Annotated in this window: 48 protein-coding genes, 1 tRNA gene and 1 pseudogene (1 of these 50 running past the window's edge); 30 read left to right on the top strand and 20 right to left on the bottom strand. The window is 49.4% G+C overall.

Annotated features, from left to right (window positions below):
• Positions 1-47 precede the first annotated feature (47 nt).
• From WJU16_RS08705 to WJU16_RS08690, 4 genes are all read right to left on the bottom strand, one after another.
• Positions 48-494, bottom strand: coding sequence for a MauE/DoxX family redox-associated membrane protein (locus tag WJU16_RS08705; protein WP_341837932.1), 447 nt, complete (start codon positions 492-494; stop codon positions 48-50).
• A 199-nt stretch (positions 495-693) separates the two neighbouring features.
• The gene (locus WJU16_RS08700; protein WP_341837931.1) at positions 694-1,428 is read right to left on the bottom strand and encodes an AraC family transcriptional regulator; all 735 of its coding nucleotides are present in this window, start codon (positions 1,426-1,428) and stop codon (positions 694-696) included.
• A gap of 407 nt (positions 1,429-1,835) precedes the next feature.
• On the bottom strand, positions 1,836-1,985 hold the full coding sequence (locus tag WJU16_RS08695) for a hypothetical protein (RefSeq protein ID WP_341837930.1): 150 nt from the start codon (positions 1,983-1,985) through the stop codon (positions 1,836-1,838).
• Positions 1,986-2,793: 808 nt separating this feature from the next.
• Entirely contained in the window at positions 2,794-3,165 is a 372-nt protein-coding gene (locus WJU16_RS08690) for a helix-turn-helix domain-containing protein (protein ID WP_142679022.1), read from the bottom strand.
• A gap of 140 nt (positions 3,166-3,305) precedes the next feature.
• Here WJU16_RS08690 and WJU16_RS08685 point away from each other — a divergent pair, with 140 nt between their 5' ends.
• Entirely contained in the window at positions 3,306-3,878 is a 573-nt protein-coding gene (locus tag WJU16_RS08685; RefSeq protein ID WP_341837929.1) for a YceI family protein, read from the top strand.
• A 151-nt stretch (positions 3,879-4,029) separates the two neighbouring features.
• Entirely contained in the window at positions 4,030-4,653 is a 624-nt protein-coding gene (locus WJU16_RS08680; protein WP_341837928.1) for a redoxin domain-containing protein, read from the top strand.
• 3 nt (positions 4,654-4,656) lie between these two features.
• Here WJU16_RS08680 and WJU16_RS08675 read toward each other — a convergent pair whose 3' ends face one another.
• The gene (locus WJU16_RS08675) at positions 4,657-5,130 is read right to left on the bottom strand and encodes an acyl-CoA thioesterase (protein ID WP_341837927.1); all 474 of its coding nucleotides are present in this window, start codon (positions 5,128-5,130) and stop codon (positions 4,657-4,659) included.
• A 16-nt stretch (positions 5,131-5,146) separates the two neighbouring features.
• A complete protein-coding gene (locus WJU16_RS08670) occupies positions 5,147-5,518 on the bottom strand; it encodes a thermonuclease family protein (protein WP_341837926.1) in 372 nt (123 codons plus the stop codon).
• A gap of 207 nt (positions 5,519-5,725) precedes the next feature.
• Between WJU16_RS08670 and WJU16_RS08665 the strand changes: the two genes are divergently transcribed.
• Positions 5,726-6,919 (top strand): glycoside hydrolase family 88 protein, encoded by a 1,194-nt coding sequence (locus tag WJU16_RS08665; protein ID WP_341837925.1) that lies wholly within the window; start codon positions 5,726-5,728, stop codon positions 6,917-6,919.
• A 228-nt stretch (positions 6,920-7,147) separates the two neighbouring features.
• On the opposite strand, the gene WJU16_RS08660 is transcribed toward WJU16_RS08665, so the two are convergent.
• From WJU16_RS08660 to WJU16_RS08645, 4 genes are read right to left on the bottom strand one after another with little or no spacing between them, the layout of a single operon-like run.
• Positions 7,148-9,478, bottom strand: a complete 2,331-nt coding sequence (locus WJU16_RS08660; protein WP_341837924.1) for a hypothetical protein — start codon at positions 9,476-9,478, stop codon at positions 7,148-7,150.
• Positions 9,444-10,466, bottom strand: coding sequence for a hypothetical protein (locus tag WJU16_RS08655; RefSeq protein WP_341837923.1), 1,023 nt, complete (start codon positions 10,464-10,466; stop codon positions 9,444-9,446). Before WJU16_RS08655 ends, WJU16_RS08660 begins: the two co-directional genes overlap by 35 nt.
• A 47-nt stretch (positions 10,467-10,513) precedes the next feature.
• Positions 10,514-11,023 carry a class I SAM-dependent methyltransferase gene (locus WJU16_RS08650; protein WP_341837922.1) on the bottom strand — a complete coding sequence of 170 codons (510 nt, stop codon included), beginning with the start codon at positions 11,021-11,023 and terminating at the stop codon, positions 10,514-10,516.
• Positions 11,024-11,025: 2 nt separating this feature from the next.
• The gene (locus WJU16_RS08645) at positions 11,026-11,592 is read right to left on the bottom strand and encodes a hypothetical protein (protein WP_341837921.1); all 567 of its coding nucleotides are present in this window, start codon (positions 11,590-11,592) and stop codon (positions 11,026-11,028) included.
• A gap of 83 nt (positions 11,593-11,675) precedes the next feature.
• Between WJU16_RS08645 and WJU16_RS08640 the strand changes: the two genes are divergently transcribed.
• Positions 11,676-11,749 (top strand) — tRNA-Asp (locus tag WJU16_RS08640).
• 434 nt (positions 11,750-12,183) lie between these two features.
• Here the strand turns inward: WJU16_RS08640 and WJU16_RS08635 are convergent.
• Complete coding sequence (locus WJU16_RS08635) at positions 12,184-13,650, bottom strand: recombinase family protein (protein ID WP_341837920.1); 1,467 nt, start codon at positions 13,648-13,650, stop codon at positions 12,184-12,186.
• Positions 13,651-14,259: 609 nt separating this feature from the next.
• On the opposite strand from WJU16_RS08635, the gene WJU16_RS08630 reads away from it, so the two are divergent.
• From WJU16_RS08630 to WJU16_RS08585, 10 genes are all read left to right on the top strand, one after another.
• Positions 14,260-17,511, top strand: a complete 3,252-nt coding sequence (locus tag WJU16_RS08630) for a DEAD/DEAH box helicase family protein (RefSeq protein WP_341837919.1) — start codon at positions 14,260-14,262, stop codon at positions 17,509-17,511.
• Positions 17,512-17,598: 87 nt separating this feature from the next.
• The gene (locus WJU16_RS08625; RefSeq protein WP_341837918.1) at positions 17,599-19,611 is read left to right on the top strand and encodes a reverse transcriptase domain-containing protein; all 2,013 of its coding nucleotides are present in this window, start codon (positions 17,599-17,601) and stop codon (positions 19,609-19,611) included.
• Complete coding sequence (locus tag WJU16_RS08620) at positions 19,611-20,834, top strand: hypothetical protein (RefSeq protein WP_341837917.1); 1,224 nt, start codon at positions 19,611-19,613, stop codon at positions 20,832-20,834. Before WJU16_RS08625 ends, WJU16_RS08620 begins: the two co-directional genes overlap by 1 nt.
• Positions 20,835-20,861: 27 nt before the next feature.
• A complete protein-coding gene (locus WJU16_RS08615) occupies positions 20,862-21,320 on the top strand; it encodes a hypothetical protein (protein WP_341837916.1) in 459 nt (152 codons plus the stop codon).
• 5 nt (positions 21,321-21,325) lie between these two features.
• Positions 21,326-21,745, top strand: coding sequence for a hypothetical protein (locus WJU16_RS08610; protein ID WP_341837915.1), 420 nt, complete (start codon positions 21,326-21,328; stop codon positions 21,743-21,745).
• A 104-nt stretch (positions 21,746-21,849) separates the two neighbouring features.
• Positions 21,850-22,218 (top strand): hypothetical protein, encoded by a 369-nt coding sequence (locus WJU16_RS08605; protein ID WP_341837914.1) that lies wholly within the window; start codon positions 21,850-21,852, stop codon positions 22,216-22,218.
• Positions 22,194-22,868 carry a condensin complex protein MksE gene (locus WJU16_RS08600; protein WP_341837913.1) on the top strand — a complete coding sequence of 225 codons (675 nt, stop codon included), beginning with the start codon at positions 22,194-22,196 and terminating at the stop codon, positions 22,866-22,868. The genes WJU16_RS08605 and WJU16_RS08600 overlap by 25 nt, the downstream gene beginning before the upstream one ends.
• A complete protein-coding gene (locus WJU16_RS08595; RefSeq protein ID WP_341837912.1) occupies positions 22,865-26,029 on the top strand; it encodes a hypothetical protein in 3,165 nt (1,054 codons plus the stop codon). Before WJU16_RS08600 ends, WJU16_RS08595 begins: the two co-directional genes overlap by 4 nt.
• Entirely contained in the window at positions 26,026-26,931 is a 906-nt protein-coding gene (locus WJU16_RS08590; protein WP_341837911.1) for a hypothetical protein, read from the top strand. The genes WJU16_RS08595 and WJU16_RS08590 overlap by 4 nt, the downstream gene beginning before the upstream one ends.
• An 823-nt stretch (positions 26,932-27,754) precedes the next feature.
• Entirely contained in the window at positions 27,755-28,159 is a 405-nt protein-coding gene (locus WJU16_RS08585; protein WP_341837910.1) for a DUF3592 domain-containing protein, read from the top strand.
• A gap of 25 nt (positions 28,160-28,184) precedes the next feature.
• Here the strand turns inward: WJU16_RS08585 and WJU16_RS08580 are convergent, their stop codons facing one another.
• The 3 genes from WJU16_RS08580 to WJU16_RS08570 all read right to left on the bottom strand — a co-directional run bounded on the left by WJU16_RS08580 (position 28,185) and on the right by WJU16_RS08570 (position 30,984).
• A complete protein-coding gene (locus tag WJU16_RS08580) occupies positions 28,185-29,507 on the bottom strand; it encodes a DEAD/DEAH box helicase (RefSeq protein WP_341837909.1) in 1,323 nt (440 codons plus the stop codon).
• 107 nt (positions 29,508-29,614) lie between these two features.
• Positions 29,615-29,968: an HPF/RaiA family ribosome-associated protein gene (locus tag WJU16_RS08575; RefSeq protein ID WP_341837908.1), complete on the bottom strand. Its 354-nt coding sequence runs from the start codon at positions 29,966-29,968 to the stop codon at positions 29,615-29,617.
• Between the two features lie 116 nt (positions 29,969-30,084).
• Positions 30,085-30,984 (bottom strand): AraC family transcriptional regulator, encoded by a 900-nt coding sequence (locus WJU16_RS08570; protein WP_341837907.1) that lies wholly within the window; start codon positions 30,982-30,984, stop codon positions 30,085-30,087.
• A 195-nt stretch (positions 30,985-31,179) separates the two neighbouring features.
• Between WJU16_RS08570 and WJU16_RS08565 the strand changes: the two genes are divergently transcribed.
• The 8 genes and pseudogenes from WJU16_RS08565 (at position 31,180) to WJU16_RS08525 (ending at position 40,597) form a co-directional block, all read left to right on the top strand.
• The gene (locus WJU16_RS08565) at positions 31,180-32,064 is read left to right on the top strand and encodes a sugar phosphate isomerase/epimerase (protein ID WP_341837906.1); all 885 of its coding nucleotides are present in this window, start codon (positions 31,180-31,182) and stop codon (positions 32,062-32,064) included.
• A gap of 20 nt (positions 32,065-32,084) precedes the next feature.
• On the top strand, positions 32,085-33,251 hold the full coding sequence (locus WJU16_RS08560; protein ID WP_341837905.1) for a mandelate racemase/muconate lactonizing enzyme family protein: 1,167 nt from the start codon (positions 32,085-32,087) through the stop codon (positions 33,249-33,251).
• 11 nt (positions 33,252-33,262) lie between these two features.
• On the top strand, positions 33,263-33,754 hold the full coding sequence (locus WJU16_RS08555) for a VOC family protein (protein WP_341837904.1): 492 nt from the start codon (positions 33,263-33,265) through the stop codon (positions 33,752-33,754).
• A complete protein-coding gene (locus tag WJU16_RS08550; RefSeq protein ID WP_341837903.1) occupies positions 33,751-34,701 on the top strand; it encodes a hydroxyacid dehydrogenase in 951 nt (316 codons plus the stop codon). The genes WJU16_RS08555 and WJU16_RS08550 overlap by 4 nt, the downstream gene beginning before the upstream one ends.
• 21 nt (positions 34,702-34,722) lie before the next feature.
• Entirely contained in the window at positions 34,723-35,577 is an 855-nt protein-coding gene (locus WJU16_RS08545) for a ThuA domain-containing protein (RefSeq protein ID WP_341837902.1), read from the top strand.
• Positions 35,578-35,594: 17 nt separating this feature from the next.
• A complete protein-coding gene (locus tag WJU16_RS08540; RefSeq protein ID WP_341837901.1) occupies positions 35,595-38,801 on the top strand; it encodes a PVC-type heme-binding CxxCH protein in 3,207 nt (1,068 codons plus the stop codon).
• A gap of 33 nt (positions 38,802-38,834) precedes the next feature.
• A pseudogene (locus tag WJU16_RS08530) lies at positions 38,835-40,069 on the top strand (MFS transporter).
• A 207-nt stretch (positions 40,070-40,276) separates the two neighbouring features.
• On the top strand, positions 40,277-40,597 hold the full coding sequence (locus WJU16_RS08525) for a hypothetical protein (RefSeq protein WP_341837898.1): 321 nt from the start codon (positions 40,277-40,279) through the stop codon (positions 40,595-40,597).
• Positions 40,598-40,600: 3 nt separating this feature from the next.
• Here WJU16_RS08525 and WJU16_RS08520 read toward each other — a convergent pair whose 3' ends face one another.
• On the bottom strand, positions 40,601-41,602 hold the full coding sequence (locus tag WJU16_RS08520) for a LacI family DNA-binding transcriptional regulator (protein ID WP_341837897.1): 1,002 nt from the start codon (positions 41,600-41,602) through the stop codon (positions 40,601-40,603).
• Between the two features lie 112 nt (positions 41,603-41,714).
• On the opposite strand from WJU16_RS08520, the gene WJU16_RS08515 reads away from it, so the two are divergent.
• The 6 genes from WJU16_RS08515 (at position 41,715) to WJU16_RS08490 (ending at position 48,586) form a co-directional block, all read left to right on the top strand.
• A complete protein-coding gene (locus tag WJU16_RS08515) occupies positions 41,715-42,602 on the top strand; it encodes an inositol oxygenase family protein (RefSeq protein WP_341837896.1) in 888 nt (295 codons plus the stop codon).
• A 34-nt stretch (positions 42,603-42,636) separates the two neighbouring features.
• The gene (locus tag WJU16_RS08510) at positions 42,637-44,265 is read left to right on the top strand and encodes a sodium/sugar symporter (RefSeq protein WP_341837895.1); all 1,629 of its coding nucleotides are present in this window, start codon (positions 42,637-42,639) and stop codon (positions 44,263-44,265) included.
• Between the two features lie 91 nt (positions 44,266-44,356).
• Entirely contained in the window at positions 44,357-45,292 is a 936-nt protein-coding gene (locus WJU16_RS08505) for a dihydrodipicolinate synthase family protein (protein ID WP_341837894.1), read from the top strand.
• Positions 45,289-46,293: a 4-hydroxyproline epimerase gene (locus tag WJU16_RS08500; RefSeq protein WP_341837893.1), complete on the top strand. Its 1,005-nt coding sequence runs from the start codon at positions 45,289-45,291 to the stop codon at positions 46,291-46,293. Before WJU16_RS08505 ends, WJU16_RS08500 begins: the two co-directional genes overlap by 4 nt.
• A 9-nt stretch (positions 46,294-46,302) precedes the next feature.
• On the top strand, positions 46,303-47,547 hold the full coding sequence (locus tag WJU16_RS08495; RefSeq protein WP_341837892.1) for an FAD-dependent oxidoreductase: 1,245 nt from the start codon (positions 46,303-46,305) through the stop codon (positions 47,545-47,547).
• Positions 47,548-47,797: 250 nt separating this feature from the next.
• The gene (locus tag WJU16_RS08490; protein WP_341837891.1) at positions 47,798-48,586 is read left to right on the top strand and encodes an AraC family transcriptional regulator; all 789 of its coding nucleotides are present in this window, start codon (positions 47,798-47,800) and stop codon (positions 48,584-48,586) included.
• Between the two features lie 57 nt (positions 48,587-48,643).
• Here the strand turns inward: WJU16_RS08490 and WJU16_RS08485 are convergent, their stop codons facing one another.
• The 5 genes from WJU16_RS08485 to WJU16_RS08465 form a co-directional block, all read right to left on the bottom strand.
• On the bottom strand, positions 48,644-49,765 hold the full coding sequence (locus WJU16_RS08485; protein ID WP_341837890.1) for a TlpA disulfide reductase family protein: 1,122 nt from the start codon (positions 49,763-49,765) through the stop codon (positions 48,644-48,646).
• 10 nt (positions 49,766-49,775) lie between these two features.
• Entirely contained in the window at positions 49,776-51,140 is a 1,365-nt protein-coding gene (locus WJU16_RS08480) for a RagB/SusD family nutrient uptake outer membrane protein (RefSeq protein ID WP_341837889.1), read from the bottom strand.
• Positions 51,141-51,161: 21 nt separating this feature from the next.
• On the bottom strand, positions 51,162-54,440 hold the full coding sequence (locus WJU16_RS08475; RefSeq protein ID WP_341837888.1) for a SusC/RagA family TonB-linked outer membrane protein: 3,279 nt from the start codon (positions 54,438-54,440) through the stop codon (positions 51,162-51,164).
• Between the two features lie 179 nt (positions 54,441-54,619).
• A complete protein-coding gene (locus tag WJU16_RS08470; protein ID WP_341837887.1) occupies positions 54,620-55,765 on the bottom strand; it encodes a FecR family protein in 1,146 nt (381 codons plus the stop codon).
• Between the two features lie 76 nt (positions 55,766-55,841).
• Positions 55,842-56,444 carry an RNA polymerase sigma-70 factor gene (locus tag WJU16_RS08465; protein WP_341837886.1) on the bottom strand — a complete coding sequence of 201 codons (603 nt, stop codon included), beginning with the start codon at positions 56,442-56,444 and terminating at the stop codon, positions 55,842-55,844.
• 152 nt (positions 56,445-56,596) lie between these two features.
• Between WJU16_RS08465 and WJU16_RS08460 the strand changes: the two genes are divergently transcribed.
• Together WJU16_RS08460 and WJU16_RS08455 are read left to right on the top strand one after the other, a co-directional pair.
• The gene (locus WJU16_RS08460; RefSeq protein ID WP_341837885.1) at positions 56,597-56,977 is read left to right on the top strand and encodes an STAS/SEC14 domain-containing protein; all 381 of its coding nucleotides are present in this window, start codon (positions 56,597-56,599) and stop codon (positions 56,975-56,977) included.
• Between the two features lie 200 nt (positions 56,978-57,177).
• Positions 57,178-57,671: the 5' portion of an OmpA family protein gene (locus tag WJU16_RS08455; protein ID WP_341837884.1), read on the top strand. Its footprint extends 418 nt past the window's final position; only the first 494 of its 912 coding nucleotides appear in the window; it begins with the start codon at positions 57,178-57,180; its stop codon lies off the right edge, out of view.

The following is a 57,671-nucleotide window of genomic DNA, read 5'->3' as shown; positions in this document are numbered from 1 at the left end:
CGGGAAAGTTGGCAAAAACAGTAAAGGAGAAAGTGTTGTGTGTAGACTCAGGACAACTGCACCAAAGAGGGAGCCGGGCCACTTTGCATTCTATTTATTCGGAGAATGGCATACATCGTTACGGCCAATATCACCAGGTTGAAAATTAAATGCTCCGTCCATCCGAAAGACTTTACTATCCCCGCACAACTACACGGGACATGTGAAAAGAAATTCAACTGAATCATTCCAATATACACGCTAAAAACCACCAGCAACGCAGCCCCCATGTACAACCCCCACTTCACCGTCCGCGCAGATATCATTAACGCGGCAATAACAAATTCCAGTACCGGTAATCCCCAGGCCAGCGGCTCCGCGAATACATCGTCGAACGGCTGCTCCTTTAAACGGAACCTCCATAAGCTGATATCCGCCAATTTCACCACAGCGGCATATATCCAGAATAGAAAGAGGAAAAACACTATGCTCTCAAGCAACTTCTTTTGCTTCATAGATACCCGGTTTAATTGCTGTTTAGATGCTAGTTTCTTTCGTGTTGCAGACATTATTTAGCGTGGCATGAATCGTTCTCAGTCTGTTGTGCATTCTCATGCCGTTCATGCTTCTATATGTAAATCTACTCTTCTAATTTTATTTTCCAATATCCGGATCGACAGATTTCTTTGCATTTTTTTCATTCGTACAATCCCCTCACTTCCGGATGTCCATCGGCGGCTGCTGGTAATAATGCGAGAAAACCCGCGAAAACCCCGCTGCAGACTCATATCCCACCTCCCATGCGATCTCATGGACCGGCAGCCCCGTCTGCGTCAACAACCGGCGGGCCTTATCCAGCCGCAGATCCCGGATATAATCGCACAAATGCTGGTGGAACACCCGGTAATATCCGCGCCGCAACTGTGTGGGCTGCACGCCGAAATGTTTTGCCAGGTGGGCGATCGAGAGCTTTTTGTCGATGTTTTCCGCGATATAGGATTTCACGCGGTTGAGCGTCTGGTAGTCGTTATGGTAAACGTCCATGTCCTCCAGGCGGTATTGGATGCCCGCATCATCGAGCGTATGGAAGAGCAGGTCGAGCAGCAGGACCTGTCGTTTCAATCGCCAGATATCGCCTTTCAGCAGCGGCTGGTAGAGGCTGAGGATCTGATTGAGCCGCGTTTTGCACAAGGTGCCGGCGGGAGGTTGCGCGTAAGGCGCCACGATCGAATCATGGCTCACCAGCGATTGAATGGTGGGTGAGAGGAACAGGAGGAGGAAAACGTGGCGGCCTTCCGCCAGTTCCAGGCGGTGGCTTTCCGGTTGCAGCCGGAGGATCTGGTAGCTGTTGGCTTCGAGCTCCAGGGCGCCGCGGCCGCGGGTGAGCAAGCGGGCAGTGCCTTCCAGATTGTAAAGCGCGACTGTGGCGGTTGAGGCGATCCTAACCATCAGCTCCTGTATTGCCAACTGCCGGGATTCGTATAACCATACATGTACGTACGGGTCGTGGAAGTATTGGGTGAGCATATCGCCGCCGGAACTGCTGTTGTAATGGGCAATGGCATCATGGATAAGGCTTTCATGGTAAGTCGGGGGATTTTCATGGTGAATTCAAAGTTCGCCCCCTGCAGGATACCTGCGGATGTTTTCATTGGCATGGAAGTACGCGGTTTTATGGTAATGAACAGATACGGTGTGGTTGTGAGATACGATGCGAAAGCAAATGGATGAATTATCTACTGAAACAATACCTCCGGCGGAATGGTTGTGTAGCGCCCGTTTTTGGTATGTCATGGATTGGTCACGAATTAGTCGGTGATTTCCCTGCCGTACGGCCGGATTCTTTTATGAAATGTCTAAATTCCGGGTTTGCGGCGGCGGGTTCCGGTGAATTTGTTCATCCGGGCGGATGGGCGGCGGCGCAGTTGGAGAAGCGTTGTCACCGGCTTTTCAGTTTTCAGTGAATGGATGGCGCCGGGGCGGGGAGGAGCGTATCTTGTGCCCATGCTATCCGTTTAATGCAGCAACCAACCATGAAGCAGGCCGCAGTACCGGTCTTAGTTGCTACTCTATATTGCGCGGACGGGCGATACCGTTCCTTCATCAAAAATCAACCTGCAATACCCGCAAGAAAGCAACCATACGGGCATCCTTCGTGGGTGCCCATTTTTTTGACCTTCTCAGATGGCTGAAAAGATTTATATTTATCCGCATAACAGCCGAACCATGAGATCCCGTACATTATTTTTCCTGTGCCCGCTGCTGGCGCTGGCTTTTTCGGCCACAGCCCAGAAAATCGACGTTTCCTCCGGTATGATCGACGCGCTCAAAGGCATCGATACCTTCCATATCATATATAAATACGATAAACTAATGGTGGGGGATTTGGGAAGAGAAGCGAATTATATCCGTAAGAAGAAAGCCGACGCCGAAAAAAGGGCTCCCGGGAGCGGATATGCCTGGGAAGAAATGTGGGTGGGCGACAAATCGAAATTCTACGAGCCCCAGTTCCTGGAATCCCTCCGGAAATTTTCGGAAAAAGAAATCGGGGAACATCCCGATACCCGCTATCAACTGGTTTTCAGCTCCGTTTACATCGAACCAGGGCAATCGGGCATCATCCGCAAGTCCGCCAAACTGAAAGGTACCGTCACGGTGATGGATACGCAGACCGGTAAAGTGGTCGTGAAAATCCAGATCGACGAGGCGGCAGGCGAAAGCAGCGCGCCCGACAACGGAACCGGGGGCCCGCATCGGCGCCGCCTACGCGCGCGCCGGGAAGGAGCTGGGGAATTACCTCCGCCAGCGGCTCGACTAATCCACTTTCTTCAATTGCCGGCGGATGTTTTCCTTATGCTGGGTGCCCCATTTGCGGAGGGCGTCCACCACTTCGCCCAGCGTATTGCTGTAATCGGTGATGCAATATTCCACCAGCACCGGGGTGGTATCGTGTACCCGACGGGTAACAAACCCGTTGAGCTCCAGTTCTTTCAGCTCGTGGGAAAGCACTTTCGCCGCGATGCCCGGCACCGTTTTCTGCAATTCGTTGAACCGTTTATTGCCGGAACTGAGCGCTACGATGATCGGCAGCTTCCATTTGCCGTGGAGCACATACAACGCATCCTGTACCGCAGATAATGCCGTACAGGTTTCCCATTCTGCCGAAATTGTTTGTAACTTTAACATAGCCCTGTTTTCTTTGTATCGAACCTCGAATAACCTTAAACTTACCTCAAAGTAACTACTTACCTTTAGGTAACTACTAACAAGTTGAAAGCAAATGTACATAAGTTTGCAATCCTGTTCATAACCAAACAGCACGACATATGAAAAAAGTAATGAGCCTCCTGCTGGCGATGGCAGTATCCGTTGGCGCCTTTGCACAATCCACCTGGAAGTCCGACGGCGCGCACTCCCAACTGAAATTTGACATCCAGCACCTGGGCCTTTCAACCGTATCTGGTTCTTTTACCAAATTTGAAGCCGCCGTGAGCGCTTCCAAAGCTGACTTCAGCGATGGCGTGTTCACCCTCACCGCTGAAACCGGTTCTATCAACACCGGCATCGAGCAGCGTGACAACCACCTGAAATCCCCCGATTTCTTCGACGCAGCCACCAACGCCAACCTGACTTTCAAAAGCTCTTCGCTGAAAAGCCTGGGCAACGGTAAATACAGCATCACCGGCGACCTCACCCTCCATGGCGTGACCAAACCCGTGACCCTCGAACTCTGGTACCGCGGCACCATCGAAAACCCGATGAGCAAAAAGCCCACCGCAGGTTTCCGTGTTACCGGCAGCATCAAACGCAGCGATTTCAACATCGGCGCCAAATTCCCCGCACAGATGCTCAGCGACGAAGTCAACATCATCGCAGACGGCGAATTCGTGAAACAATAAGGATCTACCCGTTTAGATAAAAAGAGAAACCCGCTACTCCGGCGGGTTTCTCTTTTTATAAAAAAAGTCCACTAGTTTTGTGGACTAATAGTATTTCTTCCTATCTTTGTATTGTCATTTGAAATCAGCATCACAAACCAACCTTCATTTTATGTACACCAACAACCGCTACGCAGATCTTCCCCCTATCCGGTACGACATCGTTTCGACCCGTCCCAAAGACCGCACCCCCATCCAGCCTGTTGCTGAAGGCTCCACACTGCCGCTTTTCCATTTGCACCGCGAGGATTTCGTGGTGCCGTTTTCGTTCCTCGGCACGGGGGGCGCTTACATCGTGGGCAGCGAGTTGCTGAACCAGCCGCTGGTGCTGGCGTTTTATTCCCGCCACTGGAACGGCTATTCAAAACCGTTTTTGCAGCAGCTGGAAGATTTGTATGCGGATATCCAGGTGATGGGAGGGCAGTTGCTGGTAGTTTCCAGTGATCCGGTGGAAGACCTGAAGGTGCTGGGCGTACCGTTTGCGCTGGCGTACGATAAAGATTTCAAAATTGCGAAGAGCGCAGGTATTTACGCGGAAACGGATCCCTTGTGGGCGCGCCTTTCCGGATTCGAGGAGAATGCGCCACTGCCGGCGGTGTACGTGCTCGGGCAAAGCCAGCGCATTGCATGGGCTTTCACCGACAACCTGTTTGACCGGCCGATTCCCCGCAGGGAACTGTTGACCGCCGTATATACGGCCGGCCAGGCCCAGGCGCTCAGCCGCGCCATTGCTTAAGGGTTACAGGTAGGGCTTCATTTCATCTTCGATATTCTTCCGCAGGTCCATCAGCCGATGGGCGTACTGCTCCATATTCAATTCCTGTTCTGTGCGCGGCGTCCATTTGGGCACGGGCGCAGTTTGCCCATTTTCATCGATGGCGGCAAACACCATGATGCAATGGGTGGTTTTGATTTTCTCCTGCTGCCGCGGATTGCCGGCGTAAACATGGATGGAGATGTGCATGCTGGTGTTACCGGTGTAGATGATGGAAGCGTCGATTTCCACGAGGTCGCCGATGGCAATGGGCTTGTAGAATCTGATGCCGCCTACATAAACGGTTACGCAGTATTGCCCGCTCCAGTTGGCTGCGCAGGTAAAGCCGGCCTGGTCGATCCATTTCATTACGGATCCGCCATGTACTTTGCCGCCGAAATTTACATCAGAGGGTTCGGCGAGGAAACGGAGGGTAACGGAGTGCTGAGGTGTTGCCATGTATAATGATGTTCGGTTATCGGGCCATGCGGCGGTGTTGCTTCCGCCAGTTCCAGGGAGCGATCGGGCTTTTGCCGGCCCATAGCCCCGATTTTTCCAGTTTCGCCTTTTCCTGGGCGCGTGCCAGTTCCTGGCTGTTGCTGAACTGGGTGTAATGCCACGCGAAGCCGGCGGCTACGAGGCGGTGGTTCAGGGAAGAGCCGTCGGGCAGGTACACTTCCGCCACGATCCGTCCATACTGATCCTTGTTTTTTTTGACCATCCGCACGGTTTTGTTGAAACAAAGGTCCGCGCAATATTGCCGGGCCTTTTCACCGAAGGGCTGCCCTTTCTCCGGCGCATCCACACCGAACAACCGGATGCGGACCGCTTTCCCATTTATCATCATTTCTATTGTATCGCCATCTTTTACCGATACCACTTTCCCGGTTTGTGCGCTGGTTGCGCAGCTCGTAAATATTAAAAAGAATAGTAAAACAAGTCGCATGCCCGCAAGATCCAAAAATTCCTTGGATAATCCGGATGGCTTATTATTTTTATGCAAACGTTTGCAGTTTCAGGTTAAATTCCCGTTTTACAGTTAAAAAGACGCAATATGACTTCCCAAATCGGTAAATGGGCCACGGCGCTGGCATTCCTCGTTATCCCGGCGGCCGCATCCGCCCAGCAGGTGTCGAAAAAAGACATGCGTACATTGATAGATGAAAACATGCGATTCGCAGTAAAGCAGTACCAGGTGTTGAAAGACAGTACCCCGGCCCACCGGATGCCCCGCACTTTCCAGAACGGCCGGTCCGTAACTTCCGACACCGAATGGTGGTGCAGCGGGTTTTATCCCGGAACGCTATGGTACCTCTATGAATACACCAAAGACCCGGCCGTGAAAGCCGAAGCGGAACAGCGCCTCGCCATTCTCGAGAAGGAAAAACGGTACACCGGCAACCATGATATCGGGTTTATGATTTATTGCTCCTTCGGCAACGCTTACCGCATCACCGGAGATAAAAAATATAAAGATGTGGTAGACACGGCGGCGGTGTATCAAATCACCCGTTACCAACCTTCCATCCAATCCATCCAATCCTGGAATAAAAACAAAAGGCTGAACTGCCCCGTGATCATCGATAACATGATGAACCTGGAACAATTGCTCTGGGTAGCCCAGCAGGGTGGAGACCCGCGTTTCCGTGAGATCGCCATTACCCACGCCAACACCACGCTGAAAAACCACTATCGCCCCGATCATAGTACTTTCCATATCGTGGATTATGATCTCGATAAAGGCACGGTTATCCAGAAAGTAAATGGACAGGGTGCACACGATACTTCGGCCTGGAGCCGCGGCCAGGCATGGGGACTGTATGGTTTCACGCTGATGTACCGTTTCACCCGCGACCAAAAATACCTCGACCACGCAAGGAACATCGCGCAGTTCATCTTAACGCATCCCAACCTGCCCGCCGATAAAATTCCATATTGGGATTACAACGCGCCGCAGATGCCTACTTCCCGCGACGCATCCGCTGGCGCCATTGCAGCTTCTGCGCTGCTGGAGCTGGGGCGGCACGTGAACAGGCAGGAAAGGCAACAGTACGTATCCGCTGCGGCCACCATGCTGCAATCGCTGGGCTCGCCGGCATACCGCGCAAAACCGGGTGAGAACGGCGGCTTCCTGTTGAAAAACAGTGTAGGGCATTTTCTCGCCAATTCGGAAGTGGATGTACCGTTGACCTACGCCGATTACTATTTCCTGGAAGGGCTGCTGCGCTATAAAAAATGGTATTTATAGTGAGGAGCGATGACAATTTCCGGCGCACTGCGACATGACGGCATTTTTACCATTACGGAAACGGCTATCCGCGACTTTTAATCATTGAAATTCGTTATATTGTAAGTGGAATGGCCCGGGCCTCATCGTCCGGCTGTTCCGCATTGTTTATTTAGTAGTAATGATGAAAAAAACTAGGGCTGGTATTTTTATACCAGCCCCTTTTTTATGCATTGAAAATCAATATGATCATGGTTTTTGCGCCTTGGCGAAATCGCGGAGGTAGCCGCATTCTTTCACTGTTTCCTGGTAGAATTGCGTGTTTTTGAATTGACCGTGCAGTTCGGGAAAGTAAGGATTGTTGCGTATCGCCTGCAGGTGCCATTCCATATCATCGGAATAGGGGAGGTGCTTCTGGGCGCAGCGGGCTGCCAGGTACAGTGCTTTCGCCTTGAATTCCGGATCGGAGGAAGCGTCGGCGGCTTTTTTGTAGAAGGTTTCGGCGCGGTAACAACCGAAATATTCCTTCAGCCAGGGCGTGTTGTCGTACGAAGGATTCCACCAATCGGTGCTGGGGCGGTAGTTGACGGTCAGATGATAGGATGTGCCGTAGTAGGAAATGCTGAAAAGACCGTTGGCATATTCGAAATACGTTTCCGGGTTTACTTTCTGTTTCTTCATGTCTTTTTCCAGCGAAACCATTTTTTCCGCGAACTGCAATTCAGAAATGGGTTGGCGCATGGAATCTGATTCTTCAATGCCATAATCCCTGAATTGCGGGCGTAGCGCCGCTTCCGTAGCGCGGGTGCTGCCGCTGCGCCTGAACCATTCCACCGCGTCGGGGAAATTGTGGTGGCGTACGTAGCTGATGGCCACGGCTTCGCCCAGCTCATTTTCCTTCAGTGCGAGATTCTGATAGAGATATTTTTCGAAGTCCGACAAGTTGCGCGCCTTGCGGCCGTTGTAGAGTGCGATCATGGTGCCGGTGGGAAGGCTGTCGCGGATGAAATCCTGCGCGGACACATATTGCCAGTAATATTGATAAGGATTGACGCGGTCGCGGACGGAAAGGGCGAGGGCTTTCCGCGCGAGGTCGTTTTGTTGGGCATATCGCGGCGCGATGATGAAATCCATCAGGTTGCGGTAGAAGCGGGAATAGTAATCGCCCGTCAGCGTTTCCGGGGCAGGGTCGTACCAATAATTGCGTTCTTTTTTCGGGAGTTTGGCATCCAGCCATTTAAGGGAAGGAAGCAGCGCCTGTTCGAAAGGCGCGTCAAAGCGCGGTTGCTCCGCGATGGTCAGCAGGAGCTTCACCACTTCGAACTGGTCTTTCACACCGGGCCGTGCCGGCAGGTTTTGTGCCGCGGCGAGACTGGCGCGGGTGGCCTTGTAATCGCGCAGCATATAGGAAAGGTAAGCCCCTGCGATGTGAAACAAAGCGGGTTCTTTCACTTTCCCTTCCGTGGCGAAGCGGCCTGCCAAATCGCGGAGCCGCTCCACTTTTTCCGGTCCGAACTCGGATGAATACCAGTAATTGTGTATCTGCCCGCTCTCCTTACCCAACAATCCTGTCATATAATTTTCTTCCAGTTTCGCGATCTCGCGGCTGAGCAGCACTTCCAGCAAAGGGTGCTTCGGATCCTGGGCGTAGGTCTGTTCCAGTCCCTGCGGATGGTAATCCGCCTGGCGCAAAGCGTACATCGCCGTAACCGTACCTCGTTCATAAGGTGTTTTACATAGTTGCAATACACTATTTTCATACACGTTGGCCCATTTGAGGTTGAGGAACGCGAGCTTGCGCTGGCTGGGCACTTTATCGAAAATCTGCGAGAAGAGGTAAGCGCTTTGCGCTTTTTTGCCTGTGCGCATGAGGGAACCGGCTTTCAGCGCCAGCGTCCGGTAATGGATGAGGGATTCGCTTTTCAGGGGCGCGGCGAGGGAGTCGTAATATTGCAGTGCCTGCGTGTAGTTACCGGCATAGTGCGACATCCGCACGGATTGAAACGCATATCGTTCCCGGATATTTTCGTTCTGGGCCGCGCGGTAGAGCTGCATCCCGTTTTTGGCGAGCCGCATCATCGTCGCGGAATCGCGTTTGGGAACTTCCCAGTAATCGCCCGGGGAAGAATGCGGCTCGCATTGTTTGGCGTACATGAAGTAGCCGAGCGTTTCGCGGTCTTTCGAGGCCAGGAAATATTGCGTCAAACCGTTTTGCTGCACACTGTCGGGCAGCTGGAGCGGCTGATTTTTTTCAATGTGGTTGTACAGCACCGCCATTTGGGGGCGCGTGTAAGTGTAGATGAACTCCGTCAGGTCTTTCTCATTGACTTTCCCCTTAAAGAAAGCGCCCCATTCCTGGAGGTTTAATGTTTGCTCGGGAATTTCCGCGGCATAGTGGTCGGCCAGCGCCGTGTAGTAAAACGGCTCGAATCCGGGTTTCTCCGCCAGGTTGGGGTTGAAGAGCGTCGTGTAATAATCGTAAGGGTCGGGTTCGGGACCGCAGGACCACACATAGGCGGCGCCTGCCACCGTGAGGGCCAGTGCGCTACCCGAATAGGCTGTAAATCGTTTCCAGTTCATGCAGGTCATATTTGTTTAGAATTCCAGGTTCGAGATGATAGAAGATGATCACCGGCGCGTGGGCTTGCCGTTGTTGCGAGAGTTGTTTGGCGGCTTTGCGCAGCACGTCCGGCCTGCTGTCCTCACGCCGGATCACATCCCCGGGATGCAGGCGCACGTTGCTGATAGCAGTGTCTTTCATGACGGTGTAGCTGAAATCTCCCGACTTCCGGAAGATGCGTTCGTCGGCCACGGGCATGTTGCGGGTGAGGCCGGCGTATTGGCCTTTCCGGAAAAGCACATCCCATTCGAAGAGCGGTAGCGCGAAGTCGAGCGGCAGCGGGTATTGGATGATGCGGTTGTTGCCGGTGTAGGATTGCAAAGTTTCGGGATCGATGATGGAGTTGTGGTCGCCGGGTTTGCGCAGGTCGCCCATGTTGTAGCACATGAGGAGCCCTTTATCCACGGGCGGCACGCCGCTGCCGCCGCTGTATTTCACCTGGTGGAGGCGGATGGTGGCGGACAGGAGGCGATGTTGGAAGAAGGGCTCGTTGCGGATAGCGCGCAGGAAGGCGAAATACGCATCGCGGGTGGAGCGGGTCCAGTCGCAGTCGAGCTGTATTTCCGGAATGCGTTCCGGCGGGATGTTGCGGCAGAGGTGTGCCAGCAGTGCCGCGGTGCGGCGGGCAACGCCGTGGGTCAAGGTGGTGTCGTTCCGTCGCCACACTTCATTCATGATAAAAACGACGGGAACAATGAAAACACTGTCGGGGAATGCGGCGCGGAAATCGCTGATGGCTACCGGGATGGCTTTATCTCCACGCTGGTCCACGTCGAAGCATTTGACGTACAGCCTGGATGCGGCGAGCTTTTGGAGCATGGCGGTTTCTCCGGACGAGGGGGCGTATCGTTGCTTCCAGTGGTAAAATGCGCGGTGCGTTTCCCGGGGTTGCTGGCAGGCCAGCGTGGTCAACAAGAGCGCCATCCATATGTAACGGTGTTTCGGCATGTGGTGCAAATATCGGAAAACAGCTATAAATCGGTGCGGGATGCAAATTATCCTACTATCGTTACCGCGGCGTAGAGCCGTGCGCGGCCGAATTTGGACGGCATGGAACGCAGCAGGCGCGGGGGCTGCAGACCGAGGTTGCGGAACCGTGATTGCAATGTGGAAAGGCTCAGGGGATAAGGTACCCATGGATTGGGCGTGTCGGTGTCATATTCGACGAATAGGAATTGTCCGCCCGGAACGATATTTCCGGCGGCTTGCCGGAGGAATGTTTCCTGCTGTTCAACGAAGTGGAGGGCATTGGCCATGAGGATGCCGTTGAGGGGCGGGAGGTTCCAGGGGAAGGAGCGGAAATCGCGTTGGAGGGGGATGATGCCGGGAGCGGGGTGCGGAATGGCGGTACGGTCGATAGCGTAGACCTGGCTTTGGGGAGGCAACTGGCGGAGGAGGGCTTCGGAGAAGAGGCCTGATCCGCTGCCGAGGTCGGCCCAGGTTTGTGGTTGTGGGGTGGTTGGATGGGGGAGCTGGATGAGGCGGGCGGCTTCCTGGGAGGTCATGTTTACTGGGGATTGATGGCGATGATGCGGTAGCCTTCGGGCAGGGGAGCGAACCAGATGCGGCCGTTGGCCACCATGGCGCCCTGGGAATTGCGGAAGATACGGTCGAGGCGGAAGGTATCAACGGCGGTTTTAAGGGCGGGGTCGAAGATCTGGTGGTATTGTGATTTGAAGTCGGCCGAGGAGGGGTATAGGCGGAGGGGGAATCGGATGCATGCGGCGATGGAGTCGGGCTGATCGTTACGGACCCAGGATTTGAAGCGGGAGAGGAAGCGTTTGAAGTCGGCGGGGTTGTTGAACCCGGCGTTTTCCCATGTGGTGGGGATGGAACCGTCGTCGAAGATGGAATCTTGCGCTTGTATCTGGGCGGTGAGGGGATCGATGTGGGGGGAGGGGCGACGGGCACGAGGTTTTGCACGTCCTGGACGATGGAGGTGTCTGCCACAGTGGATTTTGGCGCCTGGTTGCAGGAGGCGGATATGACGAGGAGGGTTATGGGAAGAAGGTTTTTCATATATCAGTGGTTGAACGTGAATGAAATTACCCAATTCCGGGCGAAAAAAATTCAATAAAAAGATTTGCGTTTGTGGGATTTTTGTTCTTATCTTTGCAATCCCAAAACGGAAGAGCCTTCGGGTGATTTCAAAGGGAAGGATCGGTAGTTCAGTCGGTTAGAATGCCGCCCTGTCACGGCGGAGGTCGCGGGTTCGAGTCCCGTCCGGTCCGCTAAAGGAAACAACAAATTTCAGTTGTTTCCTTTTTTTATGCTTGTAAAAGACTGATTCACAAGCTGTTACTTTTCAAATCACTAGGATGAAAAAGTGTTCGAGATTTTTACATCTGATTTTGTCTTTCGATTTTTCTACTAAAAAAGTTGCTTAAAAACCGTCTGAGTGCGTCTCTCGATGTTCGATATCTTCTTTAAGCTCAAACTTCGCGTGTTCTTCATTGTTTTCAATGTTCCTATAGGTCCTAGCAATGAGATAAAGAAATTCTAAAATGATTTCGGCCTTTTCGCTGTTTACACTTATACCGTTTCGCTTCAATATTCTTATGGCTTGCTCTGTTGAAACTTTTCTGGTTGAAAAGGCTTTTCCGTTCCTGTAAAATGATTGTAGCATATTCTTTAAGTTATATTGATGATGGTTGACAATTGAGTTTTATTCACAATATTTTGTGACCAGAGATAGCACTTTGTCAACATGTATTACATCAAAGTCTTTTGTAAATGGATTTATTGATGTTGGAGTAAATAAATTTATAATATCACGCTTGCCTCTTAAGTCTTGTTCTTTATATGATTGAAGAATATTGAGATCAGAATACTGCCATACATTATTATTCTGTTTGCAGTCTGTCAGCTTAACAGTCACATTGCACAACTGTATATTCAACTGGATCAATGTCTCGTTGTATTCTTGTTTCAGCTTAGCAAAGTCGTCAAAGTCGATTCTCCCATTCAAAAAGAATCTTCTTGCCTTTGAAATTTCCTGTTCTTGTATCGAGATTTGCGATAAAATCGCCCTACGCTGGTCAGAGTATTCTCTTTGTCGAGTAAAGATGTTTTCATCTTCCAAAATAAGATTGAACAATTCATATGCCTCAGGCCTCAAACGTATATGCTTTAATTTTTCTTCATAGTTATGATTTAACGTTTCCGCGCGGAATCTACCCTTGCATCTATGTTTCAAGCAGTGGTAGTAAGCATATTTTGAGTGTTTCCCCTGTGATATGCTTCCTGTAAGTTTACCACCGCACCACGGACAGGATAAAAGCCCCCTTAAAGGAAATACTGATTTTAAAGCTTCTCTACTTTCTAGTTTGTTGTTCTTTTTATTTGTGAGACTTTGAACCTGAAAAAATAGGGTTTCCGAAATGAGTGGCTCGTGAATCCCTTTGACATATTGCTCTTCCTCATTACGGCCGGCGGGAATCTTAATAATCCCACAGTAGATAGGGTTGCGTAAAATTCTCCAGAAATGGCTGCGCCCACATTGAAGGCCCTTAATGTTGGCAATTTTCATTACCTGACTGATAGTACAGGTACCTGTTGCCAGCTGTTCAAACGACCATTTTATATATTCTGCCTCGGGATGCTTGGGCATAATAAACTTTTTGCCATCAGGTGCCGTTCGATTCATATATCCAATAGGTGCTTTTGTCGGCCACTTACCCATTTTCTTTGCTCTTCTTATACCATCCGAGGTCGTCAATCCACGTCTACAATTCTCCGCTTCTGGTATGGATAGGTAAACGGCAAGCATTACTATACTTTCAGGTATATCAAAATCAATAGGCTGGTCAACAGCCATCGTCTGAACATTAAGCTCTCTCAATGTCCGGATCATTTGATAGGCGTATTCAACATTACGGCTGAAGCGATCCCATTTTATAAAAAGTATATTTTCCGGCGGTCGATGTTTGTTCTTTCGGATTGCTTTGATGAGTTTTTTCCATTCAGGGCGATTAAAATCCTTTGCAGAAAAATCTTCCCTGAATGTTCCTTTGATTTTAATATTGTATAACTGGCAATGTTTTACAAGGTGATCTTCTTGCTCAACAAGAGAATAACCTTTTCTTTTTTGTTCATCCGTGCTAACCCGGACGTATAAATAGGCTGATTTCATAATGGTAGATTTGCTTTACCAATATTAAACCCGCGTTCAGGAATATATGTTTAGCAATATAGCCTCAGTATCAATAAGCAGAATGCCTGACATAAGTCAGAAGGTGCTCCTGCGGTATTTTACGACTTCATATGTAATCGAAGATTTGTCAAATTAAGGTCGATTATATTTCTGTGGCTGGCTATGCTTATTGCAACGAAATAGTAATGATGATAGGCTCACAATGCTTGTATCAAAGTAGCTCCAAACTAATTTCACCATCCATAAAATTATTTGTTAGAGACTGGAAAACTATCTTACCTCTCCTGTTAAAGCTCACATTCATACCGCTGAGCAGTCCTATTTGGTAAAAAAGTCAAAGACAGGTCGCGGCCATTTGTTGATGCTGATGTTCACCATCGTACTAAGCATATCGGTCATCGAATGCCTTTGCCTGACGTTCCTCAAAATAAATTATTTGAGGTATTAGTCCCCAAGTCTAGTTCAACTACGGTTTTCCGTAATTGAGGGCATTAATGTTCTAGTATTTTTGAAACTATCTTGCTGAATTTGAAAACTTTAAATATTTTAGTGTTATTATACCCATTTTTATGAACTTAACCTCTCTCCATGAATATAACCTTACCGATTCTTCAAACTGCTCTTCATCGTAAAATTGGCAGCAAAAATTCGATCATACACTTGCTAATTCCGGCGAAATCAGTTCCGTTAAATATAACAGAAGAGAATCGCTTTTATTTGGTAATAGAAGATAATGGAAACAAGATTTGTTTTACAACCAAAGAGGAATATATACCTAATCAAATTGACTATGCTATTATTACTAACATTCTTCCAAGTAAACAACGGTTTGAAGAGGATAAAATAGTTATAAAAGAATGGGGGAAGCACCCTCTTCTAAAAGAGTACTCGCCCAGTGAAATTACTCAATCATGGAAAAATGATTTTCTATATAAGGAAGAAGATAAAAACGATCCAGGATTAAGACAGCCACAGATTGCTGCATTGCACATGATAATGGGACATCTGAAACTTCCATTAGATGCCGCAACCGTAGTAATGCCTACTGGTACAGGTAAGACAGAAACTATGTTAGCTACGCTGGTAGCTAACAGATGTGAAAAACTTCTAGTTACGGTACCTTCCGATTCTTTGCGAAATCAGATAGCTGAAAAATTTTTCAATTTAGGGTTGCTAAAACAGTTTGGTGTTGTTGGCGAAAAGTCTTTATATCCAATTGTTGGGGTTATTAAGAATAAATTTGACGGTACTGAAGAGGTTACTGAATTTTTAGAAAAATGCAACGTAGTCGTAACTACGATGAGTTGGCTTACCAATCAGGCCAACGAAACTCAAGAGCTTTTCTCCAAAGCATTCAGCCATATATTTATTGATGAAGCCCATCATGTGAAAGCGTTTTCATGGAACGAGTTCCGGAATAAATTCGATAACGAAAAGATAATTCAATTTACTGCGACCCCATTTAGAAATGATGGAAAAAGGCTGGATGGAAAGATTATTTCCAACTTCCCCTTAAAGAAAGCGCAAGAGCAAGGCTATTATAAAAAAATAGAGTTCATTTCTATCCGTGAATATGAGAAAGAAAAAGCGGATCAAGAAATTGCTAAGGTGGCTGTTGAACGCTTACGTTCAGATTTAGCAAGTCCTTACAATCACATCCTTATGGCTCGTTGTGCTACAAAAGAGCGGGCAAAAGAAATTTTTAAATTATACGAAGTTCATAAAGACCTTAATCCGGTTGTAATTTATTCTGGGGCACCCAATTTTAAGGAGACTTATGATAAGATACTTCTAAAGAAGACAAGAATAATCGTTTGTGTTGATATGCTTGGTGAAGGCTTCGATTTGCCAGAATTGAAAATAGCCGCATTTCACGATATTCGAAAGAGTCTTCCCATTACATTACAGTTGGCAGGTCGTTTTACAAGAACTAAATATGATGAAAAGCTTGGCGATGCCTCTTTCGTTGCCAATATTGCTGATCTCGATGTGAGGGCAGAATTAGCTGATTTATATGCTACGGATGCAGATTGGAATGAAATTCTTTCAGATGCGAGTTCAGGTCAAGTGAATGAACAGGTAGAATTTAAGGATTTCATGAGTGGCTTTAAGAAATTGGACAATGCCAACATCCCTTTTCAGAATATCAGACCTAAACTAAGCACAGTTGTTTATAAGAATAAAACCAATGCTTGGCACCCTGGTGATTTTCAAAAAGGAATCTCCGGCTATGACAACCTCGAATTTAAATTCCATGATATCAATCGGGAACATAATATGCTAGTTATTGTCACCGGTAAAAGGCTTGATGTAGAATGGGTACATGATAAACGGGAAATTTATGATATTCAATGGGACATCATTATAGTTTATTGGGAAACCAAAAACAATCTTCTGTTTATAAATAGTTCGGACAATGGAAGTCTTTATACCGAATTGGCTCAAGCAATAATAGGCGATAACGCTGAGCTTGTCAAAGGAATAGATGTTTTTAAGACTTTTTATAATATCAAAAGAGTTAAGCTGCAAAACGTTGGATTAAGGCAGTTTCTAGGTAAAAATATCCGTTTTAGGATGATGGTGGGAAGTGATGTCGGAGAAGCATTGAGCCTTGCTGAAAAACAAAGAGGAGAAAAAGCCTTTGTGATGGGTACTGGTTTTGAAATAGGTAAACCTGTTAATATCGGAGCTTCATACAAAGGAAGAATATGGACAAAACTTCAGGGAGATTTAAAACAGTTTAAAAATTGGTGTATAGCATTAGGAAATAAACTAGTTGATGAAAATATTGATCCTAATCAAATTCTTAGAGAAACGCTTATTCCAACACTTAGAACAGATCTTCCAAATGTATTTCCTGTATGGATAGATTGGGATACGGATATTTACCTCGATGTCGAAACCAAATATAATTTCATTATAGACGGAGTAAAATACGACCTCTCCAATATAGAATTATGCTTGGTTAATCCATCTATAGGTAGCGATTTGTTGTTTTCTCTTAAATCCGAAACACAAGAAGCAGTTTTTAAGCTGGAATTGTTTGAAAAGAAAGACGGAGATGACACGTTTGCAGATTTTAAAATAACTCAACAATCAAAAGAACCTATAGAAGTTCAGTTTGGTCGTATTAAAATCAGTGGTGCAGAATTCTTCGAAAAATTCATTCCTACAGTTTGGTTTGCTGATGGTTCTGCGCTTACAGGAAACGAGTACTATGAGCTCAAACAGCAGATAGGTATTTATCCTAAAGATGCACTCATATCCTGGAACTGGGCTGGCGTAAATCTAAGAAACGAAGCACAAGGTATACAACCTAAGAAAGTTGATTCTATTCAATACAAAGTCATAGAACAGCTAAAGCAAGAAGATTTTGATGTCATCTATGATGATGACTATTCTGGTGAAATTGCTGATGTCGTAACTATTAAAGCACATAGTGATAAAATTGAAATTAAGCTATATCATTTAAAGTTCGCTTTGGATGGCGTAGTCAGTAACCAGATCAAAAATTTTTATGAAGTGTGTGGGCAAGCTCAAAAATCCGTGCATTGGAAGCATAAATCCGGCAAGGACTTCATCAATCATCTCTTTGGACGTGAAACTAAATCAAAGAACGGCCTCTCCTGTTCCCGACTTGAAAAGGGTAACAGAAATGATTTGGCGAGGTTGTTAGGGGTATTAAAAAACGAAATCCCTGTAGAATATGAAATTTTGATTGTCCAGCCAGGATTGTCAAAAGCAAATGCTTCTGATGATATTTTAACATTGCTAGGTGTTACAGCTACCTATATCAAGGAGTTTGCAGATATTAATCTTAAGGTAATAACGAGCAAATAAGTAAATATGGAATATACATACGAAGAAGTTTTTGAAGCATACATAAAGTTGAAATCATACATCTATTATGATTCGACTAACCTATTTATGAGGAAGCAACTGGCAATTTTTGAAACTGGCCTTTCAGACTCGGACGATTTGATTGTTACGTTGACAGAATATAAAAGCTTTGCAGATGAATATGATGTCGAGGTGGAAGAGGATGATGGCCTTTGCTACTATGAAAAGAAACTGAAAGTATTAACAGCAGCCTTAAATCAATATAAAGAGAATCCAAAATTCTTTAACCGTTTTCTAGGTCGAATAAAAGCACAGTTTCTTCCTAAAAAACTTAAAAATGGAAATTTAGAATCAAAAATAATTACAAATAAACGAATACATGACCAGTACAATATTGAAAGATCTACAGTATTTATTGATGCACCAATCGAAATTCATCTTATCTCTGTCTTGTGGATACTAAAAGAGGGGCCGGAATTGGATAGCTCACTTTTCGAAGGTTGCCTGGGCAATAGACTTATTTTAAATAAGGAAAAAGCCGCTGTTGTTCAAGGCTCTGGCTTATTCAAGCCTTACCCTAGACAATATCAGAAATGGAGAGATGATGCTGTAGAATCAGCCAGAGAAAATATGAGTGACGGCAAAGATATTCTAATACTTAATTTAGACATCAGGGACTTCTTTTATTCTGTTCGTTTACGTCCCGAGAAAATAAGATCACCTTATAAGAACAAAGTCAATCAATCATTAAGTAACTTATATACAATATTTGAGGAAGTACATAAAATTTTCACTAGAAAAGTATCTGAAATTAAAGTCCCCTACGACTTTGCAGGGGAGGTGGTAGATGAAAATGAATTTACTCATTATATTTTACCTATAGGACTGCTATCTTCTTTTGTGCTTGCCAATGATTACCTGAAAGATTTTGACGACCGGATTATAAAGCACGCAAGGCCTGTGTATTATGGCAGATATGTAGATGACATATTAATGGTGATAACTAATCCTGTATTGCCTGATAACATTAGCAAAGACGCCATTCACGAGCTCAATTTTAATTTTCAACAATATAGAGATTGGGTCAATAGTGAAAAACCGAGATACGATCTTAAGAAGCGAATACTATTTGGAAGTGATGAGCATCTATCTGCAGATGATTTTGATAATAACTTAACTGATATAGAACAGTTTGTCTTACTAAATTTTCATCCGATTATTTCTTTAATTGATGCACCTTCCATATTGGAAATTAATAGATCGAATGAAGAGCCGGAAAGAGTTTTCAAATTGAATAGTTTCCCTCGACTTTATTGTCAAAGTGATAAAACCTTACTTTACTATTTTGACAAATACGAATCATCATTGGTTATAGACAAATTAAAGCGTGATCTCGAAGAAAAATCCAGTGAATTTCGAAATTACAATGATGAAGAAGACCTTGAGGACTTTGAAGAAAGTGCTTATCATTTATTGTACGATGGCACTGAAGGTAAAATTCGCACATTAAAAGATTATAAGGAAGACAAATTTGGATTATCCATCTATTTATCTAAGAAAATATTTAGTTCTCTCCGCCAAGCGGACAAAGTTTCTACTGAAGAAGCTGATAAAATCGTTACCTTTTTCCAAGGTGAAAATGCACTTAACTTATATACCCTTTGGGAAAGAATATTTGTCTTCCTGTTGGTAAATGAAAAGCCAAAAGCCTATGTTGACTTTTATATTAATTGTTGTAGAGCAATAGATGGCTTAGCAACCCAGAAAAAACGGACGAAACTATCTCCGGACGTGTACCGAGAAAGCATGTCTGAGTATCTCGAAAATGCAAATGAACTGGCATTATCACTTTACCCTAAATTCCTTTCGGAAATTCGAGATGTAAAAAGAACCTATCAGTTTTCGTTCAATACTTTTAAGGGCAAGTTTAATTTTTTCCAGACTAAATATAGCCCAACTGATGAAGAGTCTTATTTCATAAGAAGATATAGGCAGTCCAATCTTTTAAGACATCATTATACAGCACAACCACTATTGTCTTACACAATAAGAGAGGCAAAGGATTATCAAAATTTCACCGACCTAAAAATTCCTTTCTGATGTATCAAATCGACGAACAGAAATTAAAGCATTCTCCCAGGGCAGTTAAATTCTGGGAATGCTGTCTTGCGATATTTTATGAGAATTTGAGCCAATTTAAACAAGACACCCAATTAGACGATGAACATAAAACGATAGTCAACATTAACAATTTGGTTCATGATAAAGACAAAGAGCATTTCTATTTAGACCGGGCATTTGACTATTACGTATCAGCCAATCAATTTCATTGGGCCTCATACGAATTTGATGATATAAACGCATATAAACAGGAAATTTATAAAAGAAAGGTACGTCCTGGAAGAGAACAAAATAGATCACGTTTCATTTTAAGGCAAGAGTTTGCAATTAATAATGACGAAAAAATAACGACACCCCGAATTGCAGTAGCAAATACAAAGGTATTAGAGGATAATATAAAAAAAGGCATAAGAAATACACGAAATCTTGTCGGGCGATTTAAGACGCTGCGTAAGATATTCGATCAGACCAAAGAAGAAAAAGCTGACATTTTGCTTTTTCCTGAGTGTTTCATACCAATTGAGTTTTTAGATAGAATTACATGGTTTGTCGCTAATGAACAGAAGCTCGTAGTAACGGGGCTTGAACATGTTACTGCTGATGGAGTTTCTTTCAACTTTATTGTCACTATACTTCCCTTTGAAAAGGGCGGAATAAAAGACGCTGTTGTAGTGTACAGATTGAAAAATCATTATTCTCATGCAGAAGCATTGATGATACAATCCAATCATTGTAAAGTACCACATCCATCACAGTATTGCTATGATTTGTTTATATGGAAGGGAATTTATTTTAGCCCCTACTATTGCTTTGAACTGGCAGATGTAAAGCACAGAAGTATTTTTAAAGGTAAAATTGACTTATTGGTTGCTTCAGAATGGAATCCTGATACTAATTATTTCTCCAATATTGTAGAATCTATTTCAAGGGATCTTCACAGCTATGTGGCTCAGGTAAATACCAGTCAATTTGGAGATACAAGGATTACACAACCTTCTAAAACGGAACGAAAAGATATTTTAAAATTAAAGGGCGGGGATAATGATACCATTCTGGTTGGCGAGATTAATATTAAAACGCTACGTGAATTTCAAAGAGAATTGTACGCAACTACCAAAGATGACAAGACATTTAAACCCTTACCACCTGAATTTGAATTAGAGGACGTACTAAACAGAATAAATAATAAATCTGTACTGTAATAAAGTAATTCTTCAAGAATAACCTCAGTGAATAAACAAGGTCTCTATAAAAGGTACGACTTTCTTCTTCCGCCGAAATTTGACGGAGGCTATTTAATTATTGCTCTTTATGACAAACTCAAAAATCGAGAAATCGAAGAATACTTTACACAAAAGGAGATCAATGAGATCCTGACGGATATAAAAACCGATTTTAATCTGGATTCCGTTCGGCAATGGAGCAATATTAAAGATAACCTATTTCACTATTTCCTACGGAGTCATCCCGATGAGCCTTGGAAATATTATCTGACGGACTACGCAAAGAATGTAGTCGATTTGATGATAAGTAAGTTAGAAAATCCATACAAGAATCATCCACTAAAAAAAGTGTTCAGGATTCATTTATCCTACGTCACGGTGAAATCAAGACCATTGAAGAGCTTGAAAGAAAGTTCGGAAGGATATTCATTCAAGGTTCGAAGAAAATTATCACCGATCATTTAGAATCATTGGAGGATGAATTACGGGACGCTTACAAAGAGCTAAACGATATTCTCCGAAAAGAAGACGAACAAAGCGCCACTACTTTAGTAAGGGCGTTTACCGTTGTATTTAGAAAGTTCGGAGAAAGAGCGGAAGATATTACGGAGGCTATTATTTCCAAGGACAAATTTCTTGGTGACCTGCTAAATGTAGTAGATCAGTTTTATAGAAAAATGGAAGATGATGGAAAGTTTGATACAGACAATGTACAGAAAAGTAAAAATAACTGGGAAAGGGCTCAGGAAATATATACGGATATCAGGGAGTTTTTCAATTCGGCAGACCAAAAAGTACACATTATTCGTAGACAAATCAATCACGCCAGTGAAAAACTGACCGAGTTGCAAGAACAGTTTTCTGCACGAGCCTTTTTAGGCTACAACTAAAAAAACTGCATAGGACAATCTTAGAAAGTTCACAATATACTGCCGAAGGTATCAGGTTCAGCAACAATTTTCCGCTAAAGCAAGTGGTATATGAGCCTGTTAGGATGTTGTATCCAAGATATTACGAGTTTGAACTTCCGAAACCTAATATCATTGTAAATATTGAGGCTGATGAAACCTATGAACATAACGAAAAGCAGAAAATAGCAAAAGAAATCAACCGGCAACAAATCATCAATCAATGGTTTGATAAAGCTAAAGATATTCTTGAAGGCAAGGGACAATTGTCTTTAGATGAATTAATGAATAGTATCGTGGAGGAAGAAAAAGACCTGTCCGTCGCTTATCAGGTAGCTTCTCGGATGACAGCCTATACTTCAGAGCATAGCAATGTATTCATTGCTGTAGAACAAAAAATTATTTACTTATCCCAACAAGATCTATCGTTATGGAAAACGAAAATTACGAAATAAGCGATTATTCTTTTTTAACGGAGGAGCGCGTTAAAAAACATTTTGCAGACATTAATATACTGTTATTATCGGGCAAACATATTGACCACAAGTATTATACAGAATATACCGTATTGGAAAGCTATGAGTCGCAGTGGAGCAGTTTTTACAGCAATCTGTACCGGCTTAATCTCGTTTCCGATATCTCTGACGGAAGCCGGTATTATTATCTCGACTTCACAGAAAACGGGAAGGGGAAATTAAGTGATGCAAGCCGTAATAAAGAACTCACTGAATTACAAACACTAATTGGATTGACGCTTTTGGATATGTACTACCAGAAGTATTTTGACGAAGAAAAGGTTATTTACTGGAATGACATCAAAACACAAATATTAGAGAGTGATCATCAGGAAGCCTACAAACGGATTTTGTTCAATGACATCAGAGCGTCTTATGATGAGAAGGAATGGAATGAAGTGCATACAAGATTCAGCAAGACGATAGAGAATTTTGATAAGTTAGGCTGGGTAGAAAGACAATCGGGAAGGAACGAAGACCTGGTTTTTGAGTTAAGACCGGCCATTCACCGTTTGGCCAAACTGTACCAGGAGGAGCTTCAGGATTTTAGTGCATTTAGCCAGCAACTTAAAAATGATGAAGCGCCATGAGTTATCCAAGAATCTACTCCTTATCCACCGTAGGTGTTCTGAAGCATTATGTACACGATTACCTCTTTCATCCGACAAGAACAGATTTTGTTGGCTCCAATGGCGTAGGGAAATCCATTATTGCAGATTTACTCCAAATGGTATTTGTATATGATAAGGATCTCATCAAATTCGGGACTGATGGTGTAAAAAAAGAAGAACGACAAATCAGTACGCTTCCCTATAAAACTAAATACGCCTATTGCTTTTTGAATATCGAAGTTGACACAGGAAAATTTATAACTATAGGAATACAAATAAACAGTCAGAAAGGCAAACGTATTATTCCTTTTGTTGTCACCAAGCAGGCAGATATGAACCTGAAAATAAATGAACTGGTGCTTGAAAAAGAAGGGCTAATCTTCGCCAGAGACCTATTGAAAGAAAAAGAGTCAGGAGAGAAAGAAATAGTTGACATACAGGAGTTAGCAACATTCCTCTACGAAAAACAGGGACTTCGGCTCAACTTCTTCGGTAATAATGAAAGCGCCAACACGTACTATAAATTTCTTTATGATAAAAATATCCTTCCTCTGAATCTCAGCCAGGATAAAAATCTAAAAGCCTTTGCTAAGGTAATACAATCCTTTTCAAAAGCTAAAACACTGAATTTGAGTGGCAACCAAGCTTCCAGAAACTTAAAAGAATTTCTCTTTGAAGAATCCGATGAAGATATTCTTTCCAACTTTCAGAAAGAGCAATCCGAGCTTGAAAAGATTTTGCGAGAATATGAAAGCTTGAATAAGGATATTCAGAACCTATCCAACAAGCAAAAAAGGTTAATCAGCTTAAGGGAATTGGAGCAGTCTCATAAAGCAAAATTCAAATCATTTAAAGAAGCAGAATTACATAACGCGTATATAGAATTAAAGCAACTACAGGATAGAGAAGCAGAAGGCAAGGCAGCGATAGCAACCCATCAAATTGAACTTGATGAACTTAAAACAGCCATCGAAAATCTTCCGGCGGAAGAAAAAGTAATAAAACAGGGTTACGAGGAAGCAGATGCAAATTTTAATATGTTCAACCGTTATGAAACATTAACCACCAGCATAGAAAAGTTGGGCGAAGATATCAACGAGCTTAAAATGTTTATACTTCCTGAAATAGCTGGTAGCTGGAACAATGAGATACAAAAAATTGATATTTTAAGCAGGTATAATCAAGATATAAAAAAGGAAATCGCATTTGCGAAACCTTATCTAGAAAAGTATAGAACACTCGAAAACATTGTCCGAATTAGAAAGGAACAATTGGAGATTTTGGATGAATTAAAATCATCTTTAAAAAAGGAAAAATCGGTCAAAGAAAAGCTGCTGTCGTTATTATGGAATAAAGATGAAAATGGCCTTTTATATTGGTATATCAAGAATTTGCCAGTGTTAGACAACGAACAGTTACAGGCCGTTTTATATTATGCAACCACACCTGTTTCTGAAGTTACTACCCCAGACAATTCAGCTCAATACGTTAATCCTGATGAACTGATCAGGGATTTTAAGGCCAACTCATCTTCGAAAGGGATTTGGCTAAAATTAGGCGCATTACACCAGTTTATCCAATTTAATCCTGATGCAGCGTTATTGGGAGACAGGGCAAATCTGGAGCAATCGGTTCAACAATTAATGCATAAACTGAATGCAGAAGTTAGCTCGATAAATAGCAAGATAGAAGCATTGGAGCATATCACAGATGGAAAGCCTTATGATACCAGCCTTTTTGACCATTCCTTTGATATATCGCTTGTCGAAAGCAGTAATATCGAAAAATTAAAAAGTGCGGTAGCCTGTATCTTACAGATTGATGAAAAGATATCACAATTGCGATCACAAAAGAAAAGAGAGGAAGAGGAATTATTGGAAATTAAAAACAGGTTTAAGGTTGCATATGATGAGCCTGAAGTTGTAAAAAAGGAATTGTTGAAAGTTCGTAAAGAATGGAGCGATAAGAAAGATAAGTTTTATGAACAAAAAGGAGCTAGGCAAACAAAGCTCGACTCTTTGGAAAGCAAGATACAGCGTGATAAACGGGATTTACAGACAATCATTGACAACCTAATTAAAAAGCAAACAGAATTTAATACGCTCAATAGTGCTTACTACAAAGATTTTCAAGAAAACGTAGAAAACTTTCCTTCTTCAACACCCAAGGATATTGAAGCATTGGGACGCAACTACAATGAGTTATGGGAAGAATATAAAACAGCATTTATAGGCATTTCCAATTCATTTGAAGAAACGAGTAATGAAAAGAACCCAGCCGTGCAATTAGCAATTAAAGATCAGGGTTTTTCATTCAGAGTTTTGGAAGAAGCATTGTTGGGAAGCAAAATTAGATCTACCGATGATATCGCTACAGCTTTACAGGAGGCTAATCAAACTCGAACGACCATCGCCAATGGTATCAGGGACAATATGATTAAGATATTCAGTAAAACTACTGAGCGATACGATAAATATGATGATCAGGTAAAGAGGATAAACGCGTTTTTTGTTGACCGGAAGATCAGCGGGAAGTTTTATTTCAAACTCGAATTTGATGGTAATAAAGAAATAAAGATTGATTATATCAAACAGATGGCCTATGAAGTTCGGAATACTGCAACAAAAGGTGAATTACACTTTGGACAATCTATAGTTGACTTTATTGAAGATTTCTTTAAGAAACAAGCAAAGATCAAAGACAAAATACCGATCGATAAATTGCTAAATCCAAAAACATATTTCGAGCTGTCAGCTAAACTCACGGACCAGTTTGGAACAGAGGTTCCTGGCAGTACCGGAGAAACCTATTCTGCTATTGCGCTACTGGGCATTGCAAGACTTTCTGCTGTACAAAAAGAAAAGCGTAATGGTTTAAGGTTTATTATTTTGGAGGAATTGGGAAGTTTGGACAACACTAACTTTAATACTTTTCCTGCTATTGCGGAGGAGTTCCAATATCAGATTGTGACAATGGCTCCTCATACGTTCAATATCGGATTGTCGGATGAGTGGTATGCTCATCATTTGATCAAGGGAAAAGAAGATGATAATATTAATTACTGCCCTTCAGCTTCTTATTTTAAGACAAAGGATAGCAATGAAGATCTGAACATCTATATAAACAGAATTGCAAAATGAATTGGATTGAGTTGAGGGCATTAAATAATCTATATATAACAGGTGAGGTAAGGCTGAATGATACCTTGGAAAAAAGTGGTGAAATCAATTATCTGATTAATTCACTTCGGATACTTGATAGATCACACAATAAACTCTTCATTTTATACGGCTTTACTGAGATATATGAAAAAGATTATCTGGAAAAGTACAACCACTATAAAGCCTTTTTATCAGATAATGAACTATTAAAACATCAGCTTCGTTTTGAAGAGTCCGATATTAAAGTATTGATGGGGATAAAAGAGGATATGGATACTGGCAACTTATTGCCACTCAGGGAGCAGATAATCAAAAAGGAAGCAACTGTTAGAATTGTATCCCTTATGTTTTTCAAAAATGAAAAGTATCTATTGGGAAAGGAGGCTTTAATCAATGCTGTAAAAACACTTTTGCAAATTGAGGAGTTAGCGGATGATAAAGATTTACAATACAAATATGTGCTAGAATGCAACAATCCTAAGTGTATCGTCCTTTGTGAAAATATTGACTTTTTGAAGCGCCCTATATTGGCCAGAGCTAATAATATAGAGTTATGGTATGCAGGTGGTAAAAATATAGGCAAGTTGGACTACGTAGATACTAGAGGATTGCCAATTTATTACTCTTGTGACTGGGATTTTGACGGTCTATTTATCATTTATCCATTGGTGAAAGAAAAGATACCAACAATTGAACTTCTTACACCAAACGGTACCCCGAAAGATATTGACGAAACTGAGCATAATAGTAAATGGATTAATAACAGCAGAAATATAGACTTTCTATTAAGTCACGACCAAATGGAACTTATAAAAGAGCTGATTCTGAATAATCAATGGATTATAGAAGAATCAAATAGTTTGATAGAAATGATTAAATAAGCCTATTGATTAATCATATCAGCGCCCAAGCGATAAAGAATTTGTCCACACAGACTATTGGGACGCAAATTGTATTAGATGATGATGGTTGTTTTCATTTTTAAGAAATGAGTGTTCGAGTGAATCCCATCCAATATTTGCTTAGATGTTCTCGAATTCTTTTTTGCTGTGTAATTGGCATTAGGGGATGCCATTTACGAAAGGTGTATTAAAAGGATAGTTAGTTATTTTAACTTAATTAATCGCAGAGACAACTATTTAAATATATTTATTATTGATAATATTCTTATGAGGGGTTCGAGTACACCCCCGCTCAGCCCGCAAATAGTCTCTGAGACCCGTGCTAGGCGCGGGTTTTCTGTTTTAGTCTAGTATTTAGTCGAGTTCCCCTGCAAGCTCCGGATAATTAAGTCCATTCTATTATATTTGGAGTTGCATAACCTTCGTAAATAGTTTTATTTCCCATGTTTAATTTTTGCTATGAAGAATCCCGCATGGCATAAGGATGAAATCATCTTAGCACTTGATTTATACTTTTCTCCGGAAAGAGGAAGTAACTTATAACGGAAAGGGAATGAGCAGAGCATCCAAACTTGATGGTGGACTGTTCGATTAGTTTAAATCTAATGTTCCCGAATAAGAAAGATTGCGTCGGGCATCAGATCGGAAATTGGCGATAAGTTGAAATACCATTCTATGAATCGACAGCAATAGACAACTGTACCTCGATTTACATCAAAAGCATTAATGAAGAGGTGAAGCGGTTTTTAAAAAAGTACCCGGAGAAGATACAACTTCACACTATAACCCCAATTACCCCATCATGATCATTCTTTACCTACTAATCATTATAATCAGCGCTATCCCGCTCTGGATAACGATCCGCTATGTCTGGCTAGAAGAACGAATCCGGCGTCACGGGAATGCAACGACCGGAACCGTTACCTACGTCCAAACTAACCGTTACCCGCGTGGCCCGGCGACAGACAGGGTATATGTCCGGTACGACAGCAGGATATCCGGTCAATACCATACTGCGTTCTTCGTATCGAAGCATGGGAAATACCGATCAGGGCAAGCTGTTCCGGTAAAGTATCTTCATGAAAAGCCCGATAAAATTGTCGTGGAAAAGGAAAGAGGTTATTGGATAATGCTCGTTTTCACCATCCTGTTGATGCTTTTCGTCTTTTTTGCAGTGTACAAAATCGATGAGATGATAAAAGGATAACGCATGACCGCCAACTGGTATCGTTTTATTTCGCAATACTAATTTTCACTTTCTTATTCTTGATCCGTTCGGATTGAATCAGTTGCAGGGCGGGACCGGCTTTCGATTTGCGAATGGCTACGAATGAAAAGAAGTCTTTCACTACTATGATACCAATATCTTCCTTTTTCAGTTTCCCTTTATGCGAAAGGAAACCGACGATATCCACTTTGTTCACTTTATCTTTTTTGCCCGCTGCGATGAACAGGGTGGTCCAATCCGGTTTTTGCGGCAATACTGCTTTCTCCGGCAGGCTGATGATTTCTGGCTCGGGTGAGATGAAAGAGGGGACCGTTTCGTGCGGCGCCAGTATCAGGATGGCGGTACCGCTGGCTTCCATCCGGGCAGTGCGGCCATTGCGGTGGGTAAACGTTTCGGGAGTATGGGGAAGCTGGTAATGGATCACATACCGGATGTTGGGGATATCCAGCCCGCGGGCCGCCAGGTCGGTGGTCACGAGAATATTGGACGTGCCGTTGCGGAATTTGCATAGCGCAACGTCCCTTTCCTGTTGCTCCAGCGCGCCATGATAAAACACATTCGGGATGCCTTCATTTTTCAGGTAAGCGCTTACCTGCTCCACAAATTCCCGCTGATTGCAGAAAATAATGGTGGAACGGTTGCCCAACGCGCAAATCAGCCTGAACAGGGTGTTGGATTTGTCTTCATCTTCACTCCGCACCATTTTAACCGCCAGGGCGAGCGACTGCTCCCCCTTCAGAAAGTTTATCTCAGCCGGTTGCCCCATGCCTACGAACGCCGGGATTTCCAAGGCTTCCGTGGCCGACGTGAGGATTCGTTTCTTCAGAACGGGAAGGGAACCGATAATGAAAGCCATTTCTTCTTCAAACCCCTCTTCCAGCGATTTATCAAATTCATCCAGCACCAATGTTTCGATATGCCCGGTTTGGATATTCCCCCTGCGGATATGGTCGGCCAACCGGCCCGGAGTCCCCACGATCAGCGCCGGGGCCTGCTTCAGATTGTTTTCCTCCGTTTCCCGCAAATGCCCGCCATAACAACAGGTGATTTTGAAACCCGTCTTCATTTTTTTGAAAACCTGTTCAATCTGTAACGCCAGTTCGCGGGAAGGAACAATGATCATTGCCTGGCTTACAGGCTGGTTTTCTTTCAGCAACAGCGCCACAGGCAACAGGAAGGCCAGCGTTTTGCCGGAACCGGTGTCGGCCAGCAATACCACGTCGTTTGCCGTCTTGTTTATTTCCAGCGATGCCTGCTGCATCTCGTTCAATGCCTTGATTTGCAAATGCGCCAGGGCATCGGAAACGGAGAAAGAAGATGGATTCATCCGGCAAAAGTACGTCAATTTCACCCAATCCTCCCCATCCATAGAAACCAGTAGCAGGTAAGCCATGCCGTAAACAAAAAGCCACGCAACCCTGCGTGGCTTTTTGTTTACAGTTTACCGGCTTTTCTCGCCGTAACTGTCCTGTTGGGTATTTTCAGCAGTTTGGATTTCTGCAGTTGCGTCTTCCGTATCCTCAACCGGCTTTTCGCCGCGTCTGCCGCTTTCAATATGGCGTCTTCAAAAATGAAGGAATTGGCTTTCACATATTCGTCTTTTCCGGGAATCCGCATGTTCAATATGCAGATGATATTCTCCCGCGTCCCGCGCGGCTTGCTTTCGATCGTCACTTCCACTTCCTGCAAATCTTTAAAGTATTTGTCAAGATCTCCGAGCTTCAAAGTAATAAATGCCTTTAAGGAAGGACTGATTTTATGTCCGGGCGACTCGATTCTAAACTTCATAACACTATTGTTTTGATCTACTTAAAGCTAGATAAAATACATCGTAAGTAGTTGTTATGAAATCAGATAGCTGGATGATTGGAATCATCGGATAAAACGGGCGATGTATACTTGGCTCAATCCGCGGCCCGCAAAAACGGCGCGTCCGCATTGCTGACGATAAACACTTTCCGGAAATCCCGCGGCGTCATGCCCTGGTGGATCCTGAACTGGCGGTTGAAATACGAAACATTGTCAAACCCGCAGGCATAACAAATATCCGTGATACTGTCGTCTTTCCCGATCAGCAAACGGGTAGCATGGCTGATCCTGATCTCATTGACGAACTGCGAGAACGTTTTATGGGTGTTCCTTTTGAAGTACCGGCAGAAAGCGGCTTCACTCATGCATGCCAGTGACGCGGCGGTTTGTATATCCACGCCGAGCCGGTAATTCTCGAATACATAATTAAATATGGAAGAAAGCTTCTCGGCGTCGCTTTCCTTATACTGGATCTTCCGGCTGTCGTCGGTAATTGTCGCAGTTTGTTCCTTTACGTGCTGGCTTAACTCCTCCAGGATCTGCAACAACACGATGAGGTTTTTCATCTGCTGGTTCGGTTGAAAGCGCAGGAAAAGCTGGCTGAGCGCCTGATGGTTACCGCCGAACCGGATACCATATACTGACCGCTGCAGGAGCGTTTTTATATTCCGTAGCTCCAGCGTCCCGAAGAAATCCTTCCCCATAAAATCTTCCTCAAACTGCACCACGATGGCATGCACATTTTCCCCCTTGCCGGGCGGTAACTGGTTGTTGGAAAAACAATGCACCAGGCCAGGACCGAACATGAAAATATCGCCTTCCCGGTAATTCAACATCTTGTCGCCCACATACACCTGCCCGGAACTCTTGACGATCAGGGTAACTTCATAACCCCGATGGAAATGGAAAGTATTGGTGAAATGCGGCTGGCAGAATTCCTTGATGCCGAAACTGGCATCCTCCGAAGTGGATATATGCCGGTAAGAAACTTTCATCTGGCCTATTTTAGTACAATAATCGTTTTTTAAAGGATGAAAATCCGATTAAAGTAAATATAGTATCGAAAATTGGCAAATGAAGTACTTTTATTTCAACGGTATCCGGGATAAGTTTGTAATAATAGCTTTACGCCTGACAGTCAACACGGTAATAATCCACGAAACCATCAAACTCACTTTATACAACCCGCTATGGAACTTGCGATACACAATTGGATGCGCGCAGAAACGATTGCCACCACAATCCGGAGAATCGCCGCGCAAGGGTACACCCGCTTTGAAATTGCCGGCAGCCCCGAGCAATACGATACCACGGAAGTCCGCAAACTGCTGAAGGAAAATAATGTCCGCTGCTGGGGTTCCGTGACCCTGATGCTGGGGCAGCGCAACCTGCTCGCCAAAAACGAAGCCCAGCGCGCCGCCTCGGTGCAATATGTAAAGGATGTGGTGAAAATGGTGAAGGAACTGGATGGACAGATGGTGTCCGTGGTGCCTGGTACCGTCGGGAAGCTCGTACCGGATGGCCGGCCCGAGGAAGAATGGCAATGGGCTGTGGATGCTATGAAGGAAATCTACGCCTACAGCGAATCGGTAGGGATCGTATTGGGGATAGAGCCCATCAACCGGTTCGAAACCTACTTCATCAACCGGGCCGACCAGGCGCTGGCGCTTGCCGCCGCCACCGGCCCCAATTGCGGCGTATGCCTCGATACCTTCCATATGAATATCGAGGAAGTTGACATGTTCGCCGCCATCCGCAACGCCGCGCCCAAACTGGCCGGTTTCCACGTGGCCGACAATAACAGGATGGCCCCGGGCATGGGGAACCTCGACTGGCAAAAAATTGTCCAAACCCTCCGGGAAGTCAACTACGACAAAGTGCTGTCGGTTGAGTTCTGCGCCCCGCTCGACAGGACGCCGGCCAATCCTTTCCCCGGCTCCATCGACGAAATGCCGGAAAACCTTTCCCCTGAACAGGAGAAATTCCTGGTCGACCATGGCAGCTCTTCCGTGACGGAAGAATTTTATTCCATGCTCACCCGCGAATCTTACAATACATTATCAAAACTTATTTAAAAAGCGGTTAATTCCAATACATGAAAATTGCGAACGTAGAAGCGTTTTGGTTACGCTGTCCCATTCCTAAAGAGAAGCAGCATGCCTCGGATTATGGCCTGCTGACGAATTTTGATATGACTTTGGTCGTGATTACGACAGACGAAGGCCTCCAGGGCTTTGGCGAAGCCAAAGCGGCGGTAGGCTCCTCAGGCGTTTGCGCTTCCATTGTAAATTGTGTGGAAAATGAACTGAAGCCCTTGCTGGTGGGTAAATCCGTTAACAACGTCACCCGCCTTTGGGAAGAAATGTACAACGGCACCCGCGACCATTATGCTTTGTCGAGAGGCCGGAAGTTCCCCATCCTCGGCCGCCGCGGCCTCACCGTTTCCGCCATGAGCGGGATCGACACCGCGCTGTGGGATCTGAAAGGGAAAATGCTGGGCGTGCCTGTCCTCGATCTCCTCGGCGGCGCCTGTCGCGATCAGATGCCGGCATATGCCAGCGGCGGATGGGCGGATGTCAATAATATCGGGGCGCAGCTGAAAGGATATGTGGACAAAGGTTTCCGTGGCGTGAAAATGCGGGTAGGGGTGATGGATGACAGCGTGCAGAAGAGCATCGACCGGGTGAAAGCCGCCAGGGCCGTGCTCGAACCGGATATCAAGCTGATGGTGGATGCACACGGGACTTACAGCGTGCCCGAAGCCAAGCAGTTCTGCCGAGGCGTGGAAGACTGCAACGTTTACTGGTTCGAAGAGCCCATCAGTCCGGATAACAAACAGGGAACCGCCGAAGTGAGAGCGTCTACCTGCATCCCCATCGCTGCCGGAGAAAGTGAATATACCAGTTTCGATATCCACGACCTGTTGCAGATCCGGGCGGTGGATGTGATCCAGCCGGATGCGGCCATCATCGGCGGTATTTCGGAAGCTATGCGCGCCGGGCACCTCGCTTGCGCGCACCAGGTGGAACTGGCGCCGCATTGCTGGGGCTCCGCCTTTTCCTTCATGGCGGGGCTGACCGTGGCATTTGCTTCCCCGTCTGCCACCATCATCGAGTTCTCGCTGGGCGGAAACCCGATGATGTATGATCTTGTCAAAGAAAAAATTACCGTCACCAACGGATCAATCGCCGCACCAACGGCACCTGGCCTGGGCATGACCCCGGATTGGGATTTTGTACGCGAATTCAAACAGGGCGTTTAAAAAAATATTTTATGGCTAAGGCAATCAAAATTAACCACGTTACACTGATTGTGGACAACCTCGAAAAAGCAGGTGCATTTTATGAGCAGGAACTGGGCCTGGAGAAGCTTCCCGCTTTCCGGTTCGATTACCCGGTAATGTTTTTCAAGTTCAACGACGAGCAGCAGTTGCACCTCTCGGAGTGGGACGACCGCACCTCTTTCCGCGGGCACATCTGTGTGCAGGTGGATGATTTTAACCGCATCTTTTTCCGTATGAAGGAATTGGGGGTGATCGATGTGAACCCCTGGGGCAAGGTTCGCAAGCTGCCCGATGGCGCGATGCAGATGTTCGTCCGCGACCCCGCCGGCAACCTGGTGGAGCTTTCTTCCGCGCCGGGCGCTGCAATCGATCCGGCTATTTTCAAAGATGAACTGTATGAGGAAGGTTTGTATGTTTCAGGGCGGAACGATTTCCGGGGCGACCGGTCCGACGACGCCACTTTATACCATAAACAGCCATGAGGAAAAACGTATTGCTGCTGGAGACCGTCGCCGAAGCTGCTTTGGCCGTGCTGCACGAACATGTGAACGTATTCACCGGGTATGACCTAGCCAGTCGCGACGCTGTTGTGGCGGAGGCGGATATCCATGCCGTTATCACCCGGGGGAAGATGAAGGTGGACGATGCGCTGATGGCCGCTTGTCCGCACCTGGAAGCAGTGGCCCGCTGCGGAGTGGGGTTGGATAATGTGGATGTGTCCGCCGCTTCGGCGAGGAAAATCCGCGTGATCAACGCGCCGGGGAGCAATGCGGGCACTATCGCGGAACATACGCTCGCGCTCATGCTGATGCTCAGGCGTGATCTTTACACGTCGGTAGAAAAGGTGAAGCAGGAAGACTGGAACTGGCGCAATCAATACGCAGGCGATGAGCTGGATGGCAAAACGCTCGGCATCCTCGGCATGGGTAATATCGGGAAGCGCGTGGCCCGCCTGGCCAGCGCGTTCGGGATGGAAGTCGTGTACTGGAGCCGGTCGGCGCAGGACCTGCCTTACCAGTATCTGCCGTTGGAGGAAGTGTTGCGGCAATCGGATATAATCAGCCTCCATCTTCCGCTGGAAAGCGGGCTGGGCAACCTGATCGGAAAGGCGGAGCTGGCATCCATGAAGCCCGGCGCCTTGCTCGTGAATACCGCCAGGGGCGCGCTGGTAGACCATGCCGCTCTGCTGGAAGCCTTGAACGAAGGAGCCATCGCCGGTTTTGCGGCGGATGTGCTACCCGATGAGCCGCCGGTACAGAATCTTGCACTGGTACGGCATCCCCGTGTGCTGGTAACGCCGCATTCCGCGAGCCTGACCGCCACCACTTACCGGAAAATGTGCCTGTCCACGGTAAACAATGTAATAGCGCTCCTTTCCGGCCGGGAACCGGAAAAGGAAAGCGTTTTCAATAGAAACACGTTTGTATGATAACCATAAATCCCTGTTAAAATGAATACTTTCTGTTTTGGATTATTATTGACACTGGGAGGTTTGTTCTGCTCCGAACCCACCCAGAAAGCTAAAAAGCCGCTGGTCGTGTTTGTCTGCGGAGACCATGAATATAGTGGCGAAGAAACCCTGCCCATCGTGGCGGCGGAGCTGGAGAAAAATTACGGCATGAGAACCATCGTGCTCAAATCTTCCCCGGATCACAACAGCGAAGAAAACATCCCCGGGCTGGAAGCCTTGAAGGATGCGGACCTGGCGGTGTTCTACCTGCGATGGAGAAGGCTGCCGGCTGATCAGCTGGCGCATATCGATGCTTATCTGAAGTCCGGTAAACCCGTGATGGGCTTCCGCACCACTACGCATGCTTTCAATTTTCCCGCCGGCCACCCCAGTGCAAAATGGAACGCCTTCGGCGAATTCGCCCTGAACACCCCTCCGGGCTGGGGAGGCAAAGCCAAACATACGCACTACGGCCACAGCAGCAGCACCGATGTGAGCATCGTACCCGCTGAAGCGGCAAATCCTATTCTGACGGGCGTGTCGAAAGACTGGCACGTGCGCTCCTGGCTCTATCACGTGGTGCCGGATTACCCGGTCAAAGGATCAACAACCCTGCTGACGGGCAAAGCGGTGAACCCGGAAAGAATGGCAGTGGAAAATCCCGTGGCCTGGACCGGCACCAATTCCTTCGGCGGAAAAATTTTTATGACCACGCTTGGCCATCCTGAAGATTTCAGGGTTGAGTCCTTTCAGCGCCTCGTGATCAATGCCATTCACGATGAGCTGGGCCTCAAGGTGCCGAAGAAATGGAAAGGTAAAATGGACATCCAGGTTCCTTACCGGGTTGCTAAATAGATAAATCACCGGAGACCATGAGATTACTCAAAATCAGCGTACTGTTATTACTGGCGGTAACGCCTGTCGTAATATTAAACGCATTCAGAACCAAACAGCCTGCCGCGCTGCCGCTCGCGAAGGGCGCCCGCATCGCGATGATCGGTAATAACCTGGGTGCCAGGATGATCTATTTCGATAACCTGGAAACGGAACTGCAGCTCCGCTTCCCGGCGCATGAGCTGTTTATCCGCAATATGTGCGACGCGGGAGAAACACCTGGCTTCCGGCCGCATTCGGGCCGCGTGTCGCCATTTGCTTTTCCCGGCGCCGAAAAATTCCAGGTGCAAAGGGCCAACCTCATCAAAAGCAAAACCGAACCGGGAAAACTGGAACTGAACGAAAACCACCCCGGCGAAGGCACTTTCGAAACACCCGACGAATGGCTCACCCGCCTGAAAACGGATGTGATCATTTCTTTTTTCGGGTTTAATGAATCGTTCTCCGGAGAAGCCGGCCTCGCCAACTTCAAAGCGGAACTCAACGCCTTCGTCAAATGGACGCTGAAACAACGCTATAACGGCGTTTCCGCCCCGCAGCTCGTGCTCGTTTCTCCCATTGCATTCGAAAACCTGTCGGATACCCGCGACCTCCCGGATGGCCGCAAGGAAAATAAAAACCTCGCGCTGTACGCCAACGCTATGAAGGAAATCGCGGCGCTGAACAAAGTGCTGTTCGTGGACGTGTTCAATCCTTCCCGCAAATGGTACGACGCGTCCGAATCACCGCTGACTATCGACGGCTCCCAGTTGAATGCAGCCGGATATCAAAAACTTTCCACCTTCCTGGCCGATGCCATTTTCGGGGAAGGGAACCCCAGGGCCGGCGCCGACAGGCAACTGGTGAACGATGCGGTGGCGGAAAAGAACTGGATGTGGCTGTACGATTATAAAGTTCCCAACGGCGTCCACGTCTATGGCCGCAGGTATCAGCCTTACGGACCGGACAACTTCCCTGCGGAAATTAAAAAGACCCGCGAGCTCACCGCTATCCGCGACACCGCGATCTGGCTGGCGGCTTCCAAAGGTGAGAAAATGGACCTGGAAGCGGCGGATAAACACACCACCGTTCTCCCGGAAATCAAAACCAACTACACCGACAATAACAAGAACGGAAACCTGTCTTACCGTTATGGGCAAGACGCCGTAAGCACCCTGAAAGTGCCACCTGGCTATAAGGTGGACCTCTTCGCTTCGGAATCGGAATTCAGCGAACTGGCGAAACCCGTGCAGCTTTCGTTCGACAATAAAGGGCGTTTGTGGGTGGCCACGATGCCTACCTATCCGCAATACAAACCCGGCGATCCCAAACCCAACGACAAAATCATCATCCTGGAAGATACCGACAACGACGGAAAGGCCGACAAACAAACGGTTTTCGCCGACGGATTGCATCTGCCGCTGGGATTTGAAATGGCGTCGGAAGGGGTGTACGTGGGGCAGGGGAGCAACCTGGTATTGTTAAAAGATACAGATGGAGATGGCAAGGCCGACAAGAAGGAAATTCTGCTCAGCGGATTCGATGATCATGATTCGCACCACGGCAATCACGCATTTACGACGGATGGTTCCGGTGCGATTTATTCGGGTGAAGGGGTATTCCTCAGCTCGAACATCGAAACATCTTATGGTCCAATTTACGCGACCAATGGTGGTTTTTACCGGTACGATCCGCTGCGCATGAAGCTGGAACGTACGGCGCAGCTGCGCATCCCCAATCCCTGGGGCATCGCTTTCGACGACTGGGGGCAACCCTTTTTCGCCGAAACGTCGTCGCCGGATGTGCGCTGGATGCTGCCCGGAACGATTTTGCCAAGATATGGCCAGGCCACGCATAAATCCGAACAGCTCGTCGAAGAGAAGCACCTGGTGCGCCCCACATCGGGGATCGAATTCGTTTCCAGCCGCCACTTTCCGGACAGCGTGCAGGGCGACCTGCTGATCAACAATACCATCGGGTTCCTGGGGATCAAACAACACACCATGCAGGATGCCGGTACGGGTTACAAAAGCCGTTTCCGGATGGATCTGCTGAAAGGCGATGACCCGAATTTCCGGCCGGTAGACCTGGAGTTTGCGCCGGACGGTTCTTTGTACGTGGTGGACTGGCATAACATCCTCATCGGGCACATGCAGCATAACGCGCGCGATCCGCTGCGCGACCACTCGCATGGCAGGATTTACCGCATCACATATCCTTCCCGGCCATTGGTGAAACCGGCGAACATCGACGGTGCCGAAATCGACGAACTGCTGGAAAACCTGAAACTGCCGGAGTACCGTACCCGTTACAGGACCCGCCGGGAACTGCGGGGAAGGGACGTGAGCGCCGTCCGGGCCAAACTCGGTCCCTGGGCCGCCAGCCTGGATGCGAAGGACCCGCGATACGAGCACCATATACTGGAAGCGCTGTGGGTAAGTCAGGGAACGGGGAAAGTGGACCAGCAGTTGCTGAAACGGTCCCTGAAAGCGAAAGACTATCATGTAAGGGCCGCGGCGGTACAGGTATTGCGCTATGTCGGGCAACAGATCCCGGACCAGGCGGCGTTGATGATGGCGGCCGCCAGGGACCAGCACAGCCGCGTCCGTTTGTCCGCCATCGTGGCGGCATCGTGGATGAGTAAGGAAGCGGGATTGCCCATTTTGACGGCAGCCGGGAAATTCCAGATGGATAAATGGACGATCCATGCCTATAAAACGGCCGTTGCGCACCTGAAAGGGCTGAACGTTCCCAAAGAAGTGGAGGTGAAAAAGAAAACAGCCCTGCAGGGCGCGGAGCTGGCCATGTTCAACAAGGGAAAATTGATTTACAATAAAGAAGGTTACTGCGTTACCTGTCATCAGGCAGATGGGAAGGGGCTTGTGGCTGCGGGGTTCCCGCCGCTGGGTGGCACGGCCTGGGTGAACGGGAACGATGAGCGGCTGATCAAGCTGGTGCTCAAGGGACTGGTAGGGCCCATTTTCGTGAAAGGCAAGCAATACCCCGGCCAGGTGCCCATGACGCCTTTCGGCGGTTTACTGAAAGATGATGAGGTGGCGGCGGTGCTGACTTACGTCCGGAATTCATTCGGCAATAGCGGGGGAAGCATCACGGTAGAACAGGTAAAAAAGATTAGAAAGGCCACGGAAAATAAAAAAGATTTATATTCCACAACGCAATTGCTCAAAGAACACCCTATGCAATAAGAGTAATTGGCCTAAATCTAAAATTTCAGCGTTATGAACAACAAACTAAGATTGTTTTATGGCAGTTGTTTTGCCCTCATTACTACTGCATTTTCATTCAGCATCAGGGCGGGTATCCTCCCGCAGCTGGCGGAAACCTTCCAGCTGAACGCCACGCAGCTGGGTTTCATCAATTCGATGTGGTTCCTGGGCTTCCCGATTTCCATGGTTATCGGTGGTCTTTTTTATTATCAGATAGGGCCCAAGCGGATCATGATCTTTGCTTTTTTCGCGCATACGCTGGGTATCCTCCTCACAATTTATTCCGGGGGATATACCGGGTTGTTGATCTCCACGCTGTTGCTGGGATTAGGGAACGGTTGTACCGAAGCGGCGTGTAATCCCATGATTGCGGACAGTTATACCGGCAGGCAGATGAATACCCTGCTGAACCGGTTCCATATGTGGTTCCCGGGGGGATCGTGATCGGGAGCCTGGTGTCCCTGGGCATGACAAACCTGAACCTGGGATGGGAAGCACAAATATGGATCATCCTGTTGCCGACTTTAGTGTATGCCTGGCTGTTCTATGGCCAGGAATTTCCGAAGCCGCATCACAAGGAGAGCATTTCGGTGGTAGAGAACCTGAAAGCAATGGCCACGCCGCTTTTCATTTTTATCGCCGCCTGCATGACGCTCACCGCCATCAGTGAATTCGGCCCCCAACAATGGACCGGCATCATCATGGCATCCAGCGGTGCCGAACCGATGGTGATCCTGGCGCTGGTAACGGGTTTGATGGCAGTAGGAAGATATTTTGGCGGAGGGATCGTGGGCAAGTTCGACCAAACGGGCGTGCTCCTGGGTTCCGCCATCTTCACCACCATCGGCATCTACCTGTTCAGTACGGTAACCGGCGGCATGGTGTATGTGGCAGCGATTCTCTTTGCAGTGGGCGTTTGTTATTTCTGGCCGAATATGATTGGCTTCGTTGCCGAGAAAATCCCCAAAAGCGGTGCCTTCGGCATGTCTGTAGTAGGTGCCTTCGGCATGTTCTCCACCTCCATGTGGAACCCCGTGATCGGCGGATGGATCGACGAAGGACGGGTGAGGGCGGCGGCCAACGGATTGAGCGGCGCCGAGCTGGAACTGGCCGCAGGCCAGGAAACCATGAAATACATGATCATCTTCCCGGCTGTGTTGATCGTGTTGTTCACCTTGCTCTGGTTCTGGGTGAAGCGGAGCAAACCTGCAGCGAAATCCGCAGCACAACCCGCGGCGCATCATTAAGCTTCCCGGTTATAAGGCTATCTGATATTTGAGCGGCCCGCGCATTGCGCGGGCCGCTGTATTTTACAGCGCCCGCCGCATTCCAGGCGCGGATTCCGGCAGGCAGCTGAAAAAGGGTACCGTATCCATTACCTCGAATCCGCCCTGATCTTCGACGAGAAAATCGCCAAAATCGATTACTGGTATATTTCTGTCTGGCAAAACCTGTTGTTCCCTCGGTTGCTGCTGCTGCTCGCCACCTTCCTGATCGCTGCGCTATACCTGGTTTTCAGTACCTGGTTCACCATTCATTATTATTACTGGCTAACTTTGCTGGGCATGTGCTGCCTCAGTTTGCTGCTGCCGCTGCCCTGGAAATTTTATACGCGGTTCTTGTTCCGCGCGGTGTGCTATCTGCCCTGGGCGATGCTCCTCACGTTTTTACTGGTTTTCCGGTTGAAGAAAGCCAACAGTTCATTCATTCACACACCGCATCACACAACCGGCGTCGATAATGTGCTGTTTGACGGTAAATGGCCGCATCCCTGATATTCAACCGCTCGATACCCGCTCCGTCAGCTCAGCGCTCACCACCACTTCCATCTCCGCACGCTTCCCCGCCATCAGCTTCATCAGCAATCCCGCCGCCTTCGCTCCCATTTCGAATGCCGGCTGGGTGACGGTGGACAACGACGGCTGCAATATTCCCGCGATCTCCAAACTGGAAAAGCAGATTAACTTTACATCTTCCGGGATGCGCAGCGATAGCTCGTTACAGGCCTGGTATACGAGGGGCGCTAATTTCTCCACGGCCGCCACGATGCCATCCGGACGGTCTTTCTGGCGAAGCAGTTTTTTAATGGCAAGCAGGTTTTGCTGTTGGCCTGCACCGCAGGAAAGGATGTCTTTCGCTTTGGGCTGATAGTGGTTCTCCCGGAGCGCGGCTTCGTAACCGGCCAACCGGTCGGCGCTGATCGACAACTGCGGGGAAAGCCCCAGGAAAGCGATCCGGCGGCAGCCGTGGTCCAGCAGCAATTGCGTGGCGTTGCGGGCGCTGGCGGCATCGTCGGTAACGACTTTGGGCGCGGGAACGTCCGGCAGCACGCGGTCGAAAAGCACGACGGGTACGCCCTGGTCCATCAGTCCCCGGATATGCGCGCCGGACTCCGTGGTACCGGAAACCGATATCAGCACACCGTCGACGCGCCCGTTATGGAACGCTTTCAGGATATCCTGCTCGTCTTTGTAATCTTCATGCGTCAGGCAAATAATGGAATGGTACCCCTTCTCTTTCGTCACCGAAGTAATGCCGTTGATCGCCAGCGAGAAGAAGCTGTCCGCCACTTCGGGGATCACGATGGCGATGTTCCGGCTCTTGCGGCCCCGGAGGCTGCTGGCGTAAGGGTTGGGGGAGTAGTTCAGCCGCGCGGCCAGTTCCAGGACCCTGCGCTTGGTGGCGTCGCTGATCTCATGGCTGTCCCGCAACGCTTTCGAGATCGTTGATACCGAGAGCCGTAGCTCCCGGGCAAGGGCTTTTATGGTGACCTGCCGCATGTTTTTACGAAACCGGTTTCGTAAATAAAGGAAGGGAAATCATTACCAATATCTGCGGAATAACCGAAATTATAGAGCAGATTCCACTCATTTAAACTACAAAAAAATTGCCATGGCTACCCAACATTCATTTAAACCCTCGGAAATCAATCCCCTCAACTCCCTGGATGAATGGGAAGACGCCGTGCTCAACCGGTACCCGGATCCGGATAGCATCGCCAAAGACAAATCCACCGACGCCTATCGCAACTACGATACGCCCGAGCGGGATACCGTCCGCGAATTCTACCGCCTGAACCATACTTACCAGACCTACGATTTCGTCCAGGAGAAAAGAGCGCATTACCTGCGGTTCGATAAAAAAGAAATGCCCGTATGGCAGGCCTTCGATTTCCTGAACCAGCTGGTCGACGATTCCGATCCGGATACAGACCTCGACCAGTTCCAGCACCTGCTCCAGACGTCCGAAGCCATCCGGGCCGACGGGCACCCGGATTGGATGGTGCTTGTGGGGCTGATGCATGACATGGGAAAAGTGCTGTGCCTGTTCGGTGAGCCGCAATGGGCCGTGGTAGGGGATACCTTCCCCGTGGGCTGCGCGTATTCCGATAAAGTGGTGTATCCTGAATTTTTCAAAAACAACCCGGATTTTACCGATCAGCGCTTCCAGTCGCCCACCGGCGTATACGAAAAAGGCTGTGGCTTGCGGAATGTGCATATGTCCTGGGGGCACGACGAATACGTGTACCAGATGATGAAAGATTACCTGCCGGAGCAGGGGCTGTATATGTTGCGGTATCATTCCTTCTACGCCTGGCACCGCGAAGGCGCGTACGGCGAGCTGCTCGACGATCACGACCGCGACATGCTGCGCTGGGTGAAGCTGTTCAATCCTTACGATTTATATTCCAAGAACCCCGAACCGCCGGATTGGAAAAAGCTGCGGCCGTATTACGAAGACCTGGTGGCCAAATACCTGCCCGCCACCCTGAAATTCTGATTGCTGCCGCAACTACAAAATCCATTCCACGCGTATGAATAAACTGCAGCTAGCCGACTATGTAGTTTTCTTTATCTATTTTTTTATTGTTGCCGCATACGGATATTACATCTACCGCAGGAAACGTTCCGCGGACGCCAGCTCGAAGGATTTTTTCCTCGCGGAAGGCTCGCTGACCTGGTGGGCGATCGGGGCATCCCTGATTGCCTCCAATATTTCGGCGGAGCATTTCATCGGGATGTCGGGCTCGGGGTTTGCGCTGGGGCTGGCCATTTCCACGTATGAGTGGATGGCGGCGGCCACGTTGATTATTGTGGCGGTGGTGCTGATCCCGATTTACCTGAAAAACAAGATCTACACCATGCCGCAGTTCCTGGCGAAGCGGTATAACGACAAGGTCAGTACCGTGATGGCGGTTTTCTGGCTATTGGTGTATGTGTTCGTGAACCTCACGTCGATCATTTATCTCGGAGCGCTGGCCATCACATCCATTTCGACATTGCCTTTTGAATGGTGCATCGCGGGGCTGAGCCTGTTCGCGGTGATCGTGACGCTGGGCGGGATGAAGGTCATCGGGTATACGGATGTGGTGCAGGTGCTGGTGCTGATTGTGGGCGGACTGGTGACCACTTACCTGTCGTTGTCGCTGTTATCGGAAAAATTCGGGTATGACGGGAATATCTGGCAGGGGCTGACGGTTTTGCGGAAGGAGGCGCCGTCGCATTTCCACATGATTTTCGATGAAAGCAATCCTTATTACAAAGATCTGCCCGGACTTTCCGTGTTGGTGGGCGGTATGTGGATCAACAACCTGGCATATTGGGGATGCAATCAGTACATTACGCAGCGGGCTTTGGGGGCTGATTTGAAAACGGCCCGCAATGGGATCCTCTTCGCGGCTTTCCTGAAGCTCCTGGTGCCGGTGATCGCCGTATTGCCGGGCATCGTGATGTACGTGCTGCATAAAAACGGCATGTTTCAGCAGGAAATGCAGGATGCGGCGGGACAGGTCAAACCGGACCATGCCTACCCTACGCTGATGAACCTCCTTCCGCCGGGGCTCAAAGGCGTGGCGTTTGCGGCGCTGACCGCAGCCATCGTAGCATCCCTGGCAGGAAAGGCCAACAGTATCTCCACGATTTTCTCGCTGGATATTTACCAGAAATTCTTTCATAAGTCAGCAACGGAACGGCAACTGGTGCGGGCCGGGAAATGGGCGGTGATCGTATCCATGCTCATCGCCGCGCTGGTGACCCCGGCGTTGCGATCCCTCGACCAGGCATACCAGTTCATCCAGGAGTACGTCGGGTTTATTTCTCCCGGCGTGCTGGCCATCTTCCTGCTGGGCTTCTTCTGGAAGCGCACGACGGCTTCCGCCGCGCTCGCGGGCGCTTTGCTGACTATTCCCATCTCCACGGTATTGAAATTTTTGCCGGAATGGACGAACGGGGCGTTCCCGGACTTTCCCTTCCTCGACCGGATGTCCATCACATTTGGATTGTTGATTGCGGTGATGATCGTGATGAGCCTGCTGCGGCCGAAAGACGATGCGGGTTCCCCCATCGAAATCGACAGCTCGATGTTCAGGACGACCACGGCATTCAAAATCGGGGCGGTGATTATTCTAGGTATCCTGGCGGCGTTGTACACGGTATTCTGGTGATCCGGTATTCTGGTCAAAATCCGGCAAGAACCGGTTAAATCCTGTAATGCCGCAGGCTGTTGCATCCGGTAACTTTAGACAAATTTCCGTTATGCAACATTTGAACTGGAAAGGCGTCTACCCCGCACTGCTGACCCCTTTCACCGCCCACGACACGCCAGACCTGGCGCTTTTCAAAGCCAACCTGGCCGCGCAGCTGGATGCCGGGGTCGATGGGATCATCATTGGTGGCTCCCTCGGCGAAGCAAGCACCCTTACCAACGCCGAGAAAAAGCAACTGTACGATGCGGCGAGGGAATGCCTGCCGGAGGGTTTCCCCATTATCGTGAATATCGCCGAACAAACCACCCGCGACGCGGTTGCCCTGGCAGCCGCGGCGGCGTCCTGGGGCGCCAGCGGACTGATGCTCCTGCCGCCCATGCGCTATTACGCCGATAACGCGGAAACGCTGGCGTTCTTCAAAGCCGTTGCGGGTGCCACGCGCTTGCCCATCATGCTGTACAACAACCCGGTGGATTATAAAATTCATATTACGCTGGAGATGTTCGACGCGCTGTTGCCGTATGAGAATATCCAGGCAGTGAAAGAATCCTCCCGCGATGTAATCAACATCACGCGGATGATCAACCGCTTCGGCGACCGCTACAAAATCCTCACCGGGGTGGACCCCCTCGCGCTGGAAAGCCTCGTTCTCGGCGCAGACGGATGGGTAGCGGGACTGGTGGACGCCTTCCCGCGGGAAACCGTCGCCATTTACCGGCTCGTCAAATCCGGCGACATCGCCGCCGCGCTGAAAATTTACCGTTGGTTCATGCCCCTGCTGGAGCTGGATATTCATCCCAAACTCGTGCAATACATCAAACTGGCCGCTACCGCCACCGGGATAGGTTCCGAACATGTGCGCGCGCCGCGCCTGCCGCTCGAAGGAAAAGAACGCGCCGCCGTGCAAAAGGTGATCGGCGACGCGCTGGAAACGCGCCCCCAACTCCCGGAATACCTTCACCTCCCTGCAAATGCCAGTGTATGAAAGCGAAAACATTCTTTTGCGTCGATGCCCATACCTGCGGCAATCCCGTGAGGCTGGTGGCCGGCGGGGGGCCGACGCTGGAAGGAAGCAATATGAGCGAAAAACGCCAGCATTTCCTCCGGGAATTCGACTGGATCCGGACCGGTTTGATGTTTGAGCCGAGGGGGCATGATATGATGTCGGGCAGTATCCTGTACCCGCCGCATGATCCCGCAAACGACGTGGCGGTGCTGTTTATTGAAACCAGCGGTTGCCTGCCGATGTGCGGCCACGGCACCATCGGCACCATTACCATCGCCATCGAAGAAGGGTTGCTGCTGCCGAAAACGCCGGGGATCGTTCGGATGGAAGCGCCGGCAGGACTGATTCTCATCGAATATGCGCAGGTGGGCGGAAAGGTGAAATCGGTAAAGCTGAAGAACGTACCTGCTTACCTCGCGGCCGAAAATCTGGAAGTGGATTGCCCCGGTCTTGGCACGCTGCGCTTCGACGTGGCTTATGGTGGGAATTTCTACGCCATCATCGACCCGCAGGAAAATTTCCGGGGGCTGGAGCACCACACCGCCGCGCAGCTGATCGCCTGGAGCCAGGTGGTGCGTAAGCGGATCAACGAAGCGTACACATTCATCCACCCGCTCGACGAAACGATCCGGGGGTGCAGCCACGTCCAGTGGACCGGCGCGCCCCTCGATCCTGCATCCACGGGCCGCAATGCGGTCTTTTACGGCGATAAAGCCATCGACCGTTCTCCTTGCGGGACGGGGACCTCCGCCCGCATGGCCCAATGGTTTGCCAAAGGAAAACTGCGGGAAGGCGAAGCGTTCGTGCATGAAAGCTTCATCGGCAGCAAGTTCACCGGCAGGGTGGAAGGCGTGACGGAACTCGCGGGAAAAACAGCGATCGTGCCCAGCATCGAAGGTTGGGCGCGGGTGTACGGTTACAATACCATCCGCATCGACGAAAACGACGACCCCTACGCATTCGGATTCCAGGTTATTTAACAGCGAAACATGGCAGACATCGTCATCATCGGCGGCGGCATCATTGGGCTGAGCGCCGCATATTTTCTCCTTCACGACGGACACTGCGTTACCGTGCTCGACAAGGGCGACATCACCGGGAACTGTTCCTACGGCAACGCCGGGATGATCGTACCCAGCCACTTCGTGCCGCTGGCTTCGCCGGGCATGATCAGCCGGGGCATCCGCTGGATGTTCAACAGTAAAAGCCCTTTTTACGTGCGGCCATCGCTCGGCCGGGCGCTCATCGGCTGGGGCTGGGAATTCATGCGGCATGCCAATGCGCGGCATGTGCAGGCGTCCGCCGTACCGCTGCGCGACCTGTCGCTGCTGAGCCGCGGGCTGTATACCGATTTGGCGGCGCAGCCCGGGTTTGACGTGGGTTTGCGGCACGGAGGGATTCTTGCCTTTTACAAAACGGAAGAAGCCGCGGAAGAGGAATTGGGACTGGTGGAAGACGCCGTAGCCCTGGGGCTCGACATGGCCGTGCTGAGCCCGGCGGAGTGCCAGGCCCTCCAGCCCGGGCTCGCCCTCGATGTACTCGGCGCCGTGCATTACCGCTGCGACAGCCATCTCACGCCCATGGCGCTCATGGACGCCCTTCGCACCCACCTGCTGCAAAACGGCGTGATGATTTTTTCCCGCCATGAAGTAACGACGGCAACTGTAAGCGATAGTGCCATACGTACCGTAACCGCCGGAGGGCAATTGTTTGCTGCGGATCATTTTGTCTTGGCCGCGGGCTCCTGGTCGCAGGGGCTGGCGGCAAAACTGGGGTTGAAGATTCCGGTGATGCCGGGGAAAGGTTATTCCTTCCTGCGGGAAAATCCCGGCGGAGCCATCACCATTCCCGCGCTGCTCTGCGAGGCCCGCGTCGCCGTGACGCCCATGGGCGATCAGGTCCGCTACGGCGGTACGATGGAGCTGGGGCGGATGGATGATAAAATCAACATGAAACGCGTCGAAGGCATCGTGTCATCCATCCCCCGTTACTTCCCCAACCTGTCAACCGCCATGCCTTCGCCGGTAGAAGTCTGGCACGGATACCGGCCTTCCTCACCGGATGGATTACCCTACATCGGTTATTCCCGGAAATTGAATAATCTTATGGTCGCCACCGGCCATGGCATGATGGGCCTTAGCCTGGGGCCCGCCACCGGCCTGCTTGTCAGCCAGCTGATCGCAGGGCGGAAGCCTTCCGTCGATCCCGCTCCCTTTTCTCCCGATCGCATGTAAACCCGCAAAATTGTTGCTATTCATCCAGCCAGCATGCTTTTGAGCCCGCCGGATTTTGACCAGTATTTACCGGATTTTAACCCGAATTGACTTTTTGAAGGAATGATTGGGGTAAATACCGTAAATTATGGAAAGCTCCGCCGGTTATGAAAGTCCTGCCGTTTACCATATTGTACCCTGATGATAAAAGCGTGATCGCCGAGCAGATCGAGCAGCCGCACTTTTATCCTTACCTGCACCGCCACGACGAATGCCAGCTCACGTTGGTGGAAAGGGGGAAGGGATGTTGCTGGCGGGGAATGACATGCATGCTTTCCGCGCGGGCGATATTTTCTTCATCGGTAGCAATCTTCCGCATCTGTTCAAAAGCAATCCTGCTTATTTCGCGCCGAAAAGCCGCAAATCCATCAAGGCGCTTTCGTTGTATTTCAATGTTAAAGGCACGATGAGCGGGCTTTTCAATCTTCCTGAAATGAAATTGTTGAAAACCTACCTGCAATCCGTGCGGCATGGTTTCAAAACGGATGCCCTGTATAACCAGACGCTGGCGATCCGGATGCGGGAAGTACACGCTGCAACGGGGCTGGATGCGCTGCAACGCTTTCTCGAAACGATGCAATCCCTGCCCGGGCTCAGGCACACCGGGCCCTTGTGTCCCACCGATTATTCGGCGGACCTGTCCGAAAGCGAAGGCATGCGCCTCAGTAAAATATTAGGTTTTGTGATGCAGCGCTACCATACGCAGGTCACCCTCGACGAAGCAGCGGCCGTCGCCTGTATGGCGCCGCAGGCATTTTGCCGCTATTTTAAAAAGCACACCGGCCGGAGTTTCGTGACGTTCCTCAACGAAGTGCGCATCAACGAGGCCTGCAAATGCCTGACGCATTCCGATAAGCCCGATGGTATTTCCGGCGCCGCCTACAAAGCCGGATTCAACAGCCTCACCAATTTTAACCGCGTGTTCAAAAGCGTGAAGGGCGTTTCGCCCCGGGCATACCTGGCGGAGTACATGGCTGTGAACCCTTTCCCGTTGCGGTAAAAGAAAAACGGACTGCCGCTTGCGAGAACAGTCCGTTGGATATTCATGGATACCGTTTTATCGTAACCGGGCCTCGATGGCCTTGTACAGGGCTTCTCCTTTCAATCCCCTGCCCACTACTTTACCTTTTTCATCCAGCAGGAAGTTGTCCGGCACGGCGTTAACGCCGAATTGTTTGGCTATGGGCTCGTCCCATTTCTGCAGGCTGGAAACGTGATACCAGGGCATGCCGTCTTTAATGATGGCGGCTTTCCAGCGGCCGGCGTTATCATCCAGCGATACGCTGATGATGTTGAAGCCTTTGGCGTTGAAGGCTTCAAAAGCCTTTACCACGTTCGGGTTTTCAGCGCGGCAGGGGCCGCACCACGACGCCCAGAAATCCACGAGTGTGAGCTTGCTGCCGGCGAGCACGGTTTTCAGTTCCAGCGGCGCGCGCAGCGTATCGTAGGAAACGAAGTTGGGCATCACGACGCCTGTCGTGGTTTGAGCGGCTACGCGCAGCCTTTCTCCCAGTTCTGTCCCATCTGCGCTGGCTTTCATTTTTGCGCTCATGCCTTCGTACAGCGGCGCGATCTTTTCATAATCGATACGCGGGCCGGCGAGCTGTTTCAATGCCGCCAGGGCCACGGGGGAATTGGGGTGTTTACGGATGAAATCCGCGTTGGCTGCGATCAATTCACCTACCAGTTTCGCATATTCCTCGTCCACTTTTTTGAAGGCAGGGGATGCGCGTTCTTCTTCCGTGGCTTTCATGGCGTTCATCCGCAGCGAGCTAAGTTTCGCGCTGATGGGGTCTGTGGCCTTTTTGAGCGCCACGGCATCGGTGTTGAGCTGCCCGCCTTTAATGGCTGCGGTTTTCAGGGAATCGCGGCCGGTAATGGTAATCGTCCCGGGTTCCAGCCAAAGGGAGATATTGTCGCGCGATACATTTTTTCTATCCGGGCGGCCGGGATGATCGAGGCGGAAAGCGATGGTGCCGTGCGTCGTGAATTCGCCGGTGTAGGTGAAATGGCCGTCTTTAGCCACCACCCGCTCCTGGGTGAAGTCCGCGCCCAGGTGGCGGATGAGCATCAGGCTGTCGGTCCCTTTCCAGTCCGCGATTTTTCCTTCAATCGTAAATCGTTGTTGCGCTGTGGCCGCCATGGGGAGGAGGCTCAGCGCCAGTATCCATTTTTTCATGATTTCAATTTTAGTAGCCATCGTTCTGGCCGAGGTTCGGATTGTTGTTTCTGTCACCCTGGGGAATGGGGTAGAGCGCGTCGGTGCTTTCCCAGCCGGGTTTATTGGCGCCGAAGATGAGGTCCGCTTTGCCGGAGCGCTTCACGTCCAGCCAGCGATGGCCGAATTCGCCGAACAGCTCCACGAAGCGCTCGTGCAAGATGGCGTCGAGCAGATCGGATTTGGAAATGCCCGGATTTGTGTCGGCGATGAGCGGGAGCCCTGCGCGCTGGCGCACCATATCCAGGTCGGCAATGGCGCCGGCGAGGTTGTCGCGCTGGGCGCGGGCCTCAGCGCGAATGAGGTACTGTTCGGCTACTCGCAACACAACGGTAGCTTCTTTTTTACCGCCTGCCCCTGAGCCGCTGAGGATTTTGTATTTCGACAAAGCGGGCTTGTTGTCGGATGCGGGTTTCGTCCATTGCGCGAAGCGCTGGTCACCCGGTTCGAACGCCGCCGCCAGCGCCGGACTGATCCGGTATTGCAGGCTGACGCCGTGCAATTGCTGGCCTTCGATGGCATACAGGTTGGTGCCAGCGTTGGAAATGTAAAAGATAGGTTCGGTGGATGTGGTCAGCATGATGCCGCCCAGCGTATCCAGTTTAAACAGCTGGCCGCCGAGCACGTTGGTGGCCAGCGTTTCCGCATCAGTCCAGTTTTTGCGGTACAGCTGCACGCGCGCCAGCAGCGCCGAAGCGGAGTAGCTGTTGGCCCTGCTGCGGGTGCCCGTGGCGGAATACAAGGTGCTGCCATTGGCGACCGCATAGCGAAGGTCGTTTTCGATCTGTTGCCAGATTTTACCGGTATCAGTACGCGATAGCAAGGCGTTTTGCATGTAATCGGTGCTCGTGGTGAGCGGCACTTCCCCGTACAGGTTCAGGAGGTAGAAATAACAGATGGCGCGGAGGAATTTCGCTTCGCTGATGAGCGTCAGTTTTTTGGCGGGCGTTACGCCGGGGGATTTCTCCAGGTTCATCACCGCGCTGTTGGCCTGGTAAATAATATTGTAGTACGATCCCCAGATACCGTTCCCGATAGCGGGCGTGGCAGGAGTGAGGTTGTTCTGGAAAAACGCATCCTGGTCGGCGCTGTAGGCGATCCGGATCAGCTCGTCGGCGCTCATGCCTGCGTTGGCGCTCAGTGTACCGCTGAATGGACCGCTTCCCCACACGTTTTGCGTAGAAGCGTAAATTCCCCGTACCGCGGACGCCGCCTTCTCATCGTCGGCATAAGTGGTGGCCGTGCTCAGCTGGCTGATGGGAAGGGGGACATCCACAAATTTGTTGCAACCCGACAGCAGGAGCAGCGCTATTCCATATTGTATAATCGATTTCATGGTTCTTGCTTTGAATTGACATTAAAAATTGAGCTGGAGGCCGATCGTAGCCGTTTTCATGGGAGGCGTCCTGGAAAGGAACACGGTTTCCGGATCCGCGCCGGGGCGGGAGCTCCACGTGAAAAGGTTCTGCGCCTGCATAAACACCTGTACGGTATTCATCCTGATTTTTCTCGCAATGGCGGAGGAGAGGGTGTAAGTCAGGTATACGTTTTTTAACCGGATGAATGCGGCATCCGTATACTTCGCGTCAGAGAAAGCCGCCGCGTAGTTGCCCTGCAGGGAATTGGAGGCCGAAGAGCGGGTGGTGTATTTCTGGAGCAGTGCGATGTCTCCCGGTTTGCGCCAGGGCTGCATGTCCAGGTAAGGAACATTGAGAATGCCACCCACGGGCACCTGGCTGAAGCCGCTCGTCATGGCCGTCAGCCAGTTCTGGTCGAGCTGCTTATGGAACTGGATGAGGAAATCGAGCGAGAACTGTTTATAGCGGATGGTATTGGTCAAACCGCCATAGAAGTCGGGATCGGTGTCTTTCGTGAACTGAAAATCCAGCGTGGAGTAGACGCCGTCTTTATTCGTGTCTTCCACTTCATACAGGCCGGTTTGCGGGTTGACGCCGAGGTAATGCGCGGCGAAGATCACGTTCAGCGGCCTGCCTACCTGGTAGGAACGCGCATAGGAACTTTGCTCGATATTCGGGAAGCGCAGTAATTGGTTTTTGGGGATGGTGATGTTGAAATTGGTGGTCCAGCTGAAATCTTTTTTAACGATGTTGTTGGACACGAGGCTCAGCTCCCAGCCTTTGTTTTCCACGAGTACGCCGGCCAGGTTCGCCGTGATGGTGGTGAAGCCGGTGGTGGAAGGAAGGGGATAATTGACCAGGGGATCGCTCGATACGTTGCGGTACCAGGCGGCGCTGAACAAAATACGGTCTTTCAGGAAACCCAGCTCCAGCCCGATCTCGGATTTTTTGTTCTTTTCCCAATGCAGATCGGGTTTGAACAGGGCGCTGGGAACAAGCGCGGTGGAATCGTTGTAAGTCGGCGTGAACGCGTTGGTGGAATAGGCATCCAGGTACTTGTAATCACCGATCTGGTCGTTGCCCGTTATCCCATAGCTGGCGCGCAGCTTGCCGAAGCTCAGGAAAGTGAGGTCTTTCATGAAAGGCTCGCTGGTGAAAATCCACCCGAGGCCGGCCGCGCCGAAATTGGAAAAGCGATAGTTGGGACCGAAGCGGCTGCTGCCATCGCGTCTTCCGGAAAGGTTCACCAGATATTTTTCAGCGTGCACATAATTGAGCCGTCCGAAGAATGCCTGGTATTTGTATTGGGTCTGCTGGCTGCTCATCACTTTCAGCGCGGTAGACGGCAAGCCTACGAGGGAGCCCAGGAATTCGTCGCTGGTATAACCTTCCGCCCGGAAGCTATAACCGTTGTTCTCCCGGTTCTGGTAAGTTGCCCCTGCCATCGCGGTGAGTTTTCCTTTGCCGATATAGGTAAAGTAATCCACCTGCGGCTCGAAGATCCAGCTGTTGAAGTTATTGTTGCCGAATTGGGCGTTTGAGACAGAAGTTTTGTCCAGCGGATTGATGGAAGCCCTGGGCGTAAGGCTCAGCTCTTCCGTTTTGATGGTGTTGTAACCAACGTTCGCGCGGACGATGAGATTCTTCAGCACGGCGTAGGACAGGTTGAGGTTGCCGGTCAGGTTGTCCGATATGGCGGTGTATTTTTTTAAAGTATAGGCCAGCGGGTGATCGGTCTGGATGCCGCCTTCGTTCCACGCGATGTTGCCCTGGTCGTCGTACATGAGGAAGTTGGGAGGCAGGGTGAGCTTCATGGCAAGGTCGGAGGAAGTGCTGGTATTCTTGTTGGAAGAATAGTTGGCGTTGAAGGTCATGGTAATCTTCTGGTTCTTCGAGCGGCTGGTGAGGCTCAGGCTGGCGGCGGAGCGGGTATTGGGGAAGGTACCGGGATAGATATCGGTTTGCCGGTTGTAGCCCCCGCTGAGGCGGTATTGCAATGTTTGCGTTCCACCGGAGGCGGCTGCCTGGAGGTTCGTATAGCTGGCTGTTCCGCCGAGCAGTTGTTTGGCGAGGTTGTTGTCCCGGGTAGCATCCCATACGAGCATATCATATGCATTCGTCTTGTTCGGCGTGATGCCGTCGTTGGCGAAGGCTTCGTTGCGCATGGCCATATACTCTTTGGTGCTGAGCATATGCGGGATGCGGACGCGGCTGGCGCCGGTGGCTCCGTTGAAGTTGAACTGCAGCGCGCCGGCTTTCGCGCGGCGGGTAGAAACCAGGATCACGCCGTTGGCGCCGCGGCTGCCGTAAATGGCGGTGGCGTCGGCGTCCTTGAGGATTTCGATGCTTTCGATGTCGGCGGTGTTGATGCCGCTGAACGGACTCAGGCCACCGGTGCTGTTGGCTGAAATGGCGGATTGCAGCATGTTAATGTTCCCATTGTTGGAAGCCATGGGTACACCATCGATGATGAAGAGCGGCTGATCATCCGCGCCGCCGTAACGTTCTACCTGCGTGCGGCCGCGTATTTCCACTTTGTATTGCGCGCCGGGCAAGCCATTGTTGGCAGTGATGATGAGACCGGGAACACGGCCCTGCAATGCGGCCAGCGGGTTGGTGTTGGGCGTCATCTCCAGTTCCTTGCCACTGATTTTGGCGATGTTGCTGGTGCTGAGCCGGCGGGAAGTAACCCCGTATCCCTGCACGATGCTTGCATCCAGGGCGCTGACGGCCTGGGGCATGGAGAGCATGACGCTTTTGCGGGTGCCCACGCGCACTTCCTGCGTCTGGTAACCGATGAAGGTCACAACGAGGGTGGCGCCGGGATCTGCTTCGAGCTTGAATTTTCCTTCTGCGTCCGTCATCGTACGCACCTGCGTGCCTTTGACCTGGATGGTGGCGCCGGGCAACGGGGTGCCGTCTTCCGCCAATACCTGTCCGGTAATCTCGGGAGGCGGCAGTGCGGGCAGCGTAAACACCGGCGCATCCTTTTTGCGAAGGATGATATTTTGGTTTTTAATGGAAAAATCCAGTTCCTGCCCTTGCAGGATTTCCCGCAGAAACGCCTCCAGCGGCGCCTGCCTTACCGAAACACTCACGGGCGCCGTTTTCTGCAAAGCGTTTGGCTGGTAAAAAACAACATACCCCGTTTGCTTTTTGATCTCCGAAAAGATTTGCAGCAATGGTGTTTCACGGGTAGTAAGGGTGATGGTTTGTGCGCTGCTGCTGGCTGATAATTGCAGGCTGAAAACGCACATCAGAAAGGCGGTGATTCTCATGACTCGCCAGATTTTGATTCCTGAATGAATAAATCCCCCTCGGGGTACGGGCACGACATGCCCTTTACAAAGCGCAGCGATTTGCATACTTTTGCAATGGTTTGGTTGATTAATAATGAGTCCGTCAGACTTTTGTTATGCCAGGCCACTCAGAGCCCCGGTTGCCGCCGGGGTTTCTTTTATGGCATTACGACCAGTTTCCTGCCTTCTTCCAGGCGTACATCGATTTTCATTTCTTTCATGATTTCCAGGATCTGCTGCAGGCTTAACCCGCGCTGCAGCTCGCCGCTGAATATCCGGGTTGGCACCGCCCCCCTGTATTCCACATCCACATCATACCAGCGCGACAACTGGCGCATGACATCGGTAAAAGGGACGTTGTCGAAATGGAACAACCCGTTCTTCCAGGCCAGCACCTGTTCCGTGTTGGCGTTTTGCAACACCCGGATAGGTACATCACCCTCCAGGCTGATCACCGCCTGTTCGTCAGGCGCCAGCATTACACTGCGCGCGCCCTGCGAAACGCGGACCGACCCCTCGGTCAGGGTAGCCGTCATATCCCGCACGTCTTCATATGCCGCTATATTAAAATGCGTTCCCAATACTTCCACCGCCGCGCCCGCCGCGAGCTTCACGCGGAACGGCGCAGCCGCGTCTGTCTTCACCTCGAAATACGCTTCCCCGGTCATTTCCACCTCGCGCAGTTTATTACTGAACGCCGTTGGGTAGCGAAGGCTGGAGGCGGCGTTGAGCCAAACCTTCGTGCCGTCGGGAAGCTGAATCCGGAACGTGCCTCCCCGCGGGGTGCGCAGCGTGTTATACCGGATCTCACCTGATGCAGCGTCTGCGGCGTATTCCAGCAACCCGCCCTGCTGAATGATGCTGGCGTCCTGTTCCTGCAGCTGCATCCTTCCCGCGCTGTCGAGCGAAACGGTGGAACCGTCGGCCAGCGTCAGTACGGCTTTGTCGGCGGCCGGCGCAATATCCGCCACCATTACCTGCGACTCCGCAACGGGCTTCCGCGCTAGTATCCATCCTCCCGCCACTACGCCCGCCAGCAAAGCCGCGGCGGCCGACCAACGCCATACTTTCCGCAACACGGCCGGGCGCGTTTTGCGGCGGAAGCCGGTCCAGGCCACTTCCATCCGCGCTGCCGGCATCGCTGCCGGAGGCTGGTGCTCCTCCATCAATTCAGCCAGCAGGCCGTCCATTTCGGCATCGACGTTCTCGCGCCGCAACAAGGCCAGCAGCTCGGCGGTTTCCGCGGCGGTGCACAGCTGGTCGTAATGTCGGCGCACGAGGTACGCGAGTCTGGATGAAGGCATGCCAATTGGTATTTGAGGGTGGAATAAAACAGTTTGACAAACGGGAAGGAAGAGAGGGGTAGTGGCGCGTGAAAATTTATTTCCGGAAAAGCCACGCCGCCAGGAAAGCGGCGATAAACGCGGGGATCTTGTGATGGCGGAGCAGGTATCCGCGGATGGTTTGCAGCGCGGCCATCATGTGCTTTTTGACGGTTTCCCGGGAAATGCCCAGCGCGGCAGCGATCTCTTCATGTTTCAGTCCTTCCTGCCGGCTCATCCGGTACACGCGCTGCTGTTGGGGAGGCAGCTGGCTGAGAGCGGCGTTGAGCAAGCCTTCCAGCTCGCGCGCTTCGGCGCTGGCGTCCGGCAGGGCGGGCTGCGTACCGATCGAAGGATGGATGTCCTGCAGGATGGCGGCCTCATGGGCCATGCGCTTCAGGCCGTTCAGTATGTGATTGCGCGTGAGGCGGTTGATATATCCGCCCAGGTTCTGCACCTGCGGCAATTCGGATCGCTGCAGCCAAAGTTTGATGAATACTTCCTGGACTACGTCCTGGGCGATATCGCCGGATCCGGTCATGCGTTCCGCAAAAGAATAAATAAAATCGTGATACCGGGAGAACAGGTCCCTGAAAGCAGATTCATCTCCTTTCGAGAGCCGGATCAGCCATTCCGGATCATTTCCCCAGAGATCCTCCATGTCTAAAATTTACGCTCCGTTTATGGTTGACGCGACAAAATACGCATTTTTTAATGGGAGCGGAAACCGTCCATCCAACAAAGCCCCGGCAGCAGCAGCTCCCGCCGGAAGCGCAGGCACGAAAATGGAAGCAGGTTCATTAAATAAATATCATGGTACAACTGTTGGAAGATTTCCCCGCGCATGTAGCCGCTTACGCCGCCTCCGGGGCTGTCAGCAAAGAAGAATACCGCGACGTGGTCATGCGCCGGGTGGATGAGGTGGCGGAAAAATTCGGCCACATCAATTTCCTGGTAAAGCTGGAGACGGACATGGGGAATTACAGCATCGGAGCGTTTCTGGAGTACCTCAAAGTGAGCTTCGAACATTTCTTCAAATGGGAGCGGATGGCCATCGTGTCGGACGAGCGCTGGGTCCGCATCGCTTACCGTACCCTCAGCCCGCTGGTCCATGGCGAAATCAGGGCTTACCCGCTCTCGGGGTTCGATATGGCGAAAGCCTGGGTGAGCGGCCAGCCGGATACGAACGGCTGACAACTATTGCTACGCCATACATCTTCTATTTGCGGTGAAATCAGCCCGCGCATCCATCCATCCATTCCGGAATTTCAACGTTTCTGTAAACACATTAAGCAGCATGAACATTTCTTGTTGATTGATTGTTAATGAAGTAAGTCGAATGAGCAGTAATGGTACAACCTTTGTAACACTATGAGTCTTAATCCTTTTGTGATATGAAAATAATAGCAATATCAACCGCATTTTTCGCGGTGGCCATCCTGGGGACAGGATGCGTGAGCAACAAGAAATTCGCAGCGCTGCAAGGTAATTATGGTGAGTTGCAGAACGATTACAAAGCCCTTACCGATAAGTACAACGATTGCCAGCGCGAGATGTCGGGATCTTCCACCCGCGTGCGCAGCCTCGAAGAACAGATCGCTTCGCAACGGGCGGGACTCCGTTCGTTACAGGAAGCGCTGGACAAATGCCTGAACTCTTCCAGCCAGGGTAATGTGAATATTTCCAAACTGGTAGACGAGATCAACGCTTCCAACCGCTACATCCAGCAACTGGTGAATTCCAAGAACAAGAGCGACTCCCTCAACATGGTGCTCACCAACAACCTGACCCGCTCCCTGAGCCGCGAGGAAATGCGCGATGTGGACGTGCAGGTGCTGAAAGGCGTGGTGTATATCTCATTGTCGGACAACATGCTGTATAAATCCGG

The sequence above is a fragment of the Chitinophaga pollutisoli genome (genome assembly GCF_038396755.1).
In the GTDB taxonomy this organism is placed as follows: domain Bacteria; phylum Bacteroidota; class Bacteroidia; order Chitinophagales; family Chitinophagaceae; genus Chitinophaga; species Chitinophaga pollutisoli.
The sequence above is the reverse complement of the archived record's forward strand: the minus strand, read 5'-3'. Positions and strand labels throughout refer to the sequence as shown.

Excerpts from the sequence above, each read along its gene's own strand:
- WJU16_RS08705 (WP_341837932.1), bottom strand. The coding sequence starts at position 494 with ATGAAGCAAAAGAAGTTGCTTGAGAGCATAGTGTTTTTCCTCTTTCTA.
- WJU16_RS08700 (WP_341837931.1), bottom strand. The coding sequence starts at position 1,428 with ATGGTTAGGATCGCCTCAACCGCCACAGTCGCGCTTTACAATCTGGAA.
- WJU16_RS08695 (WP_341837930.1), bottom strand. The coding sequence starts at position 1,985 with ATGGGCACAAGATACGCTCCTCCCCGCCCCGGCGCCATCCATTCACTG.
- WJU16_RS08690 (WP_142679022.1), bottom strand. The coding sequence starts at position 3,165 with ATGTTAAAGTTACAAACAATTTCGGCAGAATGGGAAACCTGTACGGCA.
- WJU16_RS08685 (WP_341837929.1), top strand. The coding sequence starts at position 3,306 with ATGAAAAAAGTAATGAGCCTCCTGCTGGCGATGGCAGTATCCGTTGGC.
- WJU16_RS08680 (WP_341837928.1), top strand. The coding sequence starts at position 4,030 with ATGTACACCAACAACCGCTACGCAGATCTTCCCCCTATCCGGTACGAC.
- WJU16_RS08675 (WP_341837927.1), bottom strand. The coding sequence starts at position 5,130 with ATGGCAACACCTCAGCACTCCGTTACCCTCCGTTTCCTCGCCGAACCC.
- WJU16_RS08670 (WP_341837926.1), bottom strand. The coding sequence starts at position 5,518 with ATGATGATAAATGGGAAAGCGGTCCGCATCCGGTTGTTCGGTGTGGAT.
- WJU16_RS08665 (WP_341837925.1), top strand. The coding sequence starts at position 5,726 with ATGACTTCCCAAATCGGTAAATGGGCCACGGCGCTGGCATTCCTCGTT.
- WJU16_RS08660 (WP_341837924.1), bottom strand. The coding sequence starts at position 9,478 with ATGAACTGGAAACGATTTACAGCCTATTCGGGTAGCGCACTGGCCCTC.
- WJU16_RS08655 (WP_341837923.1), bottom strand. The coding sequence starts at position 10,466 with ATGCCGAAACACCGTTACATATGGATGGCGCTCTTGTTGACCACGCTG.
- WJU16_RS08650 (WP_341837922.1), bottom strand. The coding sequence starts at position 11,023 with ATGACCTCCCAGGAAGCCGCCCGCCTCATCCAGCTCCCCCATCCAACC.
- WJU16_RS08635 (WP_341837920.1), bottom strand. The coding sequence starts at position 13,650 with ATGAAATCAGCCTATTTATACGTCCGGGTTAGCACGGATGAACAAAAA.
- WJU16_RS08630 (WP_341837919.1), top strand. The coding sequence starts at position 14,260 with ATGAATATAACCTTACCGATTCTTCAAACTGCTCTTCATCGTAAAATT.
- WJU16_RS08625 (WP_341837918.1), top strand. The coding sequence starts at position 17,599 with ATGAGGAAGCAACTGGCAATTTTTGAAACTGGCCTTTCAGACTCGGAC.
- WJU16_RS08620 (WP_341837917.1), top strand. The coding sequence starts at position 19,611 with ATGTATCAAATCGACGAACAGAAATTAAAGCATTCTCCCAGGGCAGTT.
- WJU16_RS08605 (WP_341837914.1), top strand. The coding sequence starts at position 21,850 with ATGTTGTATCCAAGATATTACGAGTTTGAACTTCCGAAACCTAATATC.
- WJU16_RS08600 (WP_341837913.1), top strand. The coding sequence starts at position 22,194 with ATGGAAAACGAAAATTACGAAATAAGCGATTATTCTTTTTTAACGGAG.
- WJU16_RS08595 (WP_341837912.1), top strand. The coding sequence starts at position 22,865 with ATGAGTTATCCAAGAATCTACTCCTTATCCACCGTAGGTGTTCTGAAG.
- WJU16_RS08590 (WP_341837911.1), top strand. The coding sequence starts at position 26,026 with ATGAATTGGATTGAGTTGAGGGCATTAAATAATCTATATATAACAGGT.
- WJU16_RS08585 (WP_341837910.1), top strand. The coding sequence starts at position 27,755 with ATGATCATTCTTTACCTACTAATCATTATAATCAGCGCTATCCCGCTC.
- WJU16_RS08580 (WP_341837909.1), bottom strand. The coding sequence starts at position 29,507 with ATGAATCCATCTTCTTTCTCCGTTTCCGATGCCCTGGCGCATTTGCAA.
- WJU16_RS08575 (WP_341837908.1), bottom strand. The coding sequence starts at position 29,968 with ATGAAGTTTAGAATCGAGTCGCCCGGACATAAAATCAGTCCTTCCTTA.
- WJU16_RS08570 (WP_341837907.1), bottom strand. The coding sequence starts at position 30,984 with ATGAAAGTTTCTTACCGGCATATATCCACTTCGGAGGATGCCAGTTTC.
- WJU16_RS08565 (WP_341837906.1), top strand. The coding sequence starts at position 31,180 with ATGGAACTTGCGATACACAATTGGATGCGCGCAGAAACGATTGCCACC.
- WJU16_RS08560 (WP_341837905.1), top strand. The coding sequence starts at position 32,085 with ATGAAAATTGCGAACGTAGAAGCGTTTTGGTTACGCTGTCCCATTCCT.
- WJU16_RS08555 (WP_341837904.1), top strand. The coding sequence starts at position 33,263 with ATGGCTAAGGCAATCAAAATTAACCACGTTACACTGATTGTGGACAAC.
- WJU16_RS08550 (WP_341837903.1), top strand. The coding sequence starts at position 33,751 with ATGAGGAAAAACGTATTGCTGCTGGAGACCGTCGCCGAAGCTGCTTTG.
- WJU16_RS08545 (WP_341837902.1), top strand. The coding sequence starts at position 34,723 with ATGAATACTTTCTGTTTTGGATTATTATTGACACTGGGAGGTTTGTTC.
- WJU16_RS08540 (WP_341837901.1), top strand. The coding sequence starts at position 35,595 with ATGAGATTACTCAAAATCAGCGTACTGTTATTACTGGCGGTAACGCCT.
- WJU16_RS08520 (WP_341837897.1), bottom strand. The coding sequence starts at position 41,602 with ATGCGGCAGGTCACCATAAAAGCCCTTGCCCGGGAGCTACGGCTCTCG.
- WJU16_RS08515 (WP_341837896.1), top strand. The coding sequence starts at position 41,715 with ATGGCTACCCAACATTCATTTAAACCCTCGGAAATCAATCCCCTCAAC.
- WJU16_RS08510 (WP_341837895.1), top strand. The coding sequence starts at position 42,637 with ATGAATAAACTGCAGCTAGCCGACTATGTAGTTTTCTTTATCTATTTT.
- WJU16_RS08505 (WP_341837894.1), top strand. The coding sequence starts at position 44,357 with ATGCAACATTTGAACTGGAAAGGCGTCTACCCCGCACTGCTGACCCCT.
- WJU16_RS08500 (WP_341837893.1), top strand. The coding sequence starts at position 45,289 with ATGAAAGCGAAAACATTCTTTTGCGTCGATGCCCATACCTGCGGCAAT.
- WJU16_RS08495 (WP_341837892.1), top strand. The coding sequence starts at position 46,303 with ATGGCAGACATCGTCATCATCGGCGGCGGCATCATTGGGCTGAGCGCC.
- WJU16_RS08490 (WP_341837891.1), top strand. The coding sequence starts at position 47,798 with ATGCCAGCTCACGTTGGTGGAAAGGGGGAAGGGATGTTGCTGGCGGGG.
- WJU16_RS08485 (WP_341837890.1), bottom strand. The coding sequence starts at position 49,765 with ATGAAAAAATGGATACTGGCGCTGAGCCTCCTCCCCATGGCGGCCACA.
- WJU16_RS08480 (WP_341837889.1), bottom strand. The coding sequence starts at position 51,140 with ATGAAATCGATTATACAATATGGAATAGCGCTGCTCCTGCTGTCGGGT.
- WJU16_RS08475 (WP_341837888.1), bottom strand. The coding sequence starts at position 54,440 with ATGAGAATCACCGCCTTTCTGATGTGCGTTTTCAGCCTGCAATTATCA.
- WJU16_RS08470 (WP_341837887.1), bottom strand. The coding sequence starts at position 55,765 with ATGCCTTCATCCAGACTCGCGTACCTCGTGCGCCGACATTACGACCAG.
- WJU16_RS08465 (WP_341837886.1), bottom strand. The coding sequence starts at position 56,444 with ATGGAGGATCTCTGGGGAAATGATCCGGAATGGCTGATCCGGCTCTCG.
- WJU16_RS08460 (WP_341837885.1), top strand. The coding sequence starts at position 56,597 with ATGGTACAACTGTTGGAAGATTTCCCCGCGCATGTAGCCGCTTACGCC.